The organism is Erythrobacter sp. JB1-15, from assembly GCF_057365035.1.
The window spans coordinates 1,257,246-1,314,185 of sequence record NZ_CP200295.1 but is presented as its reverse complement, the minus strand read 5'-3'; the positions used below and the strand labels follow the sequence as shown (position 1 = coordinate 1,314,185).

Sequence of the window (56,940 nt, the reverse complement as noted above, 5' to 3'; positions counted from 1 at the left end):
AGTTTCTTGCGCGCTTCGATCTGCTCGGTCAGCTTTGTCAGACCTTCTGCGTCAAATGCGTTGTTGGCGTTGAAGTGCTCAATGCTCGTCTGGTCAAGGCCAGTGAGCGAAACCGATTCCAGCTCCAAGCCGTTCATCGCAAGATCGTTGGAGGAAACCTGCTGCACTTTTTGCACGAAGTCTGCGCGTTGCTCGTGCAGCTCGTTCATGCTCATGCCCGCGGCAACCGATCGCAGCGCGTCAACGAACTTACCTTCAACCAGATCTTTCAATAGGTTGGGCTGCATCGTGCGCATGCCAAGTGTTTGCGCCGCCATCGCAATCGCGCCTGCATCGGGGCGAACGCGGACATAGAATTCCGCTTTCACGTCAATCCGCAACCGGTCGAGCGTAATGAGCGCTTCGCCATCCTTGCGGACAACGCTAAGCACCAGAGTGTTCATGTTCACGGGCATGGTTTCGTGGAACACCGGGAACACCAGCGCACCGCCATTCATCACAACCTTCTCGCCGCCAATACCCGTTCTAACGAAAGCGATTTCTTTCGACGCGCGTCGGTAAAGTGTTGTGAGGAATACAAACATTCCGACAATGACTGCCAAGCCGATGCCGATGTAAATCGCAAGATCAAGTAACCCGTCCATAGTGTCTCCTATCGTGTGTCGCGCGGCTGCGGATCCCAGCGCGCGTTGTGTGTGTTTAATCGAGGCCCAGCAGCTTGCTTTCGTAATGCACGCCGAAGAATGTCTCCCCTTCGCGCCGCACCAGCAAAACAGTGTCCCCTTCATTCAATTGCGCATCGGGATCATGCGGTTCGACCATTACAAAATGAGGATGGCCATGGCGGTCTTTGACTTTCGCCCGCGCGGGTGACGCGGTGCGGGCCGTGCCGGTTTGAATCTCAGCATCGCGCCGCACCAGGCTATCAAGACCCACCGCGCTTGTTTCATCCTTGGGCAAGATGCGCTCCAAGGGCCGGGTCAGCACTCCGTTCACCGGCAAAGCGCCAATTCCCGCCAGCACGCCCGCCAAAGCGGGATGCAAGGGCGCACCCAAAAGGCTGATCGCCAATTCCTGGCCCGACACGCCGATCATCACAAAGACGAACAGCAAGACCATGAACCAGATGAGGAACGGCACCCGGCCTATCCCTAGAAGGCTGAACGCGCTTTCCAAAAAGCCGCTGGGCTCTAGTCCGTCAGCTGCTCCGTCAACATCCAAGTCGATATCGACGTCGCCGCTGTCAAAGAAATCGCCCGCTCCAATCAGTTGGAGCAGCACAATCATGACAAGCAGGATCGCCGCGCCTGCAAACGGCAGATTGTGCGGTTGAAGCAATGTTACATCAAGCAAGTCCATTCGCATCCCCCTCAACAAATCCTGCCGCAAAAGCGCAGCATGCCAAATTCCAGGTTTTTCCCATGAATGGAGTATTAACACATATTGCGCGAAAAGAACAGAAAAATCGGTATGGAGTTGCGATAGACCCGTTTTTGAATGTATATTTGCGCGCCACCCTTGTTTTATTGCGTTGCCTTCCCATATAAGAAGCTTACGCTGCGGTTATCTTTATCGGCAGCTTCTTCAAGCCGCCAACAAATGTGCTGTTTGCGCGTGCAGGTGTTCCGGCAAGCTCCACCGCTTCTATCCGGTCAAGCAACACCTCGAACACAATCCGCATTTCCAGCCGCGCCAGATGCAGGCCAAGGCATTGATGCGCACCGGCGCCGAATGCAGCATGGCGATTGGGCGAGCGCGCGGCATCAAATGCGCGCGGATTATCAAACTGCGCCGGATCGTGATTGGCCGCGACATAGTTGATCATCATCCAATCGCCCGCGCGGATAAGCTGCCCTCCCACTTCGACATCTTCTGCTGCGGTGCGCATGAAATGCTGGACCGGGCTGGTCCAACGGATCGCTTCTTCGACAATACCGGGCAGCAATGAACGATCGGCCTTAACTTTCGCCAGTTGAGCAGGGTCTTGCGCCAAGGCCAGCATAGCGCCCGCGGTCGATGCGCTGGTCGTGTCATGTCCCGCGCTCGCCATGATGATGTAGTATCCCGCCATATCGCGCGGCGGCAACGGCTTTCCATCGACCAGCGCGTTGGCGATGACACTGGCGACATCATCGGTTGGGTTGGCGCGGCGATCCTGCGCCAGTGCGGCGAAATAATCCTCAAAGGTTTTGACCGCCCCAGCGACCAGTTGGACGACCTGTTCGGGGGTCATATTCTCCATACCCGTGCCCGAAAGATCAGCATCCTGACCGCCAAACAATTGCTGGGTCAGCATTTGCATCCGGGGTTCATCCTCTGGCGGGACGCCCAATATCTGCATGACCACCCGCAAAGGATAAGGTCCGGCCAGCGCCTCGACAAAGTCCACTTCGGGGCCCGCTGCAATCATTGCATCGACCATTCCGGTCGCAAGGGCGCGGATCTCATCTTCCAACCGCGCCAAATTGCGCGGCATAAACCAGTCCTGGGTCAATTTGCGGTATTTGGGATGGATCGGCGCATCGAACACCACCAGCGAATCCACCAACATGTTCGACCCGGTCGCCGCCCGGGAGAACGCGGTTGCCTCACGCGTTGCAAACACCACGGGTTTGGGATTGTTGAGGAAGGTTTTGTTGTCCTTTGAAATGCGCATCACATCATCATAGCGCGTGATCAGCCAGAACGGCTCAAACGAATCGTCTTCGGCAACGATCCTGGCAACAGGTGAACTTGTGCGCAGATCATCAAAGGTATCAAGCAACCCATCCCACTCGGCATAGCTTTCAGGCGCGATGATTTTACGCCCGATGTCTGAAGGCAAAGTGATCGCATTGGCCGGCATCACACGCTCTCCTTCGCGGCGGCTTCGTATTCATCACGCAGCTCACGCTTATATAGCTTGCCATTGGCCTCTCGGGGCAAGTCGGGGCGAAAATCAAACAATTTGGGCAGTTTTATCCGCGCAAGGTTCGGCGCCAGAAATTCGCGCAATTCCGCCTCAAGCGCGTCGCCTGCATCCCCCATGTCGAGCGGCTGCACCACCGCGACAACTTTCTCCCCCAGATCAGGATCAGGCGCGCCAATCACGGCTGCATCCATCACTTTGTCATGGGTCACCAGCAGGTTTTCGATCTCCTGCGGGTAGATATTGACCCCGCCAGAGATAATCATGTGGCTTTTCCGGTCGGTCAGGAACAGATATCCATCCTGATCAACATGACCGATATCGCCCAAAGTCATCCAGCCTTTGGAATGCATCGCGTCGGCGGTCTTTTCCGGATCGTTGTGATAGGTGGGCAGCAGCACGTTTTCGAAATAGATGAGGCCGTCTTCACCTGCCCCCACTTCCTCGCCATCGGGGCCGCAGACATGCAGCTGGCCATAGATGGTTTTGCCCACTGTGCCGGGGTGTTCCAGCCAATCCGCGGCCCCGACCATTGTCATGCCGATCCCTTCTGATCCGGCATAGTATTCATTCACTATTGGCCCCCACCATTCGATCATTTCCCGCTTGATCGGGACAGGGCAAGGAGCGGCTGCGTGAAGCGCGCGTTTGTGGCTGGAGAGGTCGTATTTGGTGCGGATCGCGGGATCCAGCTTTAGAAAGCGCACAAAATGCGTCGGCACCCATTGGCTGTCGGTGATCTTGTGCTTTTCGATCGCCGCCAGGGCCGCTTCGGGATCGAATTTCTCCATCACCACGATTGTTCCGCCCAGTCGCTGCGCTGCTGAACACCATGCCAGCGGAGCTGCATGATAAAGCGGAGCAGGGGAAAGATAGATCATTGATCCATCCGCCGGCATTCCCGCGCCCATAGTGGCAAGCCCCAGAAAGGGGATGATGGCTTGCGGATCCGGATCCTCTGGCGGAGCAGGGCGAACACCCTTGGGCCTGCCCGTCGTGCCCGAACTGTAGAGCATATTGAGCCCGGCACGCTGGTCAGCAATGGGAGCGGCAGGCTGCTCAGCCAGAGCAGCATCGAAACTTTCCGCGCCATCATCGCCTGTCAAAAGCACTTCGATATCCGGACATTCGCGGCGAATATCTGCCAGGACACCGTCATAGACATGCGATGTGATCAGCACTCTCGCATCGCAATCCTTAAGGATATAGATGATTTCAGGCGCAGTGAGGCGAGTGGAAATTGGCACGAGCAAAGTGCCCGCGCGCTGCGATCCCCACACGATCTTGAAATACTCGATCCGGTTTTCAAGCAGCACCGCAAACGCATCATCAGGCGCAAGCCCGCGCGATCGCAGCAATTGGGCAAAGCGGTTCGCCGCCTCGTCCATTTCGCCATAGGTCATCTGCTGACCAGTCCCTGCCATAATAACGGCGGGGTGGTCAGGTTTGCTCGCTGCATGGGCAATCGGGTGCATGGCTGGTGTTTCCCTCTCTCGCAGCGACCGTCCAATGCGGGCGCCTGCCTCTTGGATTCGGGATGCTAGCGTTCAGGTGCTCGCACTCAAGCGAAAAGCGAAGGACAACTTTCGACTGGCGCAATACTGGCTCTGGATCGCGCATAAAAAAAGGCGGCGGGAAGACCCGCCGCCTATGATCGGACACCCTCTCCAATGTCCGAACCCGCTTCCAGGCGGGCTAACTCTAATGGGCCGTCAAATAAGACCCGTTCCAGCAGACTTACTGACCGCCGCGGCCAGCATTTTCATCGGCTGCCGCAAGCTGAGCCTGCGCGTTGGATTCCACCATATAAGGAATTGGATTGACCGCAAGTCCATCAACGCGAACTTCGTAATGAAGGTGCGGCCCGGTTGAGCGGCCAGTTGAGCCGACATAGCCAATGATGTCGCCTTTGCGAACGGTATCACCCGCGGCAACCGCAAGCCGCGACAGATGCGCATAGCGCGTTTCCAGATCCGCGCCGTGATCGATGCTGATGTAAAGCCCGTAGCTTGAGAACCAATTGGCACGGCCCACCAAACCATCGGCTGTTGCGTAAACAGGTGTGCCCGTAGGCGCTGCAATATCAACGCCATTGTGGCGCTTGCGCCGTTTCAGCACTGGATGGTTGCGCATTCCATAGCCGCTGCTCATCCGGCCTGTATCAACCGGCATACGTGAAGGGATAGCGACAGCCGCACGCTCCGCTGGCGCGCCAGGTTTTGCTTTGTCGAGCGTGCGCCAATTGGCAAACAGCTGACGAAAGCGCGGATCGCCTTTGGCCAACTTGCCTTCCTGCGCTTCACGCAAAGGCTCGGTCACGTCAGCTGCGGTGGTCGCCGTATTGGCGTTGGTGTTGGCGAGAGCCGGACCAGCGGCAGCAAGCAGCGAAGCCGCGCACGCCGCGCCAAGAATTTTGAAAGGACGCTTTAAGAGCGTAATCATTGCGACCGGTTCCTCTGTGTTGGCGCTCTATCTTAAAGAACACCTGCCTGCTTCATCAGCGGGCTATCTCATACCCAAGCCTCCGCCTCACTTTTCGCTGATCTTGCGCCGCGAATAAGCCCGGTAGACTTTGCCGGTCAGCCAATAACACTGGCGTTTCGACTTGTTACATTGAGAGGTATGGACGCGAGTCGTTAAAGCGCAATCTCTGCATAGAAGTCTCGCGATAAACCGGCTGCAAGACGCGCTGAGTCGTTGAATGGCGGCTTAACAGACCCTCGAAAGTAGCGCGAAACTAGGTTCTGCCACATAATTGCAGGGGTTTGCCCGGCTGATTCTGCACAATGCAAAAAGTGTTTGGTGCCAATCGCGACATGACGGATTTCATCGTCAAGAATGCGCGATAAAATTTTTGCACCATTGGCATCCCCCGCAGCCTTTACCCGCTTCAAAGTTGCAGGCGTGACGTCAAGACCGCGCGCTTCCAGCACCATCGGCACAACCGCCAACCGGGCCGCGACGTCGTGACGGGTTGCATGAGCCGCTTGCCACAATCCGGCATGAGCGGGCAAAGCGCCATAATGGCTGCCCAGGCTTTCCAGTTTTCGGGCAAGCAGCGCAAAATGCATCGCCTCATCTGCGGCAACACCAAGAAAATCGCTGACAAACGCCTCGCCCATTTCCGCACCGAACCGGCCCGCCATATCAAGCGCCAGATCAATCGCGACAAATTCTATATGCGCAAGGCTGTGCCACAAAGCGATCCGCGCACGCGGTGATCCAAACTTGCCGCGTTTTGGCATTTGGTTGGGAGGCAGCAGCTCAGGAGCAGAAGGCCAAGCGGGCTGGTCAGGCATCGCGGCATCGAACCTGCAATCCAGCCGCCCCAAACGCCAATCGCGCGCGGCTTCGCGCGCCGCCATGCATTTCGCACGCGGATTGCCGGTCAAAAGGACCGACCGAATGGCCTCTGAAACATTTTGAGCCGCGATTTGCATCAAAGCTTACAGCGCTTTTGCCGCCGCCAGAACCTCTTCGGCGTGGCCTTTGACTTTCACTTTGGGCCAAACCGCAGCGATTTTCCCATTGGCATCGACCAGATAGGTCGATCGGACCATGCCCATATAGGATTTGCCGTACATCTGTTTTTCTGCCCACACACCAAGCGTATCGGACAGGCCGCCTTCTGCTGCATCGGTTGCCAGAGGCGTTGTCAGATCATGCTTTGCGATAAAGTTCTGATGCTTCTTCGCGCTATCCTTTGATACGCCCAGCAATTCAGTGCCTGCCGCATCAAATTCGCCTTTGAGAGCGGTAAAGTCTTTTGCCTCGGTGGTGCAGCCCGGCGTGTTGTCCTTCGGATAGAAAAATACGACCAGTTTCCTGCCAGCAAAATCCGATGGCTTCACTTCGCCGCCATCCGGCGTGCCCATGGCAATATCAGGCATTGCGTCACCTATACCGGGAAAATCACTCATCATTCGGCTCCATTTCGCTATGTGGGATGGTCTCGCCAAGCACACTCGACCAGATCTGCGCGACTCTTTGCCTTGCCTGCGCAAAGGCTTGCAAGAGCTCTTTGTAAGTGGGCTGTTGGCATGCGCTTGCAAGCGCAGATGCGGCGTAATGTGGCGGTTCTTTCATGTCAGGGGCAAGCAGGCGCCCGGCGACCAATATCCGGCTCATCAAATCATAATCGGCAAGAAAGCCTGACGGCAGATGCCCTGCATCAATCAATGCGGGTATCGCTTCGGCAAGGTCAGGGGAATAGGCTTTGGGATGGGTATCAATCAGCGCCTGCCCGCTCGCATTGATCCCCTGCAATTGGAGGAAATGCACCAGAAATTCGCAATCGATCAGCCCGCCTCGCAAGAGCTTGGCATCGAGTATACCAGCGGGCGGTTTATGCTGCGCCATTTCTGCGCGCATCGCGGTGACCGATGTCGCTAAGGCATCCTTATCCCGCTTTCGCGCCAGCACGCGCTGCATTATGGCCGCAACCGACCGCCGGCTGTGCGCAGAGCCCTGTAGAACCCGTGCGCGCGACAGGGCCATATGTTCCCATGTCCAGGCGGTTTCTTCCTGATATTTGGCAAAGGCATCCATGCTCACCACCAGCGGACCCTGCGCGCCTTGTGGGCGCAGCCGGGTGTCGACCTCGTATAAAGCGCCCTGGGCGGTGGGGACCGACAAAGCGGCAATGACTCGCGCGGCAAGGCGGTTGTAATATTGCGTCGCGCCGAGCGATTTTGGCCCATCGGAACGGGCGGAAAACGGGCCGGTGAATAAAAACACGGTGTCCAGATCGCTGGAATGGGTAAGCGCTCCGCCGCCAAAGCGGCCAAGCCCCAAAACGATCAGTTCGCTATTGGCAATCGCGCCGTGATTGGCAGCAAATTCGCGGCCAGCCTCGCGCACTGCGACGTTGATGGCAGCCTCGGCGGTGCGCGATAAGGCGGCGGCAACCTCCAGCGGATCTGCCTGCCCCTCAATCATCTGCACCCCCAGCGCAAAGCGTATTTCGCCGGTTACGAGCCTGATGGAATCGAGCAACGCTTCGTAATCCGGCCTTGCGGCGCATTCTTCAAATCGCTGAGCAATTTCAGCGGGCGCACCCGGCAATTGGCGCGCTGTCCGGTCCAGCAGCGTGTCCAGCAATTCAGGCCGCCGCGCGAGTTCGTCCGATAAAGCAGGCGCAAGAGTAAGCGCTGCGACCAGACGCTCCAGCACATCGGGCCGCGCATCCAGCAGGCGGAACAGATTGATCGCAGAAGGCGCAGAATCAAGGATGGCTTCCCACCGGGCCAGAACCCGCGCCTGATCATCGCTTTGCCCAAAAGCGCGCAAAAGCGGCGGCAAAACCCGCTCAAACGCTTCCAAAGCCTGCTCAGAACGAAGGCAAGCATAGCGGCCATCGCGCCATCCCTCGATCCGCCGTGCAAGCGCGGCGGGTTCGGCAAATCCATATTCGCCCAGCACTTTTGCCCATTCGCTGTGCGCCTCTGGCACAATAGCAAGAACGGGACTGGGGCGAATGAGCGCTTCGTATGTCGCAGCAACCTTGCCCGTGACCAACTCAAGATCAGCAATCAGCGCTGCACCATCTTCAAGGCCATCCAAGCGCGCCACATTATCAAGCGCCGCGCCATCGGGCAGCGCATGGGTCTGGCGATCATGGACCATTTGCAACCGGTGCTCGATCACTCGCAATCGGTCATAGGCTGCACCCAAATCCTGCGCCGTGGCCTGTTCAATTCGCCCGGCTGCCGCCAGCGCGTCCAGCGCCGCACGTGTCCCGCGCACCTGCAAAGAGGGATCGCGTCCGCCATGAATTAGCTGATGCGTCTGAACGAAAAATTCGATCTCGCGGATGCCGCCGAACCCTTTTTTCACATCGAAGCCCGGTCCGGGCCTCATCGCGCCTGCATGGCTCTCGCGGATGCGATCGGTTAAAGCCTGCACTTCGTCCACCGCGCCAAAATCCAGCCCGTGCCGCCACACGAACGGCGCGATATCTTCCAGAAACGCCTCGCCCGCCGCGATATCGGCAGACGCGGCGCGCGCTCTGGTGAATGCTGCGCGTTCCCATGGCAGTGCGGCGCTTTGGTAATGAGTGAGCGCGGCCCCGCGCCGCACGACAAGCGGGCTGATTTCGGAAGCTGGCCGCAGCCGCAAATCAACGCGCAGCGCGTATCCATCCTGCGTGGTGTCAGATAACAGCGCCACCGCGCGGCGGGCGTAACGCTGGACCGCTTCGCCCGGATCATCATTGCTGCGGCATGTCAGCTGCGCCGGATCATAAAGCCAGATGGGGTCAATGTCAGAGGAATAGTTGAGTTCACAGGCCCCCTGCTTTCCCAATGCCAAAGCGATAAAGCCAGCGGTGCTGGCAACACCCGTGCGCTCTTCAATCGCCGTGCGAATGGCGCGGTCCATCGCGCGATCGGCAAATCCTGTAAGCTCGCTCACGACGCGCGAAAGCGGCAGAGCGCCCGCCAGATCACCGATGGCAAGCGCTGCCGCCAGCGCCAAACGTTCCCGCCGCAGCGCCGCTGATGTATCGGGGTTATCGGCATGCGCTTTAGCCCGTAGGAGCGCAGCTTCCGCATCGCCTTTGGCAAGCAGCGCTTCCAGGTCAGGCTGCCTATCAAGCGCGCGGGCCAGAAATGGCGAATGCGCACGGGCCCGCGCAAGCGCTTCCTCCCAATCCGCTGTTTGCCCTGGCTCCATTCCGCTTCATTGACGCTGCTTCCCGGCTTCTGCAAGACGCATTGCCATGACCGCGCGCCCCAATACGCTCTCAGCCACACCTGCCCGGATGCCGCCCGAATGGGCGCCGCAGGATTGGCTGTGGATCGGATTTCCCCATTTGGCCGAAGAATGGCCGGGCTACCTTGAACGCGCGCAGGAACAGATTGCAGCCTTTGCCAATGCCGTGGCGGAAAGCGGGCAAGAGGTGCGGCTGTTGGTGCGCGATGATGCAAGTGAAGCGCGCGCGCGGCGTCTGGTGAGCGGGGCAGTCACGCTGGAACAACGCATTTATGGCGATATCTGGCTGCGCGACACGGGTCCGCTTATCGTAACCAATCGCGAAGCGCAATCAGCGGTCCGGTTTGGCTTCAATGGCTGGGGCGGCAAATACGAGATGCCCGGCGATGATATGATTGGAGCAGAACTGGCGCACGCCGCAGGCCTCCCACTTCGAACGTCACCCATGATCCTTGAAGGCGGAGCGATTGAAAGCGACGGCACCGGCCTTGTCGCCGTGACCGAGCAATGCCTGCTCAATCCCAATCGCAACCCCGATTTGAGCCGCGCCGATATCGAAGAAGAACTGCGCGAAATGCTCGGGTTTGACCGGGTGTTGTGGCTCGGGGACGGTCTCATGAACGATCACACCGATGGCCATATCGACAATCTTGCCCGCTTTGCCGCGCCGGGCCGTATGATCGTGCCAAAGCCGAGCGGCGCGGATGATCCCAATCGCGCGATTTACTATGACGCTGCCCGGCGGGCCGAGGCTTTCGGATTGGACATCATCCGCGTTCCTTCGCCCGGTTTGATAAAACGCAGCGGCGTGATTGAGCCTGCAAGCTATGTGAATTTCGCGATCACCACGCATTTGGTTGTGGTGCCGACATTCGGCTCGCCTTTTGATGACGCAGGGGTACAGGCCATTGCCGCGCTGTTCCCGGATCGCGATTGTATCGGCCTACCCGCCGATGCAGTGCTGGCGGGCGGAGGCGGCTTTCATTGCGCCAGCCAGCAAATGCCCTCGCTTGGCGCTGCTTAACGCTTCGTTAGGACTTGCTCCCCATTGTGCAGGCTATGAGCAAAGCCTTCGCCCTTTCCCAAGCAGCCTATGCAGCGCTACTGGCACGCCCGATTGATGCCGCGCGCTGCGTGATAGTTTTGGGCTGCGCACTGGCATTGATCTTGGCGGGCCCCGTTCTGCCTTTCTAGTTCTGCCTTTCTAAAGGCCGGAGCGTCCGCGTAACCAATCCCGATTCTTGAACGTATTCCTTGTCTCAGGACAATTGCGCCTGAAATGCGTCCGGAATTGCGAGGTTGAGTGTGAAACGCCAGATTGTTGCCGCCCTTGCGGTGTTCATCGTCCTTGCAGCAGCGCCGCTGCTCCTGCCCAATTCGTCCAACGCACAATCTGCTCCGAGTGGCTTGCCCGCTCTGGCGAATGAGCCTGTGCTGATCGAATTGTTCACCAGCCAGGGTTGCTCATCGTGCCCCCCGGCTGACCGGCTCGCTGCAAAACTGGCGCGCGAGGCCAATCTGATCGTGGTTTCGCGCCCCGTTGACTATTGGGACAGGCTGGGATGGAAAGACACATTTGCGAAGCCATCGAACACCGAGCTGCAACGCGATTATGCGCGCCGCGGCCTTGGCGGATATAACGGTGTCTACACTCCGCAAAGCGTGGTGGCCGGGCGTCTGGGCGAAGTGGGTTCCAAAGAAAGCGCGGTTCGAAATTTAGTGGAGCGCGCACGCGGCTCAATGCGCGCGGTTATCAGGCTGGAAAAAGCCAATGGCGGGTTCGGCGTCGGTATCAATGGCTCTAGCGACAAGGCCGCTGAGCTCATGCTTCTTGGTGTGTCAGCCCGCGAAGATGTGGCGATTGGCCGCGGCGAAAATGGCGGCCGCACGGTGACCTACACCAATGTCCTGATTGCCGAACAGCGCATCGCAACCTGGCAAGGCGGCAAGGCAAGCTATGCGCTCACAGCATCCCAATTGCGGCTGCCGGGCGCCGACAAGTATGCGCTTATACTGCGCGAACCCGGCGGCGGTCCTGTCTTGGCCGCGCGCTGGGTGCGTTAGCCGCCTAAAGCAAATCAGGCGGTGTCGCTGCGGTTTTCAGCATGGCTACCGCCTCATCGATTGGCATAACGCGCTGCTCTTTTTCACCCAGCGTCCGAATGGCGACAGTGCCCTCCTCCTGCTCACGCTTGCCGACGACCAGCATATAGGGGACCTTGGCAAGCGAGTGTTCGCGCACCTTATAGTTGATCTTCTCGTTGCGCAGATCTGCCTTGGCGCGAATTCCAGCCGCTTCCAGCTTCGCCAAGACCTCGCCAGCATAGCCATCAATGTCCGACACAATCGGAGCGACCACGGCCTGTTCTGGGGCAAGCCATGCGGGCAACCTTCCGGCAAAGTGCTCGATCAGAATGCCAATAAAGCGCTCGTAAGAACCGAAAATCGCGCGGTGCAGCATGACGGGGCGATGCTTTCCGCCATCTTCGCCCACATAGGTCGCATCCAAACGGTCAGGCAAAACGCGGTCACCTTGGATTGTGCCAACCTGCCATGTCCGGCCAATCGCATCGGTGAGGTGCCATTCAAGCTTTGGCGCATAAAACGCCCCCTCGCCCGGCAGCTCTTCCCAGCCATAATCGTCGTTCGCCATGCCCGCTTCTGCTACGGCATCGCGCAATTCCTGTTCCGCCTTGTCCCAGTCCGCCTCTGATCCGAAGCGTTTTTCGGGTCGCAAGGCGAGCTTGACATGATAGGTGAAGCCGAAGTCCTGATAGACGCTGTTGGCCAGTTCACAAAAAGCGCGGACCTCTTCGACGACCTGTTCTTCGGTGCAGAAGATATGCGCATCGTCCTGCGTAAACTGGCGCACGCGCATCAATCCGTGCAGCGCGCCGTGGGGTTCGTTGCGGTGGCAGCAGCCCATCTCGCCAAGGCGGATCGGCAGATCACGATAAGATGTGATCCCCTGTTTGAAGACCAGCACATGCGCCGGGCAATTCATCGGCTTGATCGCCATCCAGTCGGCGTCTTTCTCCACCGAAGGCTTGGCCGCCCCATCACCGTCTTCGTCCACTTGCGGCACCATATCGGGGACGGCGAACATGTTTTCAGCATATTTGCCCCAATGGCCCGATTGCTCCCACTGGCGCACATCCATCAGCTGCGGCGTTTTGATTTCGCGGTAGCCGCTCGCGTCCATCTTGCGGCGCATATAGGCCTCCAGCTCGCGCCAGATCCGGTAACCCTTGGGGTGCCAGAACACGCTGCCATGCGCCTCTTCCTGCAAGTGGAACAAGTCCATCTCGCGTCCCAGCTTGCGGTGATCGCGCTTGGCGGCTTCCTCAAGGTTATGAAGATGCTGTTTGAGCTGCTTTTTGTTAAGCCAGCCCGTGCCGTAAATCCGCGTCAATTGCGCGTTGTTCTGGTCACCGCGCCAATAGGCACCCGCCACCCGCATCAGCTTGAACGCTTGCGGATCGAGTTTCCCGGTGGAGGCAAGGTGCGGGCCGCGGCACATATCGAGCCAGTCATCACCCGACCAGTACACCGTCAGCTCCTCGCCTTCGGGCAGCCCCTCGGCCCATTCGGCCTTGAACGCTTCGCCTTCGGATTGCCATTTGTCGATGAGCTGCTGGCGCGACCACACCTCGCGGCGAAGCGGTTTGTCCGCCTTGATAATCTCGCGCATCTTTTCTTCGATGGCAGGCAAGTCTTCGCTGCTGAACGGTTCGCGCGATGCCGGCGCCATCACATCATAGTAGAACCCGTCATCGGTTGCCGGGCCAAAGGTGATCTGCGTGCCGGGATAGAGCGCCTGCACCGCCTCAGCCAGGATATGCGCATAATCGTGGCGCACCAGCTCAAGCGCGTCGGCCTCGTCCTTTGCGGTGATCAGTGCAAGCTCGGCATCGCCATCGAACGGGCGGCCAATATCGCGCACTTCGCCATTGACCCGCGCGGCCAGTGCGGCCTTGGCCAGTCCCGGGCCGATTGCGGCTGCCACATCATAGGGCGTGGCTCCTTGTTCCATCTCGCGCACGGAGCCATCGGGCAGGCTTATCTTGAGCAGTTCGGTCATCGCGGTCTTGTCCGTTTCCAATTCTGATGCACGCCATGGCACAGCGCGGCGCGCGCTTGAAGCGGCGAGTGTTGTGTTTTGACCGATTGCGAAGGGGGCCGCCGTGCCGCCCTTCGATCGGGCGGCGGGGTGCCTGGTTTAGCGCACCGCGACCCGCCCCGGATCATCCGAGGTCGTGGTGGTAGTGGTCGTGGTGAGCAGCTTTGCCATGGCGATCCCATAGCGACTGCAATCACCGCTGTCACGCCCACTTCGCTGCTGCGCGGTGGCCTGGACATGGACCGGTGACGGGGGGTTTTGCAAAAGTTTGAGTTTCGCAGGACATCTTCAATTTCAGTCGCTTGTTTCGCAAAACAAAAACCCAAGTGTAACCTTTCCAATTCGCATCGCACCATCGCGGACCCGCCCCGCCCCATCACGCCCCATCACGCCCCGCCACAGGGCATAAAAAGCGCGAATGACAAACGCACTGTCCAACCTAGCAATTCGCCACCTTAGTAGGAAAGCAGGATGCGCCAGATGGAAAGCAAGCTTGACATTCGCACGAATCAATGACAAGTGTACTTTCCATATTTGAAAGGAAGCTTTACCAATGAAAAAACCGGAAAAGGCGCTCCTGTGGGCAGCTGTCATCATCGCAGCGGCGATCTACACGAACGAAATGGGCATGAGTGACAGCGCGAGCTTTGGCATCACAATGGGCCTGGTGGGCGCGGCGTGGGGCACCTTGCAAAGCGGCCGCGCGCGCTGCGCGAAAGGGTGCGCATAATGTCAGAGAAAACGCAAAACGGGCAATTTCTCGGTCGCGGTCCTGCATTCTGGGGCGCGATGATGGGCCTTAGCTATGCGGCACTTGGCGCATTGGCGGCGACGGGCGCGATTGAAGATGCCGCTCTTTTGATCTTGATGGTGCTGCCAATGGCTTTGATGATCCCGCTGGTCAGATCTGCTGGGGCGCGGATCGATGCCGGAGGGGAAAGCTGCTTTGCCAAGGGGGAAGCCCAAAAACGCTATCTAAAGCGAATTGCCATTTCCACATCGCTTTACATGCTCGCCATGGCTGGATTGGTTTTTGCCGTTAACACGCCGGGCGTACCGTTTTTCTGGACTGCTCTTGCAGCCTTGGCCCCGGGGCTCGCAACATTGGGGGTCTTTTGGGCAATAGGCCGACTGATTATCGAAGAAAAAGACGAATTCATCCGGATGCTCATTATCCGCCAATCGCTGATCGCAACAGCAATCGCGCTATCAGCGGCAAGCGTCTGGGGCTTTTTGGAGACTGCCAATGTCGTCCCGCACGCCGATGCCTATTGGTGGCCTGTCCTGTGGTTTGTGGGGCTTGCCATTGGCGCGGTGGCCAACAGACTGGAATATGGCGCATGGGGCGCAGTGTGAGGCGGCACAAATGAAAAACCGCCTCAAAGTCCTGCGTGCAGAGCGCGATTGGTCGCAGCAGGATCTTGCCGACCGGCTCGGCGTCTCGCGGCAATCAGTGAATGCGATTGAAAAAGGGCGTTATGACCCATCATTGCCGTTGGCGTTCACAATTGCCGAAGTGTTCGAATTGCCAATTGAGGCGATCTTTAGCCGCGAATGATCCCGCCCGAACGAAAAAGCCCTGCTGCTTTGATGAAATAGCTGCCTGAGCGTTAGCTCGCTGCAGGAAGGCTGGGCGTTCCAAAAAACGGGAAAGCGCGAGGAACGCTAAGCTGCAATCAATTGGGGCCAATACCAGACCAGCGCCGACGCGCTCAGCCATGCCGAAAACATAATGAGATAGGGCCATTTGCGCGGCAGCATTTCGGCCGCAAACAAAGTGGTCGCCGCCGTTCCTGCAAGCGCGATAAGAGCGGGAGTAGCCCCTGACATGCCCGCCGCTTGAGGCGATGTGAGGGCCAACGCAGCTTGGATCGCGGCATTCGTCCATTGCGCTGGCAAAAGCACAAGCAGCCAATCCGGCAATACGCCGGGCATCGCAAAAGCGGTGAGAATAATCGCCGCTTCGCCCATCACCACAAAGACAGCCATGCACCAGCCCAGACCCGGCATGGACCGTGCAAACAAAGCGCCGCGCGCCGCAAAGCTGAACGCCGCGATGACAATGGCTGGCACCATAACAAGCGCGCTGAAGGCAGCGCCGCTGGGAAACGCCGATGCGCCTGCGATAAGGGCAAGGCCGATGAGGGCAAGACCGATGAGGACAGCCAGCGTCACGCCGACCCAAAACCTGCCAGAAGCGGCCGCTCCAATCATGCCCGCCCCCATAAGAGCGAGAGTTAAACCGAGCGGCACTCCATCAGATGTGTCCAGCAACGCCAAAGCAGCCAGCGGTGCGGCGACGCCTGCAAGAACAACACTCAGCCAGGCTGCAAGCGGCCATTTGGGCGGTTGAACCGTGATTTCAGAATTCATGGGAGGTGCTTTGAGCGAACCGCTCTGCAAAGTCGAGCGAGGATACTGGCCCAATTCTTGAGGCCGCCTATGCGCTCGATCATGCCTACATCAAGCCCCCGTCACGCCCCGATCAAGCCTGGGTCACGATCCTTTTGGTGCCCGCAAGCTTGGCTGATCGAGCCCTGCCTCCGCTCGTAAACCGGTATTCGGTCACCGCACGGTCCAGGCCCAGTTCGATCATCATATAGCCGCGCTGCGATGTGTCAGACCATTGCAGCTCGGCATTTTCAGCGGTTAAAGCGCCCGCCATTGTGGTGGCGGGGATCATCGCAAGATAGCTTTCAAACCCCGGCGAGCTTACCGATGATACGCCAAATTCCACCCCGACGGCTTCGCCTTTATACGTCAGATTGAAATTCCACGCATTGTGGGTGTCACCGGCGAGCACGATCAAATTGGCATCCGCTTCCAATGCGGATTGGAACAGCCGGTCGCGCGCGGCGGGATAGCCATCCCAGGCATCCATGTTGAGCGGCAGACCCGCCTGCCGCGCGAGCGCGCCCGCTTCCAATCGGCGTTTAAGATAATCGGGCAGGCCTTGCGGCAGGGCCTCGAACAGCGATTGCGGGGCCTGCACTTTGCCCATCAACACCTGCTGCACCAGCACCTGCCAGCGCGCGCCGCGCTTCTTTGACGACGCCATCCCCTGCGCCAGCCACGCCTCTTGCCGCGCGCCCAGCATCTGGCGATCAGGATCGAGGTAATCTCCGCTAGCAAATTCGCGCAAAGAAGCGGTCATGGCATCGGGATCGGATTGGCCGCTCAACAGCTTTTCAACACTGAATTGCTCCTCGCGCCCTTCCAGCCGCGTGTCGAGGCGGAACAAAGTCGCCAGATCGCCAATATCATAGGCGGCGTAAGGTTCATCAGAAACGGGCATCCATTCGCGGTAGACCCGTTTGGCAATGGCTTTGCGCGTCTGCCAATCGCCTTCGGCAGCGCTTTGATGGTTTTGCGCTCCATCACGCCAGCTGTCATTGGCGCTTTCATGATCGTCCCAGATGGCAATCATCGGCAGCACCTGATGCAGCCGCTGAAGATCGGGGTCTGCGCGGTAGGTCGCGTAACGCAGGCGGTAATCGGCCAGAGTTATGATCTCTGTACCAGGAGAAAGCGCACTGCGATCGGGATGGCTCTGGCCGGGTGAAGGATAGGTGCCCGCGCCATATTCGTAGATGTAATCGCCCAGATGCACGGCGAGATCGCAATCATTCGCTTGGGCGGCATGGGCATAGGCGTTGAACCAGCCAAACCCGTAATTCGAGCAAGAAAACACCGCCAGTTTGAACGCGGCAGAAGAGCCCTGCGGCAGGGTGCGAGTGCGGCCCACGGGCGACATGCTGCCACCGGGCGCGATAAAGCGGAAATAATACCAGCTATCAGGCCGCAGCCCGGTGGCCACCGGTTTAACGCAGCCATCGCGCGCAGGCGATGCGGTGACGGTGCCAGCGGCAATGGTGGAGGTAAACTCCGCGTTTTCGCTCACCTGCCATTCGAGCGTTACAGGCGCATCAGCACCGTAGCGCGTCCACAGCAGCACCCGGTCCTGCCCCGGCTCTCCGCTTGCCACATTATGAGTGAAACCTGTTCCAAAAGTGCGCGCATGAAGCGGCGTTGCCGCCAATGACGCCCCCGCTCCTGCAAGAGTGAACAGACCGCGCCGCGAAACATTTGCGGCTGATTGGTTCTGCGGACGGGCGGGCTGAGCGGTGAAGGGTGTGACCATGCGTGTCTCATTAAGCTGGCGGGATTGCGAGTGTGTGACACCAATGGCATGGCCTGCGCATGAGCGATATTCAATTCCACGACATGCCAGATGGCCGCCGCATCGCCTTTCGCCGTACGCAAGAAAAAGGGCCTGCTGGAATAGGACCCGCGCTGGTCTTTCTGCCCGGCTATATGTCCGACATGGCTGGCGGCAAAGCGACCGCTTTGTTCGAGCATGCCAAGGCTGAGGGCCGCTCTGCGCTGCTGCTCGATTATTCCGGCTGCGGGGCAAGTTCGGGCGATTTCGCAGATGGCGCCTTGTCGCGGTGGCGCGATGAAGTGCTCGCCGTAATCGGCGCGCAGGTGGATGGCCCCGTCCTGCTTGTCGGATCGTCAATGGGCGGATGGCTGATGCTGCTGATAGGGCGCGCCTTGGGAGACCGGCTGGCCGGCATGATCGGGATCGCCGCTGCCCCCGATTTCACCCGCTGGGGCATTGATGACGCCCGCCGCGCGCAATTGGCCGCGGGCAAGACCGTTTATGAAGACAACCCTTACGGCCCTGACCCCACCCCCACGCATCCACTGTTCTTTCGCGATGCAGAGGCCAATCTGCTGCTTGAAAGCGACATTGATATCACCTGCCCGGTGCGCTTGCTGCATGGCCAGCGCGATACAGATGTGCCGTGGGACATATCGCTGAGGCTGGCAAAGGCGCTGCGTTCGGATGATGTACAGGTGACGCTGATTAAGGACGGCGATCACCGCTTGTCGCGCGATGCGGATATCGCTTTGTTAAAATCAGCGGTGCGCGGCTTTTATTGATGGACCTTCTCCCGTGCTCTTGACCTCAACCCTTATTGCTGCCGCTTTGCAGGTTGGCCCCAATCCCAGCGCTTTGCCGCCGATCAATCCGCATGATGAATTGCGCGACCGGCCTGCGCGTTTAGACAATCAGGAACCGGATAATCCCACCAGCAAATGGCTGGCTGAATGCCTCACGCAGCTCGAAACAGACCCGGCGCGCGCGCATTCGCAGGCGCAAATCCGCCTGACCGAAGCGTTGAGCGCGGCGGACACCGTCATCGCGCAGCATTGCCGGGGGCTGGCGGCGACTGAGCTTGGCCTGTGGGCCGATGCCAGCACCGCGTTTCTCGCCGCGCGCAATGGCTCCCCCGGCGATGACGCCCGCGCACGCGCAAGGTTTGGGACCATGGCAGGCAATGCCGCTTTGGCTGGCGGGGATGCGGGCAGAGCGCTGTCGCTGCTGGAAATTGCGCAGGGCGATGCCAGCAGCGCCGCATCGGCCACATTGGAAGCTCTCGCGGCAAACGATAAAGCGCGCGCGCTGGTTGCATTGGAACGTCCTGAGGAGGCGCTGGCATCGCTCGAACGCGCGACAGTGCTCGAACCCGGCATTGCTGAAAGCTGGCTGCTTAAAGCGACTTTGCTGCGCCGAATGGACCGATTGGCGAGTGCGCAAACCGCGATAGAGCGCGCGTCCGCCTTATCGCCGCAAAACGGTGAGATTGGGCTGGAAGCAGGCGTGATCGCGGTGCTGGCCGGGCGCGAGGATGCCGCACGCCATAGCTGGCAATCGGTGGTGGATACGCAAGCGGGCACACCCTTTGCCGAAACCGCGAAAGGGTATCTGGCGCAGATCGGCCCGGCTGAAAGCGTTTCTGCGCAGGCCTTACCCGCCCCCACTCAAACCGCCCCCGAACGCGCGCCCGCTGAGACCGCGCCCGCTGAAACTGCGCCCGCTGAACCCACATCGCCCACAATTCCCTATGAGGTGCCCGGCGCATGACCCGTTTCTCCGTCCTTGATCTTGTCCCCGTGCGCGAAGGCAGCACGATCAGCGACGCTTTCGCAGCCGCCACCGCCTTGGCCCAGGCTGCTGAGCGCCTTGGCTGCAACCGTTTCTGGGTGGCAGAGCATCACGCGATGGAAGGCATTGCAGGCGGCGCGACATCGGTTGTGCTCGCTTATATCGGCAATGCAACCCGCACCATCCGCATTGGATCAGGCGGCATCATGCTGCCCAATCACACCCCATTTCAGATCGCCGAACAATTTGGCACTCTGGATGCGCTGTTTCCGGCGCGCGTTGACCTTGGCCTTGGCAGAGCGCCGGGCGCAGGCCCGCAATTGCAGCGCGCTTTGCGCAAAGATCTGGCCCAGGCCTCGGAATATTTCCCCAATGATGTGGCCGAACTGCGCGCGCTTTTGACAGGCGATGTCGATCTGCCGGTCAAAGCCACCCCAGGTTTTGGCGCGAAGCCCGAAATGTGGATGCTCGGCTCCAGCCTGTTCGGCGCGCAGCTCGCAGCCAAACTGGGCCTGCCTTATGCTTTTGCTGCGCATTTCGCGCCCGATCATCTGGATGCAGCGCTGGAAATTTACCGCCGCGATTTCCAGCCATCTGCCGCGCTCAGTCAGCCTTATGTGATGGTGGCAATGAATGTTTTTGCCGCGAAAACGCATGAGCACGCAAAAACGCTCGCCTCCAGCCAGCAGCAAAGCTTTGTGCAATTGCGATCGGGCACGCCGGGCAAACTGCTGCCGCCGATCCCCGATTACCTTGATCAATTGCCCGCGCCGCATCAGGCCATGCTCGCCCATGTCGGGCAGGCGAGCGCGGTGGGCACGCCTGAAATGGTGCGCGATCAGATCACTGCTTTTGTCGAGCGGACTGGGGCCGATGAGATCATGCTGTGCGGATCAACCTACGATCCCGATGCGCGTATTTCTTCGCTGGAATTGACGCTGGAGGCGATGAACGCGCCGCTTCCGGCCTAAATCCGCGCGCCCTGCTGCGAGAATGCCTGCTATGACGCCCGCGTAAAACCTTTGGTCTGCCCTTCATCCGGGTTCAAACGTGCTTGCAGTCCCCCCATCAAAGCGCCTATTGCTCGCATGATAACAACAAAGCGGGACAATAATATTGCCCGCGCGCAGGATGTCAGGAGCGCCCTTGATGGCCACGAAGACGGCGAAATCCAAAGCCCCCAACACCAAATTTGCAAAGCCGCTCATTCAGCATCTTGAAGCGTCCTTGCTGCCGGGCGACACCCCGATGGACGACGCGCAACTGGACGAGGCCGCCCGCTTCCTGCTGGACGCCGCGGCCAAGCGCACACCGGGCAAAAGCGCGCTCAAACTGGAATCCACCACCGAAGAACGCCGCCGTCTGCAAATCGCTATTATCAATGATGATATGCCGTTTCTGGTCGATTCCATTGCAGGGGCGATCACCGCGCATTCTTTGAACATTGATTGCCTTGTGCATCCTGTCATCGAAGTTTCGCGCGATGATGATGGCGAACTGACAGGCCTTGCAAAACCGGATGAGGATGCAGAAGGCAGCCTTGCCGAAAGCTTCATCTATATCGAAACGCCGCGCATTGATGCGCGCCAGCGCCGCGATCTGCTCAGCACATTGCGCGCCACCTTAAGCGATGTGCGCGCAGCGGTTGCCGATTGGCGCAAAGTGCAAAAGGCGATGGAACGCGATGCCGCCAGCATGGGCGCGGCAAGCCCCGAAGCGGCCGCCCTTTTGACATGGCTCAACAATGGCATGCTCACTCAGCTGGGCCACCTCACGCGCCAGCGCGATGGCACCAACAGCAAAGCTCTGGGCATTTGCCGCCGCAACACAGATCCTCTTTTGTCCGATGCTTCCTACGATCTGGCGTTCGATTGGTTCGATGAAAATGGCGGTGATGGCCCGCCGCGCGATCTGTTGGTGATAAAATCCAACCGCATGTCATCGGTGCATCGCCGCGTCCCGCTTGACCTGTTCATCGTGCCCAATCGCGAAGACGGAAAAACCGCCAGCCTGTCCGTTCACACAGGCGTCTGGACCAGCGCTGCATTGGCCGCGCGGCCCGAAGATGTGCCGGTTTTGCGCGGATCGCTCGCGCAGTTGACCACCCAATTGGGATTTGATCGCAGCGGCCATGCCGGAAAAGCGCTCGTCCATGCATTCACCACATTGCCGCATGATCTGCTAATCGGATTTGGCAGCGAAGACACACGCCGATTGACCACGGCCATGATGAGCCTGGTCGATCGCCCCCGGCCCCGGCTGGTGCTGGTCAATTCGGCATTGCGCCGCCATGTCTTTGCCTTTGTCTGGCTGCCGCGCGATATGCTCAACACACAGACACGCCTGCAAATCCGAGATTTGTTGACCCAGGCACCCGGCGCTGCGGTTCTCAATTGGAGCCTTGAGGTTGAAGGCAGCACGCTGGCGATGCTGCAATTCCTGATCGACACCCGCACAGCCGACGCAGTGCCCGATGCCGATCAGGTCGAAGCGCAATTGGAAGAATTGCTGCGCGGCTGGGGCGAAGCGGTTGAAAAAGAGCTTTCCCAAACCGAAGATGCAGGCCGCGCCAATGCCATCGCTGCGCGCTATGCCGATGCATTCCCGGCCGAATACCGCGCCGAATATGGCGCAGGCGAAGCTGCGCGCGATATCGCCCGGCTGCGCGCGCTTGCCTCTGGCGAGGAGGGCGAAACGCAAAAGCGCGATGCACGGCTGTACCGGCTTGATAGCGCTGATGACGAAGGCGCGGACAATTGCCTGCGGCTGAAAATCGCGCATGTGGACGGCACTCTGACCCTGTCTGACACTGTGCCAGCGCTAGAGAACTTCGGTTTTCGCGTGGGATCAGAACGCAACATTGCGCTGGATGGCGGGCAGCTTGGCACGCTGCATGATTTCAAACTGGCGCTGGCTCCCGGCGCGGATGCTGATGCGCTGCTGAAACGCGCGGACATTATCGAAGGCGCGATTGCCGAAGTGCTGAATGAAAGCGCCGAGGATGATCCGTTCAACCGGCTTGTCACCGAAGCGGAATTGAGCGCGCGTGAGGCGATGTGGCTGCGAGCGATTTATCGCTATCTGCGCCAAACGGGCATGGGCTTTACCATTTATACCGTGGTCGATGCGCTCAGCGCCGCGCCGGGTGTGACCCGCGCGATCATCGATCTTTTTATCGCGCGCCACGATCCAGACTTTGACGGCGACCGGGACAAAGCGGTCAAATCCGCCAAAGATGCCTTTGACAAAGGCCTCGCCAAAGTGTCCGCGATCAATGATGACAGGTTGCTGCGATTGTACCGCGCGGTGATTGATGCCGTGCTGCGCACCAATGCCTTTGCAGATGCCGCAGACGAAGCGCTCGCGTTCAAAATCCAGTCTGAGTGCATTCCCGACCTGCCAAAGCCTGTGCCATGGCGCGAGATTTTCGTCTATTCGCGCCGGGTCGAGGGCATCCATTTGCGCAGCGGCGCGGTCGCGCGCGGCGGGCTGCGCTGGTCAGACAGGCGCGATGATTTCCGCACTGAGATTCTCGGCCTGATGAAAGCGCAGCGCGTTAAAAACGCAGTGATCGTGCCAACGGGCGCAAAAGGCGGTTTCTACCCCAAACAATTGCCCAACCCCGCTCAGGACCGCGATGCCTGGGCCGCCGAAGGGCAAGCAAGCTACGAAGTGTTCATCCGCACCTTGCTGTCAGTCACTGACAACATCGTAAAAGGCAAAGTCGTCCACCCTGACAATGTCGTCATCCATGACGGCGAAGACCCCTATTTCGTGGTCGCCGCCGATAAAGGCACTGCGCGCTTCTCCGATGTCGCCAATGGCATTGCGCAGGGACAGGATTTCTGGCTGGGCGATGCCTTCGCCAGCGGCGGTTCCAACGGATACGATCACAAAGCCATGGGCATCACCGCACGCGGCGGGTGGGTCAGCGTTCAGCGCCATTTCCTCGAAATAGGCGTGGATGTGCAGGAAGACAGCATCGAAGTTGTCGGCTGCGGCGATATGTCGGGCGATGTGTTCGGCAATGGCATGCTGCTTTCCAAAGCGATCAAGCTGGTTGCCGCTTACGATCACCGCCACATCTTTATCGATCCTACCCCCGATCCTGCTGCCAGCTGGAAAGAGCGCAAACGATTGTTCGATAAATCGAGCTCAAGCTGGGATGAGTATGACAAAGATCTGATCTCACGCGGGGGCGGCGTTTATGAACGCGGTGCCAAAAGCATCAGCCTTTCCAAAACGGCTGCCACCATGTTGGGCCTCGATGAAACCGAAATCGCGCCTGACAATCTGGTCAGCGCCATTTTGAAAGCGCGCGTCGATCTCATCTGGTTTGGCGGGATTGGCACCTATATCAAGGCGGAAAGCGAGAGCAATTCGGATGTCGGCGACCGCGCCAATGATCCCTTGCGCGTCAATGCGCGCGATCTGTCAGCCAAGGTTATCGGCGAAGGCGCCAATCTGGGCATCACGCAGGCGGGACGCATTGAATTTGCGCTCAAAGGCGGGCGGATCAACACCGATTTCATCGACAATTCGGCAGGCGTTGATTGTTCCGATAACGAAGTGAACATCAAAATCGCGCTCGCTTCTGCCGTGCGCGATGGCGATCTCACAGAGAAAAAGCGCAACAATCTGCTTGAGAAGATGACCGATGAAGTCGCCGCGATTGTGCTGGAGGATAACCGGCTGCAAGCGCTCGCTTTGTCGATTGCAGAGGCGGGCGGGGCAAAGGCGATGGATTCCTATATCCGCCTCATTGAACGGCTCGAAGAGCTGGGCGCGCTTGATCGCGAAAATCAGGGGCTCGCTGATAACGAAATGCTCAAACGCCGCGCGAGCGATGGAAAGGGGATGACCCGTCCCGAACTCGCGGTGCTGCTATCGACCACCAAGCTGGTGTTGCAAGACGCGATCGAAGCCAGCGATCTGCCCAGTGATCCCGCGCTCGAAACTGATCTGATCGCGATGTTCCCCGAACCGATGCGCGGCAGTTTCAAAGGCGCGATCACCGATCACCGTTTGCGCCGTGAATTGATCGCAACCGAGCTCGCCAATCGCATTGTCAATTCCATGGGGCCGCTGGCCGTGTTCGAACTGGCCGAGGAAGAAGGCGCGATGCTGGAAGCGATTGCTTCCACTTTTGTCGCGGTAGACAATTTGTTCGACATGCGCACTTTATGGACCGAGATTGACGATGCCAAAGTAAGCGAGGCCACCCGCATCGAATTGTTCGAACGCACCGGCCAGGCCTTGCGCGCGCATATGGGCGACCTGCTGCGCGCAGGGGCCGCACGCCAGCAGCCCAGCGATCTTGCAGGCGAATTGGCACCGGGGATCAACGAATTGGCAGGGACCACGCATGATCTCGTCATGGGTGAGACGCGGCGCCAATCCGATGCGATGCGCGACGAGCTGAAAGAGGCGGGAACGCCTGGGGGTCTGGCCGGCAAAATCGTCCAATTGTTCGAAATGGACGGAGCCGCCGGTCTTGCCCGCTTGTCACGCAATTCCGAAGTCAGCATTACCAAGCTTACCGCCGCCTTCACCGATCTGGGCGCCCGGCTCGGCATCGATTGGGCACAGCGCACCGCTGCCATGATGGAACCATCCGATGTGTGGGAGCGATTGCTGGTCGTGGGCCTTGCCCGCGATTTCCAGCAGATGCGGCTCGATCTTTTGCGCGCACTTCTCGCAGGAAAAGACACCGATCCCGAAGCCGCGATCCAGCAATGGGCCGATGACAATGCGGCCGCCATTCGCCAGTTCAAAAGCATGGTGGAACGCGCGCAGAACCAGAACCCTGTCGTTCCCACTGTGCTTGCGCAAATTGCAAGCCAAGCGCGCAATCTGCTTGAACCCTAAGACTTGACCTTGCGCTCAATTGGCGCAAGTCAGGCGCGGCTTATTAGCGATAAGGGCGAAAGACATGGCAGGACAGGCACGCGAGGCGGATATCGTCATTGTCGGCACAGGCCATGGCGGCGCGCAGGCTGCGATTGCTTTGCGCCAGCAGGGGCACGAGGGATCAATCCTGATGATTGGCCGCGATGCGGTGCCCCCGTATGAACGCCCGCCTTTGTCCAAGGAATATCTGTCGGGCGACAAACCGTTTGAGCGGATCATGATCCGGCCCGAGAAATTCTGGGCGGACAAAGGCATCGATCTGGCACTGGGCAGCGCGGTTACCGATATTGACTGGATGGCGCACACGGTCACTTTGTCCGATGGCAGCGTCATTGGCTACCGCAAGCTTATCTGGTCCGGCGGCGGCGATCCGCGCAGATTGCCCACCACAGGCGCCAATCAGAAAGGCGTGTTCTACGTCCGCGACAAACGCGATGCCGATGCGATGATGGCTGCGATTGAGGCAGGCGCACGGCGCGCGGTTGTCATCGGCGGCGGCTATATCGGATTGGAAGCGGCTGCGGTCTTGCGCAAATTGAACTGCGAAGTGGTTCTGGTCGAAACGCTTGACCGTTTGCTCGCGCGAGTGGCTGGCGAAGAATTGTCAGAATTTTACGCGCATGAACACCGCGAACACGGTGTGGATGTGCGCCTAGGCCAAGCGGTGACCGAGATTGTCGGCACCGATGGACAAGTAACCGGAGTGGCGCTGGATACGGGCGAAAATATCGCGTGCGATATGGTGGTTGTCGGCATTGGCATTGTGCCCGCCGTTGGCCCCCTGATCGCCGCAGGGGCGGCAGGGTCAAACGGTGTTGACGTGGATTATGTCTGCCGCACCACGCTTGATGATATTTACGCGATTGGTGACTGCGCCGCGCATGCCAATTCATATGCCGATAACGCGGTGATCCGGCTGGAATCGGTCCAGAACGCACACGATATGGCCAACACGGTCGCCCGCGCCATTATGGGCGAGAAAGAAAAATACGAAGCGCTGCCGTGGTTCTGGTCAAACCAGTATGATCTCAAATTGCAAACCGCAGGGCTGAACACAGGCTATGATGCCACAGTGCTGCGCGGCGATCCGGGAGCACGCAAGTTTACGATTGTCTATCTGAAAGAAGGCCGGCCCATCGCCTTTGATTGCGTGAACACGATGAAAGATTACGTGCAGGGCTCGAAAATGCTCAAAGCGGGCGTGGAACGGGTGGACCCTGATCTTTTGGCCGATACCGAAGTTCAGCTTAAACAGATGATGTAAGCTTCGCTGCCGCCCATTCTGCCGCATCGGCAACCACGGGATCGGGATCAGCCTTTAACGCCTCACACATTGCAAGCAGATTGGCGTCCGCGCTGTTGCCCGCTGCATAAAGGCAATTGCGCACAAACCGGTCCCGCCCAATCCGCTTGATCGGAGAGCCTGAAAAAAGGCTGCGAAACCCTGCATCATCAAGCGCCAACAACTCTGCCAGCCGGGGCGCTGCCAATTCTGCACGGGGGAGAAATTCGCGCATGGCATGAGCAGCGGAGGCAAATTTGTTCCACGGGCACACCGCAAGGCAATCATCGCAGCCGTAAATCCGGTTGCCCATCGCACTGCGCAGATTGTCTTCGACAGGGCCTTTATGCTCAATCGTCAGATACGAAATGCATCGCCGCGCATCGATCTGATAGGCATTTGGAAAAGCATCGGTTGGGCAGCTGTCGAGACAGGCCCGGCATGATCCGCATTGATCGCGTTGCGGCTTGCTAGGCCTAAGCTCCAATGTCGTGTAAATCGCGCCCAGAAACAGCCAGCTGCCATGATCGGGGCTGACGAGATTGGTGTGCTTGCCCTGCCAGCCAATCCCCGCCGCCTCTCCCAGCGGTTTTTCCATCACCGGGGCGGTATCGACGAAAACTTTCACCTCGGCTTCGGGCTGCTCGGCGATCATCCAGCGGGCCAGCGCTTTCAGCCGTTTTTTGACGATATCGTGATAATCCTTGCCCTGCGCATACACCGAAATCCGCGCGTGGGCAGGATAGGATGCGAGTTCCATCGGATCGCGCGCCGGCGCATAGCTCATGCCGAGCGCGATGACGCTGTTTGCCTCGGGCCATAAACCCTTGGGAGAACCGCGCTCGCTCGCGCGGGTCTCCATCCACTCCATCGTGCCGTGATGCCCTTCGCCCAGCCAGTGTTCAAGCCGCTGGACGCGCACCGGATCGCGCGCAGCGCTGGCAATCCCGCAAGCCACAAATCCAAGATCGCGCGCAGCCGCTTCGAGCCGCGTTTCAAACGGGCTTTGCGAGCCAAGTGTTACCCCTGAATTAACCATGCTTGGGGGCACTCCCGTTTAGTCTCACCCGTTAACTCGCCTTTTCATGGATATGGCGGTAAGCGAAACTGTGGCTTCGCACAATCACACTCAGGCCGGTGCAGCGGCGGATGAAGATCCCATTGCCGATGCGCGCCCGCTCGCAATCGAAGCGCGCGGTCTGGTGAAAAGCTTTGACGGCACCCGCGCGGTGGACGGTGTTGATATCGCTGTGCCCGAAGGCGCGATTTACGGCATTCTTGGCCCCAATGGCGCGGGCAAAACGACCACATTGCGCATGCTTTTGGGGATTATTGACCCTGATGAAGGCGTGCGCCGCGTGTTTGGCCATGACCGGCCGCACGATGTGGGCCGCCTGATCGGATATCTTCCCGAAGAACGCGGGCTCTATCCGGCAATGAAAGCGATTGAGGCGATTGCGTTTATGGGCGCGCTTCGCGGTTTGCCCAAGGCCGAAGGGCGCAGACGCGGGCTGGAACTGCTTGAACGCCACGACTTATCTCACGCCGCCGACCGGCAAATCCGGCAGCTGTCCAAAGGCATGGCGCAAACCGTCCAATTGCTCGGTACATTGGTGCATGGCCCCCGCTTGGTGGTACTGGATGAGCCATTTTCGGGCCTTGATGCGATCAATCAGGGCAAGCTGGAGCGGATGATCCGCTCTCTCGCCGAAGACGGCGTCACGGTGATCTTTTCCACCCATGTCATCCACCATGCCGAACGCCTGTGCGAAGGCGTCGCAATTATTGCGGGCGGCAAAGTGCCCTATGCTGGCAGCGTCGAAACCGCGCGCGACCGTATTCCTGCGCAGGTTCGGCTGGAAACCCGCGCCCGGACAGGCGGCTGGACCAAAGCACTGCCAGATGATGCCCGGCGCGAAGGGGATTTCTTCTATTTCTCGCTGCCCGAAACGGGCGTTGAACCATTGCTCAAAGATCTGATCGCGGGTGAAGCGGGCATATTGTCTCTCTCGATTGAACGTGCAGGCCTGCACGATGCCTTTGTCGCGATCGCGGGCGAGGCCGCGGCCCGGCAGCTTGAAGCCGATCAGGCTGGAGCCGATGCATGAGCACGCTTGATGTCAAACCGCGCCTTTCCCGGCTGGAGGCCGCTTGGGTCATCGCCCGGCGCGATTTTGTCGCGGTGCTGTTCAGCCGCGCATTTCTGTTCTTTCTGCTCGGCCCGCTCTTTCCCGTCATCGTGGGCGGACTTGCAGGCAGCATTGGCGGGCAAGTGTCGCGCGAGGCAGCGATTGCTGAAATTGGCATTGCGATGCCATCCGATGACGCAGCGGCCCTGCTGCGCGGCGCGGAGACATTGCGCCCGCAATTGGGCGGCGCGGTGCCTGCGCTCGCGATTATTCCCGATGCTGCAAGCGATCCCGAGTTCGACGCGCGCGGTTTTCTTGAACAGCGCAAAGGCAGCTATGTCGCGATTGTAACGGGCACAATTGACGCGCCCGAATTGGTCGGGACCGAAGGGCAGGTCGCGCGCTGGAAAGGGCCGATCAGCCTGATCGCGTCGACCGGGGCCAGCACTACGCCGCAAAGCTTCCCCGCTGTCGCAACCCAAACCGTTGCCAGCAGCGCGGCATCAGAGCGGTCCAGCCGGATAAAAACCGCGCAAGCTGCGCAAATGGTGCTGTTCCTTTTGACGATGCTTCTGGCCGGCATGGTTCTGTCCAACCTGGCAGAGGAAAAAGGCAACAAGATCATCGAAATCCTTGCCGCCGCTATTCCGATGGATGCGGTGTTTATGGGCAAATTGTTCGCGATGCTGGGTGTGTCGTTTGTCGGCATCGCCGTTTGGGGCACTGTCGGCTGGGCGTTTTGGGCAATTGCTGAGGACGCCATCGTCACCGTCACCCAAACCGATTACCGCAATCTGCCAGGCCCCGCTTTGGGTTGGCCGATGTTCCTCGCACTGGGCGTTGCCTATTTTTCGATGGCATATCTGCTGCTCGGCTCACTGTTCCTGACCATTGGCGCAATGGCCAACACCGTGCGCGAAGTGCAGACCATGTCGATGCCGGTCACGATGATGCAGCTGATGGTGTTCTTCATCGCCGCCTTCACTCTCACCCCCGGCGGCGCGTGGATGGAGCCATACGCCATGGCCTTCCCGCTATCCTCCCCTTCGCCATGCTGGCGCGCGCAGCAATGGACGAAACGCTATGGATCCACGCCGCAGCGCTCGCATGGCAGGCCGTGTGGGTCGGCCTGCTCGTTAAAGGTGGATCGATCCTGTTCAAAAAACGCGTGATGAAATCGGGCGGCGCTGGGCGCGAGAGAAAGAAACGCAAAATGTTCGCGCCAAAAGCGCCCGCGTCCGTGGCTGAACCCGCCGAATAGGTAGCCAATCGCAACCCGTATTGACATCACTGTCAATTAGGGCAGGATGCACCCCGTTAAATGGACGCGAAAGTCCAAAGACGGGAGAGAATGATGGCAACCATTGCAGCACCGGCACGGCCAAAGGTCCGCAATTCGCCGCAGGCACACGAAGCGCTAAAAGAGCATTTCGAAAAGCACCCCGAAGAACGCCCGCAGCACCCCCACAAATGGGATGTCAGCCGATCGGATATCTATTTCGAGGACAAGTGGCAGCCGATCTTCAAAGAGATGCAGGATGCAGGCCCGCTGCATTACATCCCCGAAAGCCCTTACGGCCCCTATTGGGCTGTCGTCGGGCACAAGGCGATCCAGCACATTGAGGCACAGCCTGAGATTTTCTCGTCCAGCTGGGAATATGGCGGGATCACCATCCTTGAACGGTTAAGCGATGAACAGATCGCCAAAGAGGGCACAGACCGCCGCGAACTCCCGATGTTTATCGCGATGGACCGCCCCCAGCACACCGGCCAGCGCCGCACGGTGGCTCCCAAATTCACCCCTTCGGCCATGAAAGACATGGAAGAGGAAATTCGCGCTCGAACCGGCGAAACGCTCGACAGTCTGCCGCGCGGGGAAACCTTCGACTGGGTCGATAAAGTCTCGATTGAACTGACCACAGGTATGCTCGCCATACTGTTTGGTTTTCCCTGGGAAGACCGCCGCATGCTCACCTTCTGGTCGGACTGGTCAGGCGACACCGAAATCGGAGGCATTCGCGAACTGGATGAACTGCGCTGGGAATTTCTCCATGAAATGGCAGCCTATTTCCAGTCGCTCTGGATCGAACGGACGCAGGACAAGGAGCCCGGCAATGACCTCATCAGCATGATGGTCCATTCCGAAGCGATGAACCAGATGCGACCGGAAGAATTCATCGGCAATTTGGTGCTGCTGATCGTTGGCGGGAATGACACCACTCGCAATTCCATGAGCGGCTTTATCCATGCGCTCGACAAATTCCCCGACCAGCGCAAGCTGTTTGAACAAAACGCCGACATTATCCCCAATGCGGTGCAGGAAATGCTGCGGGTGCAAACGCCGCTTGCCCATATGCGGCGGACCTGCACCGAAGATACCGAAGTCTTCGGCCAGACCATCAAAAAAGGCGACAAAGTCGTGCTGTGGTATCTTGCGGCCAATCACGAGGAAGACATTTTCCCCAATCCGCACACACTCGATTTGACTCGCGAAAATGCCAAACGGCACATCGCATTTGGTTACGGGATTCACCGCTGCGTTGGCGCACGGCTGGCCGAATTGCAGCTGCGTATCCTTCTGGAAGAAATGCACAAACGCCGCATGCGGGTGCATGTCGCGGGCGATGTGGAACGGGTGCGCGCGAACTTTGTTCATGGCTTTCGCAAGCTGGAAGTGGAAATAACCGAGTTTTAGGGCGGATCGCACCAGCAGTGAAACTTTTCGGGCATTTTTTGCGTATTCAAAGGTAGGACACCGAAAAAGAGAATTCATCTATGCCGATCAAACAGCAGCATTCCGATCAACGCCGCCGCTTCCTTACAGGGGCCGCCGGCCTTGGCATAGGATTGCCTTTGCTCAGCGCGTGCGGCGCGTCTCCTGCGCAGGCGAAAGGCAAATTTCGCGTCTCCAAGACCGAAGCGCAGTGGCGGCGCGTGCTGACAAAATCGGAATACTACATCCTGCGCGAAGCGGGCACAGAGCGGGCCTATTCCTCACCGCTCGATAAGGAAAAACGCAAAGGCACTTTTGTGTGCGCGGGCTGCAAAAACTCGCTCTATTCCTCTGCGCACAAATATGACAGCGGCACAGGCTGGCCCAGCTTTTACAAGGCCATCGGCAAAGGCGCGGTCGGCACCAGCACGGATTACAAGATCGGCTATGCCCGAACCGAAGTGCATTGCGCGGATTGCGGCGGACATTTGGGCCATATCTTTGGCGATGGCCCGCGCCCAACTGGCAAACGCCACTGCATCAACGGCACAGCGATGGATTTCGTCCCCGCTTAACGTCCGCAGTTTAGCGTTTAACGCGCCATGCTTTGAGTGTGCCATCGGTGCCCAGATCAACCGGCTCCAACCAATCGGGCACGTCATCGCCCATCAAGCTGGCGGCAAATCCATCCGGAGATGCCCTGCGATAAAGCTTGGGTTCGCCAAGATCAGTGCAGAACACCACATGCGTCGTCCCGCGAGCAAGCAGGTTTTTGCGCGCCTGTTCAGGGGAGGCCATGGCCGTCTCGATCACAAATTTCATCGCATCATTGCCGCGGTGATGCCCGGTGGCGACTACACTGTGATGGGTGTCGAGCAGAATGCGCGGTCCGATATCAAGCGCTGCATACAATTCAGTCGCCGGGATCGTATTGAGCAGCTTTGCAGTCTCCGTAATCTCGCATTCCGACTTGATCCGCTTCTTCGGCTTTGGCTCGCTGCCAAGCATCGCGGCGTGCGCTTTTTCGGCGCTGGTCAGGACTGACAGAGGCAGAACTGGCAACAATGCGCACGCAACTCCCACCATAGCGGACACGCGGTAAGCGGGGCGATCCATGGACCGGATCTTGCGGAACCATGCGCGAATTTGCCACGCCAGCGGCGGAGCCGCCAGCACGCAGGCCACAGCGCCCGCGCGGGCTACCAGCATCGAGATAAGAAACGCGGCGCCCAAAATCAGCGCATAGTCCGCCCAAAAACGGCTCAACCAATCGCGCGACTGGCGCGTCAGATTGATTGCGGCATAAAGACCAATCAACGGCGTGATCGCAAATTGCGCAGCGACGCGGATGTCCTGATGCCAGATCGGCAGGCCTTCATTCACTTCGGCGAGCCAATATTCCGCCACCAATGGATCAAGCTCAGCAAAACCGCCGCCTGTCACGCATTGCGGGGCAGACATCGCCATTATGGCAACCCCGCCGCCGCCGGCCAGAGCAAATCCAGCCAAGAGCAATCCGCGCGGTATAGGTTCAATCCGCGCCAAACCGGTCAAAACAACCGCGCCCCATCCGAACAGCACCAGATGCACAGGGCCAATGGCATCGCAATAAGCTCGAAGATCAGACGCGCCTTTGGTAAGAAGAAAAAGCGCAAGGCTGCTTATAGCAAGCGATTGAATGGCGGTTTCCAGCCACATGCGTTCCTTACGGTCCCTGATCCAGCGCCAGGCAAGCACTGCGAACACCGCCGCTGCCAAAGGCAGGCCTTCGATCGAAATCGACAGCCATACCGCCATGCTCATCCCGATGACCGCTGCGCCTATGCGCGCCGACCGGGCCATCAAGCCGTTAACCGCTGCCAGAATGCACACGATCTGCCAGCCGTGATGATCAATGCGCATCGGGCTGAGCTGGAACATGACCGGGATGGACAAAGCGAGCACCACGCAAGTGATATTGGCCGCCTCCTGTCCCATTAAACGCCACGCAATCCGCGTCGCAAGCATCAGGGCAATGCCCATGGTGACAAGCGGTACAAGCACGACCGCCACGCTTTCAGCCAGCGATTGGCCCAGCACCGGGGTTAACGCGGCAATGACAATCACCAGCGGCAGATCAACCAGCCGAGACCAATGCATCCCAACGCCGCCGCCTGCTGGGTCAACCCGGTATTGCGCGGTGTCAAACCAGCTTTGCCCGGCTAGAAGATCGCGCACCTGAACAAGGCGCAAGGCATCATCGGGGCCCATGGACGCAAAATTTGCGATATTGGAGAAATGCACCGCTAGCAGCATGGCGCATATGATCACCCACGCTATCCCAACGCGGATGAGAAAATCGGCCGGAAAGGCTTTAAGGCGGCGCTCGATCAACATATCATTCATACGCTAGCTCAGGCGTTTTCTTGGGCGCGAAAGACGATGCGGCTGCGGATCAGCCAGGTCGCGGTAAAGCTGACCAGGATCGCCAAACCCTTGGCAAGGCGGGGATCGCCGCCCGACCAATCGCCGATACCCACAATCGCGGTGGTCAGCCCAAGGCCCACCAGTGCGGAAATGACAAACAATGCCTTTTGCCGGGTGCGGGCTATTCCCTCGCTTGCGACCGTATCCTGAAACACGGTGCGGCTGGATAGCAGCCAATGCGCAAGGATACCCAGCGAATAGCCCAAGGCCGATGCTGGCGCTGCGGCAATGCCCAGGGCCATAAAGCCTAGAAACGAACCCACATCGACGCACAGCGCCCCGACACTGGCGAACAAATAGCGCGCCAATTGCACATCGCGCAGTTTGGCGATGATCGCTGGGATCAGGGAGTGGGAAGGCACAGTGTCGCTCAAGGTTGGCTCCGAGCCGCTGGTTTAAGCGGATTTGCGCTGCGGCTGCGGGGCAGGTTCGTCAGCCTTGATCCGCTCTGGTACACCGCGAAGCGACGTGAGCGCGGCGACCTGATCGCCCGTCAAAGGCTTGGTTTCAGCCTCTGCCGACGCGTCACGGCTGGCGATCTTGGCTTCGTCGCCTTCATCGCCCGCTTCGTGATATTCAGCATCTTCGTTGACGCACCACGTGTCATAGACACGGTTGCCGGCAAGGATGTTCTCAACCGTTAGCATCGCCGTCATCATGGCGTGATCCTGATTGTTATAGCGGTGCATGCCATTGCGGCCGACCAGATGCAGGCTGGGGTGTTTCTCTTCGAGTTCGCTGCGCATCGATTGCACATTGGCTTCGTAATCATCGTCATAGACAGGATAGGCTTTTTCCTGACGGACCACCGCACCGCTGACGACCATTTTGGGATCGCAAAGACCCAGGATTTCCATCTCTTTGGTGGCTTGAGCGATCAGGTCTTCGTCAGAGGAAGACCACAGCCCGTCCCCTTCAAAGCAAAAATATTCCAGCCCCACGCACGCCATTTCATCATCCGGGATCATTTCTGGCGACCAGCTGCGAAAGTTTTGCACGCGGCCAACCTGCACCCGGTCGTCATGGATATAAATCCAGTTGTCGGGGAACAGATCTTCTGATTTCACCATCAAAGCAACGGTGAGAAAATCGCGGTAACGCAGCTTATTCGCTTCCAATGAACTTTGCGGCAGCGGGTGGATGCGTTTGGACAATTCGCGCATCGGCGCTGAACTGATCGCGTCTTTCGCGCGGATTTGCACTTTGCCATTGGCGCCCGATGCGGTCATCGACCAGCCGCCCTGGCCATCGCTGGCCAATTGATCGAGCCCGTGCCCCATCAGCACCTGACCTTTGCCCGTAGCCACGATCTTGTCGCGCGCAGCGTCCCACATCATGCCGGGGCCAAGCCGCGGATAGCGGAAGGTTTCCAGCAGGGTTTTCACTTCCTGCCCGTCATTGGGTTTCTTGTTGAGGCCAAGCGAGCGTTTCAGCCCGTCGGTCACAGCGCCCCACAGCGACAGACCTTTGATCCGCTGCGCCGCCCAATCCGCGCTCATTTCATCGCACGGCATGCCCCACACCTTCTCAGTGTAGGTCTTGAAAAAGATCGAATAGAGTTTCTTGCCGAACTGGTTGGTGGTCCAGTCTTCAAAGCTTTTCACGTCCTTGATCGGGAACAGTTTGTATTTAAGGTAACTCGCCATGCAGACGGTCGAACGAAAGATACCCAGATTCCACAAAGCTTCGAAGGCGCGCAGCGGATAGCTGTAGAATTTACCCTCATAATAGATGCGGCTCATGCGCGGGCGCTGGATGAAGTCATCCGGCAAAATCTCATTCCACAGATCAACGACCTGCTGGGACTTTGAGAAGAACCGGTGGCCGCCAATGTCGAAGCGATAGCCCTTGTGTTCAACTGTGCGGCTGATCCCGCCGACATAGGTTTCATCTTTTTCGATGATCGCGACGGTCTTGCCCTGCTTGGTCAGCAAGTATCCTGCAGTCAGGCCAGCAGGCCCTGCACCGATAATGGCGACATCGACATTAAGGATGCCATCGTGTGTTTGCGTTTTCGAACCAGCAAAGTGCGGCGTCATGGTAGCCCCCGTTTGAAGCGCTTGGCCTGCCATGGATAGCAAGCCAGCTCGACGACGGGAGTGAAGGAAAATGGTTAGCGAAGTGTAAATTCAGGAGCGAAACCTGCGATTTTCTTATGATTGTCAGATCACGCGTTGATGAGCATGGGCGATTGCAAACGCGCGCAGAGCAGCGCGAAATCTGCAAGCGCGAAAGTGTTGTCGAAAACAACTCCATAAAGATTATCCCGTCGCCAACGCACTTTGGCCTCAATGGTCTTCAAAGCATCGGCGCCCTCACCTCCGGACAATTTGAGGGTCTGATCGATCGCAAACAGACCTTCGCATTCAAATCGCGCGCCTTGTTGGGAGATGTTCTCAATAACGCCTTCCCACGAAGGACCGCCACTCGAAACAAGGATCGGCAGGTAGATCCCAAATCGCGGCGCGCGCTTGGGATAATCGCTGGCTTCGCTGATGAGCTGATCCACATCAATCGGTTCAGCAAATTCAAACGCGGCCTCATTATCTGATCGGCGCACGGTCGTAAGTTCGTAGGAATTGCCGCTCGGCATTTCGAGGCACATTTGCGCTTCGTCAGGCGGCCGATGAAACAACCGCACGCGAACGCCCGTTTGAGACACATCCCGCACGACGCAGACAAATTCGCCCTGTTTGGTGATAAGTTTGGCCGACCGGATGAGCATGGTGACCCTTGGAGCGCTTCGCCTGCTGGGACCGACATCCTGCGGCGAGCCTGCCGCGCCATCAATCCCTGCAACAACGGGCGCAAGGGCCTGCGTGCTGGCATCGGGATTGGCCTTTGGAAGGCTTGCTGGGTGATCCATACGTCTCGCCTGACCGCGCTTCAGATGCCCCTCGAACACGAAGGGCGCCAGCGCCTATCTTTGGCCAGACAATTGCCAAAACGGGGTCAAATCAGGAATAAGGCCGGCCTAGGTATTCCAACGGGTATCCGCGAAGGGTGGTGGTGCGGGTGGCGGGACTCGAACCCGCACGATCAAAAGGATCAGGGGATTTTAAGTCCCCGGCGTCTACCATTCCGCCACACCCGCATGCACTGACCTGCCGGTGCGATAGCCAGCCCAAAGCGCGGCTGCAACCGCTGCTGTCACTCTTGCGCCAAAGCCCTTGTCATCGGCATAATCTCCGCCCACTTAACTGATAGCAGCGCGCGTTCATGCCCGTTGCTATGGGACACAGACAACATGGCAGGCGATGCGCTTCACGATGGCCATTCGGTGGTCGCAACAATCCAGCCCGCGATAACGCTGTTGGGATTGGGCATTGGTGCTGCTGTGCTGGCCCGGATGGCGCGATTGAACCCGATTGTTGGCTATCTCGGGCTTGGGCTCGCTCTCGCCATTCTCGGCTATGCCGATGCGTTCACAGGCCCGATCGTTGTCGCATTGGCAGAAGTCGGCATTATGTTTTTGCTGTTCAATCTGGGCCTGCATTTCTCGCTCGGGCGCATCCGGGCAGAAGCGGCCAACATATTCGGATTTGGCAGCTTGCAAATGCTGGTGGCTGGCGGCGCCTTTGCCGGGCTGTTTATGGCGGTGGGCGCACTTAGCAATCTTGTGATCCCGATCGAGTTTGCGATTATCGCTGGTCTTGCCATGGGGCTATCCTCCACCGCGGTGGTGATTGGCCTTGTAAAAGAACGGGGCCAGGAAGATTGCCCCGTTGGCAGAGCCGCCCAATCGATTCTGATCTTTCAGGACATCGCCGCGATCCTTTTGCTGGTAGCGGTCGGCGCTTTGGGCAGCGGCAGCACATTGGCGCCGGCGCTGGGCATGGCGGGGGTGAAAGCCTTGTGCGCCTTTGCCATTGCGGTGCTGTTTGCTCGGTTTCTGACAGAGCCTGTGTTCCGCACAATTGCAAAGGTGGGCAGCGCAGAAGTCTACACCGCCACCGCTTTGTTCATCGCGCTTGCCGCGGGCTGGGCAGCGGGCATGGCGGGCCTATCGCTGACTTTGGGAGCGTTTCTGGGCGGGATGGCGGTGGCGGATCTCGCGTTACCGGATCATGGTCCAAACCGAGATTGACGCATTCAAAGGGCTGTTTCTTGGTTTCTTTTTCATCTCGGTTGGCCTGTCGATTGATCCTGCCACTCTGGCGGACAATTGGCTGGTTGTCATCATGGCTGCAGCGGGCCTTATCGCGATCAAATGCGCGATGAATGTGGCAGCCGGCCTTGCCAATCGCTGGTCTGTGCCGGGTTCTATTCAATTGGGATTCCTGCTTGGACAGGGCAGCGAATTTGCGCTGGTCCTTTTGGCCTTGCCCGCCCTTGCAGGAATGGTCGAACCGCAACTGGTGTCGATCCTGGTCACAGCCATCGCGATCAGTCTGGCCGTCACTCCGCTCGTATCAAATTGGGGCCGATCCCTCGCAGGCAAATTGCGCGCGGGGCCGCCCGATCAGAAACTGGCGGGCGATGACGCGCCCGTGGTGATTATCGGGCTTGCGCCTGCCGGACGGGCGGTGGCTGATGCGCTGAGTTATAACGGCATCGGCTATCTTGCGGTTGAAGCTGACACACCGCGATTTGAACGCGCGCTTGCTGATGGATACCATGTCCACAGCGCCAATCCCGCCGATCCGCGCAGCTGGGATGCCCTGGGGATGGAGCGGCGCAAGGTTGTGCTGGTGGCCACAGGCAATGTCGCGATATCGCGCGAGCTAACCCCGCTCGTGCAAGAACGACTGCCAGGCATCGCCCGTGTGATCGCCCTGTCCGGCAGCGATCCTATGGATGAATTTGCGACCCTCGGCATGATGCCCATCGACGTCACCGCTGAAGGCGGGACCGACGAGATTATCAACGCCGTGTTCGCGGCCCTCGAGCAGAAACGAGACTACCCTGTGCCGGGTCTAGCCGATGATGAAGATACGAAATTGATCGCGGCTTAAGCGGCGATCAATCGCCGTTTAAGCGTTTGCGAATTTCCTTGCCCGCTTTAAAATACGGCACGCGCTTTGCCGGAACCTCCACCGCTTCGCCAGTGCGCGGATTGCGCCCGGTGCGCGCTTCGCGTTCGCGTGTGGAAAATGCGCCAAACCCGCGCAATTCAACCCGCCCGCCTTCGGCCAATCGCCCGGCAATTTCGTCGAAAAAGATGTCCACCACCTGCTCGATTTCTTCCGCACGCAGTTCCGGATTGTCTTTGTGGAGCTCTTGGAGCAGCTCGGATCTGATCATTTCAGTCTCCCCATAGCCCGCGCATACCACGCGCGTCGCTAGCGTCGTCGACGGCAAAATCCCCGCCAGATTTTCAGCGTCCCGACCCGATGAACGCCCCCTGTTACATTTACGTGCCAGACCATCGCGTTTTGCGCAAGCTGTGCGAACGCGAAAATTTCATTGAGTTAGAGGAAGTTACGGCAGGTCATTGATTCTAAAGCCAATTGGCAGATGCAGCAAATGCATCCGATTTAGCCCGTTTCGGTCAGATCCGCCGGCGAAAGGCCCAGACGGTCCATCCGCGCGCGGATTTCGGGCCATTCTTCGCGCAGGAACTGGTCGCGTTCCCGGCTGCGCAATTGCTGCGCTGCGCCTTTCACCACATACATGCCAACGCCGCGTTGCACTTCGACAAGGCCATCGTTCTGAAACTGCTGATAGGCTTTTGCCACAGTCAGCGGATTTGCACCCTGCTGAGCTGCCAGGGCGCGCACCGATGGCAACATTGCCCCTTCGGCATAATCGCCATCAATAATGGCAGCCGCGATCTGATCGCGCAATTTCAAGTAAACGGGTCGGCTTTGGCTCATTATATCCTCGCTAGGTGATGCAGTGCCATAATACAGCCATTCGCGTCAAGCTTGCGTCCGGTTACATTGTGTTGTCAAAAAGGGCTGCACATCCCCCAGTGCACAGATGCGACACAAACCATGAAGCGCGGTTTCGCCTGTAACTAAGTCTTCACAGTTGCGATTTGGCCGCTAGGGTGCAGGCTTCAAACATGGCCCGCGACAACGCGGCCAAAGGGATCATCGGGGAAGCACACGTTTATGGATATGTCAGCCTGGGGCTATGGAGAATGGGCCGCAACAGCAGCAAGTGTGGTGCTGTTTGTCTTTCTGGCAGCCGGAGCATGGGCGATCACCCGCCCGCAAGAAGAAGTGCTGGGCCATCCCAAAGGCCTGTACATGCTGTTCTTTGCAGAAATGTGGGAGCGATTTTCGTTCTACGGGATGCGCGCATTGCTCGTCCTGTATCTGACGAAACATTGGCTGTATTCTGACGGAACCGCCAACCTGATCTACGGTGCTTATGGCACGCTTGTTTATATCACTCCCGTACTTGGGGGCTGGTTGGCTGATCGGTATCTGGGCCAGCGCAAAGCGGTGTTGTTCGGCGCAGTCCTGCTGACGCTGGGCCATATCTTTATGGCGTTCGAAGGCGATGGATCAGGTTTCCAAAACGACCCCACGCTCAATGTCTTTTGGCTTGCACTGGCGCTCATCATTGTTGGTTCGGGCTTTTTGAAAGCAAACATTTCCGTGCTGGTTGGCCAGCTTTACCCGCGCACCGATATCCGCCGCGATGGGGCCTATACGATTTTCTACATGGGAGTGAATCTAGGCGCGGCGACCGGCGTTTTGATCGCGGCGTTCCTTGGCGAAACGGTCAGCTGGGCGCTTGGCTTTGGTCTGGCGGGCATCGGCATGCTGGTGGGCCTTATTGTGTTTATCGTCGGCAAGCCTCTGCTTAAGGGCAATGGCGAATCGCCTGTCCCGCACAAACTCAAAGAGAAAGTCGCCGGAATCAGTTTTGAATGGCTGCTCTACGGTGTTGGTCTTGCCGGTGTCGCGGTGATTTGGGTGTTGATCCAATATCAAAGCCTTGTTGGCGGATTGCTGGCGGTCGCTGGCATCGCCCTGCTGGTCTATGTTCTGATCGAAGCGTTCAAGCTCGACAAGGAAGCGCGCGACCGGGTGTTTGCAATGATCTTCTTCATTCTGCTGATGCCGGTGTTTTGGGGGCTGTTTGAACAGGCAGGCGGCTCGGTCAACCTGTTCACTGACCGTCACGTTGATCGCGGAGCCATCCCAACCACATTCTTCCAATCGATCAATCCGATCTTCATCATCCTGCTCGCACCGCTATTTGCGATTGCATGGCAGATGATGGCGGCGCGCAATATCGAACCGTCCACGCCTGCCAAGATGGGTCTGGGCATTGTCCAGATGGGCCTTGCGTTTATTGTCATGGTCTGGGGCGCGAACAATTTCAGCACCACCAACGCCGAAGGCGCGATCATGATGCCGGTGTTGTTCCTGTTTATCTTCTACCTGCTGTCGACCACGGGCGAGCTGTGCTTGTCGCCCGTTGGCCTGTCGGCGATGAACCGCCTTTCGGTCAAGCATATGGCAAGCCTGATGATGGCCGCCTTCTTCTTTGGCACGGCAGGCGGGCAGTTTGTTGCAGGCTTTATGGGATCGCTGATGGGTGAAGGCGAGGGCGGCAATATGACGCGCGAAGGCGCGCTGGAGGTTTACTGGACAATGGGTCTGGTAGCGGCCGGAATTGGCGTTGCTGTCATCATTGTCTCGCCCCTGGTCAAAAAGCTGATGCATCTCGATACGCTCAAGGATGACGATGATCAGGCAGAGGCAGCTGGCGCAAATGCTCAGCAGGCGGGCGTTCGTCCCGCGACACCTATCGCCGAATAATCGGCCGCCAAGGCTTCAAACCACTTTGGAGAACACGCGTATGAAACGTCTCATTTTGGCCCCGATCATGGGCGGACTGATCCTGTCGGCATATCCCGCAGCCGCGCAGGATAGGGCTGCATCTGGCAACGCGCCTGTGGTGCGCGATGGCGCATGGCACTCAAAACAGCAGCTCTACCTGCTCAATCTAAGCGCGGCGGATGGCTGGTATTTCATCCCAGGCGGAGTGCGTTACAAATATCTCACCTACACCGGATCGCAGCAAAAGCCTGCGGTGTCCGACACTGTCACGGTTCATTACGAGGGCCGATTGATCGACGGGTCCGTGTTCGACAGTTCTTATGAACGCGGCGAGCCGGCTAAATTTCCTTTGAGCAACCTGATCAAGGGCTGGCAACTCGCCATACCGCAGATCGGCATTGGCGAAGCGATCGAAGTCGCGATTCCAGCGGACCTTGCTTACGGCCCGCAAGGCAGCGGCCCAATTCCGGGCGGCGCGACATTGATTTTCAAGATTGAGCTGCTCGATATCGGCGGTTAGGCAACCCGAAACAATTTAAGCTCAATTGCCAGCCGCTAATCAGGCCAATGTCGCAGCGCTTCTCCATCGCTGAACAAATGCTCTGCCCCCCACTTCGCCATCTCACGGTATAGCGGGACCAGTGCACGCCCGCTTTCCGTTAGAATATAGGTTGCACGCTTTCCCTCTGGCGGGTCGCGCACCAACAGCCCTGCTTCTTGGAGGATTGCCAGCCGCGATGTGAGCGCGGCGCGATTGATGTCCAATCGCTCGACAAATTGTTCAAACCTGCAGGCGCCCAAGAATGCTTCGCGCAGGATCAACAACAACCAGCGATCACCCAGCAATCTGGCAGATCGACCAATCGGACATGGCGCTTTTGAGGGACGATAGCTTTTCATATTGGCACTGGCTCCTAGTCCATCTGTAATACAGACTTGTCCCCAGCGCGCGCAAGCTGCATAACATCTGCTTTCCAGACTTTATGCGGAGCCTCCTTATGACCCAATCCCGTTTCGACAGCCCCGAAGCCTCGCTTGCCTATATGAAGAAAGTCGCGGTGAAAGGTTCAGGGTTCTCAAATTGGCTCCAAGTTGAACCGCGTCTCGTGTGGCAAGGCGCGAGCGAGCTGCGCCTTATATTGCGCCCTGAAATGACCCAGCACCACGGCTTTGCCCACGGCGCAATCGTTGGCTTGATGGCCGATAATGCATGCGCATGGGCCGGAGCATCGGTCGCAGGCGATGTCGTCACAGGGTCATACACGATCAACTTTCTGCGCCCCGCCCTTGGAGACAGCCTGATAGCCAAAGGCGAGGTCATCAAACCAGGCAAACGCCAAGTGGTCGTCCGCAGCGATGTTTGGGCCGAAAGCAAGGACGCCGATCCCATCCATGTCGCGACCGCGCAGGCAACCATTATTCCCACCGGCCAAGTGAAATGATAGACTTCGCCGGACTGCTCTGGGGAGGGATTGTAAATGGACGCGCAGCTTTACCAATTAATCGCAGCCAACGCAGTGTTTGTCGCGACCCATTTCATCATGTCGCACCCGCTGCGCGCACCCATGGTCAAAGCGCTGGGCGAAACCGGGCAGCAGATCGCCTATTCGGTCATCAGTCTGGGGCTGCTCGTCTGGATCTATTTCGCATTCACCGCATCGCCGCCGGCTGATTTACCGGGATCGGGCACAGCCGGCTGGATCATCGCAACCGCGCTGACTTTGCCGATGACAGTGCTTTATGCAGGATCCATGATCGGCAATCCTGCGCTGGGCATGCCGGGATCAGAGGATATGGCCCGCGCCGAGCCCAAGGGTGTCTTCACCATTACGCGCCATCCCATGATGTGGGGGTTTGCGCTGTGGGCGCTGTCACACATGGTTCTCTTCTGGAGCTGGCGCACCATGATCACCGCTTTTGCGATGGGGCTGCTCGCGCTGGTCGGCGCGCATATGCAGGACGTTAAGAAACGCGCGCTGATGGGGGATGCGTGGGAGCAATGGGAAGAGCGCACAAGCTTTTGGCCGCGCCTCACAGGCTTTGCGTCAGCGGGCGCAGTGCCATGGGTGATTGGGATTGTTCTGTTCGCCGCGCTCAGCTGGGCGCATTTGCCGATTGGCGGGATTGCTGCTGGTATCTGGCGCTGGCTCTAACGGTTTGGCGGCGCCGCGCCCTCAGCGCCAAAACCCTGCGCCTTTAACCACTGGACCTGCGCGCCCTGAGCATCGGAGGTGAAGGTCAGATCGTGGCCAGCGCCTTCGAAGGCCTGAAACGCACTAGCTTGAATCAACTCGCTTAACTCTTTGCCATGCGCAAAGGCCACCACATTGTCCGCCGTGCCGTGCTGGATCAGCAGGGGCAATTGCATGCCATCAAGCTTGCCCGCATTGTCATAGGTGTCTTTCAGCAAGGGCCGCACCGGAAACATCGGCAAAGCATCGGCCGCCGCATCAGTAAGCGATGTGAACGGCGAGACCAGGATCAGCGCGGCGGGCGAATACTCCTTGGCCATTTGCACAGCAACACCCGATCCCAGCGAATTGCCGCCAATAATGATCTGGTCAGGCGAAAATCCCTGCTCGGCCAGAAATGCCATGGCGGTGCGCCCATCATCATACAGCCCCTGCTCCGATGGCTCTCCCGGATTGCCGCCATATCCGCGATAGGAAGCGAGCAGCACGCCATATCCTGCACGCGCGATCGCTTGGGTCTCGATTGTAGCACCTGCCAGCGATCCGCCATTGCCATGAAACCACACCGCAACCGGCTGGCCCAATTCAGGCTCCCGCCAATGCGCGACAAGATCGAGGCCATCAGGCGTGAGCAATTTCACCGCTTCAAATCCGGGCGCTGGATCGCGGCTTTCCTGCGGGGCAGGGTAAATAAACCGTCCTTGCAAAGCGAACAGGATGGCGAGCACCGTCAGATAACAAACGGCAATCGCGACTAGGATGCGAAACGCCAAAACGCCCATGACTTATTCGCCCCGAAAAACCGGATCGCGCTTTTCGATCAAGGCCGCGACCCCTTCGGCGTGATCGGCAGTGGAATGCATCATCGCCTGCGTGTTGGCCGCCAGTTCGAGCGCGTTATCATAGCTCAATTCGCGCCCCTGCCGCAGCAATGTCTTGGCCTGACGCAGGCTGTGCGGCGGCAATTTGGCGACTTTTTCTGCCAGCTTATGCGCTTGTGCCATCAGATCATTGGCAGCGACCACCCGGCTGACCAATCCCCAATCGAGCGCGGTCGGCGCGTCAATCACATCTCCTGTGAAAAACAGTTCCGCTGCGCGCGCATCACCAATGATCCGCGGCAAAATCCAAGTCCCGCCATCGCCGGGAATTATGCCGAGCTTCAGGAAAGTGACGCCAAATTTCGCTTTCTCACTCGCAATGCGCATATCGGCAAGGCAGGCCACATCGCATCCCAGCCCAATCGCAGGCCCATTGACCGCCGCGATTACCGGCACGCGCAGGCCGTACAGCGCGCGCAGGATAAGATGGATATTGTCGCGATAGCCGTCCGATATGGCAGGCGCGGTGCCGCCAAATGCGCCCGTCTTGTCGCGCATGGCTTTCACATCGCCGCCGGCTGAAAAGGCCCGGCCCGCGCCCGTTAAGATAACGCAGCGCACCGTCAGATCGCGATTAATCGCATCACAAATGCTGCGAAATTCATCGCCGTCCCCCGGCGCCCCAAGAGGGTTCATGGTTTCCGCCCGGTCAATCGTCAGCGTTGTGACCGGGCCATTTTGGTCAAGGTTAATCAGAGCCATATTCGCCTGATAGTCCACGTATTGCGCGAATGCGACCAGCAATATTGCGCTTGCTCCCGCACTTGAATTGCACGGGCGTTCAACCCACCTGATTTACAAGGCACGTCATAGAGCAGAGGCCTGTTCCCCGGCCGCTGTCTTGTTGCAATGTGCTAGCATATTGCTTCGCCGATTTTGGAGATTCGCTATACCACCTGTGCGTCTGATGTTTGCGGCTGGACTGCTTTTGATTGCACAAGGCGTAATCGCAGCGCCCGCACAGGCGGAAACGGGGGAGAATGCGGCACGTCCGGCGTCGTCAGTCACAGCAGCTTTTGCCAGCGTCCAAGCTGGTCAGCAGCAGACGAGCGGGCAATTGCTGTCGCTCAATTGGTCACTGACATCTGGCCAAGAAACACAGGTACAACAATCTGGCGGCCAGGAAGCTGGAGAACAGCAACCCTCCCTGCCGCCTGCGTCTGGCGATGATGCTATCGTCACCGACGAGCTGGAAAGCGGCGCATCGCTGGATGATCCATCACAGGGTTCCAGCGCCCAAACCGGCGAGGACGAAGGCAACGAAATCGTCGTCGAAGGCGAATACGGCCCGCCGCGAAACGATCCGGTCGAAGCGCTGAATTTTGAAAGTTATCGGATCACGCAGGCAGTTGACGATGCCTTTGTCGAGCCTGTTGCCTATGCCTATCGCGATGGCCTACCGACCCCCATTCGCGATGGTCTGGGCAATGTCGTGCGCAATCTGGGCGAGCCGGTGAATGCGCTCAACTTTCTGCTTCAAGGCAAATTTGGCAAAGCGCTGGGTTCGCTCACCCGGTTGCTGATCAATTCAACCCTCGGCCTTGGCGGTGTGTTCGATATGGCAGAAAAGCCGGGGATCGGCATTCCGTACCGGCGCAATGGCTTTGCCAACACGCTGGGATTTTACGGGGTTGAGCCGGGCGCATATCTCTATCTGCCGTTCACCGGCGCGACGAGTGTGCGCGATTTGATCGGCAGCGGGATTGACCAGCTTGTGCTGCCTGTCGCGGTCGGCGCACCGTTCAACACGCCCGAATATGCGCTGCCCTATTTCGTGGTGAACTCGCTCGATGCCCGGCTGGAAGTGGATGCGGAGCTTGCCCGGATTGACCAGACGGTTGACCCCTATGCCGCGCGCCGTGACACGTATCTGGCTCGCCGCGAACGCGAGATTGCGCTGTTACGCGGCGAGGAACCACCCAAGCCGCCGCTGATCCTGCTGGAGGTTGAAGGCGTGATCGAACCGGGCGATGATTATCCGGAAGAGTTTGAGGACGCGGAAGGCGGGGATGGCGCACAATCGCAAACACCACCGCTCAGCCTGAATTTTGAGCGCGGCGAAGTGATGGCCGGGCAGATTAGGTAGGTTTCTTCAATCGGCGGTACCTGCCCCTTCTCGACGCTCAGAGGCTTTCGCTTCAAGTTCTTCGCGGTTGTCGATGATGCTCTGCTTTAGCTCGAGCATTCCGGCGCGTTGCTCTCCGGCCTGAACAAGACAGTCTTCGTCTTCGGCAAAGCGTGCCTTGGTGGCGATATCCCACGCATGGACATCATCGAGCGTGGACAGCCAGACATCAATGTTTTCGCTTGCCCATTCGTTGAACATCGGCCCAAGCGTTGCGAACATCGCGCCGTAAAGCGCGCCTTCGCCACCGGGCGGAAAGTCACGGCATGCAAGACGCGTGCGCCATCGCAATTGGCTGGCGTAGAACCAGAAGAGGCCGTCTCGCCTTTGTGAACCATCTTCAAACGTGCGCTGAGCAAGGATCAGCATGTCGCTGGGGTGCCGAAGCTCTATACCTTCGCGCAGTTTTCTAAGCGGCATCGAAAAAGGCGTCTCAAAGCCCATGCATCCCAAGAAGCCCGCAGACTGGCCGCCAGTCTCTAGGGCTTTGCAAGACTTGTAGCGCTCTTCGAGCCCGAGACATCGGAACAGCTCCGCCTCGTCTGGCTGCTCGCCGACTTGCGCCTCGCATGCCTCGACCTTTGCCTGAAACTGGGGGTTCCTTGGATCGATTGTGTCTGCGTTCGCCGCTGCACCGGGTGAAACCCCAGATGTAATCAGCGCTAGAAAAATGCCGAGCAATTCGTCCACAGTCAGCCTTAGCCCGCCGCTTCCTCAACACCGCCTGTATCAACGCCTGCTGAATTGTGTTTCAGCGCTTTCAGCACCGTTTCGACAATCTGCGGGGCGTTCAATCCGGCCTCGTCATATTGCTTGTCGGGCGCGTCATGATCCTGGAAAGTATCGGGCAAGCGCATGGTGCGCACTTTCAACCCGTTATCGGTTAGCCCTGCATCGCTGGCGAATGTCAGAACATGCGCGCCCAAACCGCCAATCGCGGCTTCCTCGACGGTCACCACCACTTCATGTTCGCGCATCAGGCGTTCGATCAGATCTTCATCCAATGGCTTGGCGAAACGCAAATCGGCAACCGTTGTCGAAAGCCCCTTGGCCTCAAGCGTGTCAGCCGCTTTCTTGGCTTCTTCCAAACGAGCCCCGAGGGAAAGGATCGCGACTTTGGACCCTTCGCGCACAACGCGGCCTTTGCCGATTTCCAATGCGTGCAGTGTTTCAGGGATTGGAACACCCGTGCCGCTGCCGCGCGGATAGCGGAACGCAATCGGGCCATCGTCATATTGGGCCGCCGTATAGGTCATCAGCGCCAGTTCCGCCTCATCTGCAGCCGCCATCACCACCATATTGGGCAAGGTCGCCAGATAGGTGATATCAAAGCTGCCCGCATGGGTGCAGCCATCCGCGCCGACAAGGCCGGCCCGGTCAATCGCAAATCGCACTGGCAGGTTCTGGATCGCGACATCGTGGACCACTTGGTCGTAAGCGCGCTGGAGAAAGGTCGAATAAATCGCCGCGAACGGGCGCATGCCCTGGGCAGCAAGGCCAGCGGCGAAAGTCACGCCGTGCTGTTCGGCAATGCCGACATCAAAACTGCGTTCCGGATGCGCCTTGGCAAAACGGTCCACCCCGGTGCCCGATGGCATAGCCGCTGTGATCGCGCAGATGCGGTCGTCTTCATTCGCGAGCTTGACCAAAGTGTCGCCAAACACATTCTGATAGGCTGGCGGGCCAGCGGACCCTTTCTGCTTTTCGCCTGTCACCACGTTGAATTTGGGCACACCGTGATATTTGTCGGACGCTTCTTCGGCGGGTTTGTAGCCCTTGCCTTTTGTCGTCACGACATGGATCAGCACCGGACCTTCTGATGTGTCGCGCACATTTTCGAGCACGGGCACCAGATGATCCAGATTGTGCCCATCAATTGGGCCGACATAATAAAAGCCAAGCTCTTCAAACAAAGTGCCGCCCGTCACCATGCCGCGCGTATATTCTTCGGCCTTGCGCATGCCTTCATGCATGCGGCGGCTCATTTTCTTGACCGCCTTGGACGCGAGGCTGCGTAGGCCGAGATATTCCGAAGAGGACACCATCCGCGCCAGATAGGCAGACAATCCGCCAACGGGCGGCGCAATGGACATATCGTTATCGTTGAGGATCACGACGAGCCGATTGCCCGCTTGGGCCGCGTTGTTCATCGCTTCATAGGCCATGCCCGCGCTCATCGCGCCGTCACCGATGACCGCGATGCCCCGGCCCGGTTTATCATTCATCTTGTTCGCCATGGCAAAGCCAAGCGCTGCCGAGATCGAGGTCGAGGAATGCGCCGCGCCAAACGGATCATATTCGCTTTCCGCCCGCTTGGTGAAACCGGACAATCCGCCGCCTTGGCGCAAGGTGCGGATGCGGTCGCGCCTGCCGGTGAGGATTTTGTGCGGATAGCATTGGTGGCCCACATCCCAGATCAACCGATCATCGGGTGTGTTGAACACATAATGGATGGCGACGGTCAGTTCGACAACGCCTAAGCCCGACCCCAAATGCCCGCCCGACACGCTGACGGCATCGATCATTTCGGTGCGCAATTCATCGGACAATTGGCGCAATTGCTCCGGTTGGAGCTGGCGGAGCTCATCGGGTGTCGGGACCGTATCGAGCAGCGGAGTTTCGGGCGTTTGAGTCATATCAAGCCCGCTCTACACGGCAATAACGTGCCTGTCGATGAACGGTTAACCTTTGGAATTGCGGGAAGTGCGGCTGTGGGTGACTGAATTGTGTGACAATTTTGCCTGTAAAGCCCGCTTGCCCGCAAACAGGATTGCTCAGGTGCACAAATGGCAAAGCCCGCGCACTTCGAGCACGGGTCGTTCTGCTTTGAACGCATTGGCAGCGGCAAGCGAGCGCAAGGTCGCGCTGATCTCTTCATTATCGACATGCTTGGCTTCCCCGCATTCATCGCAGACGAGGAAAATGCAATCATGCACACAGCCGGGATGGGTGTTGGCGAGAAAGGCGTTGGAGCTTTCCACGCGCAGCGCCAAATTGTTCGTCACAAACACATCGAGGATGCGGTAAATGCTGTTGGGCGCCACCCGCTTGCCGCGCGCGGCGGTCAAGCGGTCTGCGATATCATAGGCAGACGTCGGGCGGTCCTGTTCGGCAAGATCAGTAAAAACAGCCTCGCGCATGGAAGTCCACTTTTCACCCTGCGCGACCAAAACGGATTTGGCCGATTGGATTAGCTGCGCGCCTTCAAGGTCTGAATGCGAGTGTGCTTCTGCTTGGGTCTCCACCTGAGCGGATGCAGTCTGTGTGTTTGTCATGGCACCGATATAGCGACACGCAGGGCGATTGTCAGGCGCTATCGCGCAGGAATTGGGCGCGGTAATCGTTCGGGAACATCACTTTTAGCGAGCGAACCTTGGGTTTGTCCCAGCGCAGAATGTATCCGTGGCGGGGGTTTTTGGCCATGAAATCCTGATGATAGGTTTCCGCGGCAAAGAATTTGCGGTGCTTTTCAATGCGTGTGACGATAGGCCGCTTCCACACGCCTGACTGGCCCATTTGCGCCAGATAGGATTTGGCAACGGCGCGCTGTTCCGCGTTAAGCGGCACCAAAGCTGAACGGTAATGCGCGCCCACATCTGGACCCTGGCGGTTCTTCAAAGTTGGGTCAGCGACGACTGAGAAAAGATGCGCAGCAATTCGTCATAGCGCACCACGTAAGGGTCGTAAGTGATCTTGACCGCTTCGGCATGGTTGGTGCCGCCTGCGATGATCTTGGAATAGCTGGCATTGCCCGCTACTCCGCCGTGATAACCAGCGACAGCCGATTTCACGCCTTTGACGTGGCTGAACACTCCTTCGACGCCCCAAAAACATCCGCCTGCAAAAATCGCGGTTTTGAGGCCTTTGCCTTCTTTGGCTATCCGCTTGGGCGCAGGAGCGTTTACCGGTTCTTCGGCAGCCAGAGCAGGGGAAGCGCATCCGCTCACCACCAGCGATCCAGCCGCGCAGGCCATCGCAATTTTCCGCATTGATCAAGTCTCCGTAGGGACGTCGACGATCCGAAATTCATCCGAAGCCTGGGGCGCTTGGGCAGGTTCTGCAGCCGCCGCAGGGGGCGCCAGATTATCCGCCCACGTATCCGCATTGGCCGCTGCAACGAGCAGTGTTCCGGCGATAAAGCCAAAGCCAAGAAGGCGGTAAAGGTCGGGGGCGAATAGGCGCATTGTTTCTGCTCGGTTGGTTGCGGTTCGTCTCTATGTCAAAATATGCTTAACAGGCCGTTGCACCCATCGAGCTTACGCAAGAATGAATGCCCGTACCTGTGATGCATTTCGCGGCATTCGCTCAAAAAGTTACGGGCAATTGCGTAAAAAGCTGCAGCCGCACCCTTACGTGCAATGCCGGAGGAGCGTGTTTACGGTGCGACCACAGTGAGCCCGGTCTTGCGCAATGCTGGAGGCATTTGGCCGCTTAACGCGACATGCGTGGCGTTAATGGCGGAAGTGCCGCATCCCGGTAAACACCATGGCGAGGCCCGCATCATCCGCCGCCTCGATCACTTCATCATCGCGAATCGAACCACCCGGCTGAATGACAGCGCTCGCCCCTGCTTCGGCGGCAGCCAGCAGGCCATCGGCAAAGGGAAAGAACGCATCAGATGCGACCGCGCTGCCTTGCGTGCGCGGATCATCCCAGCCATGGGTTTCGGCAGCTTCCGCCGCCTTGATCGCAGCAATCCGCGCCGAATCGCGCCGGTTCATCTGGCCGGCCCCTATCCCCGCGGTGGCACCGTCTTTGGCATAGACAATCGCGTTTGATTTGACATGGCGAGCAACCGTCCAGGCAAACAGGCAGTCTTTCAATTCCTGCGGCGTGGGCGCGCGTTTGCTCACGATTTTAAGTTCAGCCTCAGACACCGCGCCATTGTCGCGGCCTTGCACCAGCATCCCGCCTGCAATGGACTTCATCGCAAACCCGCCCCGGCGCGGATCTGGCAGAGTGCCGCATTCCAGAATGCGCAGATTCTTTTTCTTGGCAAAAACCGCGCGCGCATCCGCGCTCACTTTGGGCGCAATGACGACCTCGGTGAAAATCTCCGCAATCGCCTCGGCTGTTGCGCCATCCAGTTCGGTGTTGACCGCCACGATCCCCCCAAAAGCTGACACGCTGTCGCATTGCAGCGCGTGGCTCCATGCCTCCCGCAAAGTGGAGCCTTGTGCCACTCCGCATGGATTGGCGTGTTTGACGATCACCACCGCCGGGTCTTGCCCGGCAAATTCGGCCGCCAGTTCCAACGCGGCGTCTGCATCGTTCAAATTGTTGTAGCTGAGCGCTTTGCCTTGCAATTGCTGGGCTTGCGGCACGCCTGCTCCGCCGACAACCTGCGGCACATAAATGGCAGCAGATTGATGCGGGTTTTCGCCATATCGCAGCGTGTCCGCCCGCTTGAACGCCAGCGGCATCGTTTCGGTAAACGGGGTCGCGTGCAAAGCCTCTGCGCCCAGTGGATGCGTGAAGGCATCACCAAATGCGAACCAATTGGCTATCGCTGCATCATAGGCAGCGGTGCGGGCATAGGCCTTGCCCGCCATCCGAATGCGAAAAGCATCAGACGTCGCGCCGTCATTCGCGTCCAACTCCTCAAGCAAAGCACTGTAATCGGCAGGGTCGGTCAGAATTGTCACAAAACCGTGGTTCTTGGCAGCAGAGCGCACCATCGATGGCCCGCCAATATCGATATTCTCGATAATTTCCTCGCGGCCCGCGCCTTTTGCGACGGTCGCCTCAAACGGATAGAGATTGACCACCACCAGATCGATTCCGCCGATGTCATGCGCCTGCATGGCAGCGACGTGTTCAGAATTGTCGCGCAGGGCCAAAAGCCCGCCATGGACCGCAGGGTGCAGCGTTTTAACCCGGCCATCCATCATCTCGGGAAAGCCGGTAAGGTCCGAGACATCGCGAACATCAAGCCCCACCTCACGCAAGGTGCGCGCCGTGCCGCCCGTGCTGACCAATTCGACGCCGCGCGCTGCCAAGGCTGCACCCAATTCGGCCAAGCCCGATTTGTCAGACACTGACAACAGCGCCCGTTTGATCGCCATATCACCCATGCGTTTTGGTTATCCCATCTTCTTCAAAAGCCAAGAGAACTGCCCGCCGCCGCGCGATGTCAGCCCCTCGATCACCAACTGTTCGGTGGAAACCGCACGGCCTTCGCTATCGACCCATAGACTGTCTTCGTTCGACAATTCGACATCGCCAACCCCTGCCACATCTGCGCGCAGGCGGAATTGCCATAGACGGCCATCGGGCAGCAGCAGGCTGGCTCCGCGTCCATCTTCGGACATATGCACCTCGACACCCGCGCCCAGATGAAAGCGGATTGCAAAACCCACTTTGCCATTCTTGCCCTTGCGCGATGCGGGCAGCAAAATGTCCTCGCCCGCAAGCTCGCTCCCGTCGGCGCGCAGCGACAATGTGCGGCTATGCGTCAATCCAAAGCGCGCGACATAACCGTCATGCGAAGCAGAAACCCGAACCGCCTCGCGCCCGTGTTTTTGCAGCGAGCGATGTTCGACATCGACCGTCTCTGCCCCTTTGCCAAGCTTGCCATGCAGCAGCACAGCGGTCGAATTGGCATTGTCGAGCACCAGTGTGGAATGCGCCGCCGTGGCGCGCAAACCCTGGCCGATGCGCGCAGGCACTTGCCCGCCAGCCAGCGCTGATCCGCCGCAATTGACGATGATGCGGGTGGGCCCATCGGACATTTCAAAAGCCAGCGTGGACGCGCACCCGACCCGCGCAAACCGCGCGCGCGGCGGCGGGGCGGTGTCAAATTGCACCAGAGTTTCACCCCCGCGCATACGCTGAAAACCCCATTGCCCCGCTTCGGCAAGCGGGCGAGTGCGCACACCGCTGGCCGCAATCACAGCGGAAACCCGGTCTGCCGCAATCGCGTTCTGGCCCTGCCAATTACCCAAAGCGCCATCGCCGTGCCGCAGCGCCAAAAGCGGGGGAACCAGCAATTCGCGCAGGACAATCAAAGCTTGCGGCACGTCCTCATCCACCGCTTCATAACAAGCGATAAGATCATTCAGCAGCGCAATCGTGTCCATCTGCACCGATGCACAGCGCGACAAAACGCCGCCATCTTCACCAATCAGATCTCCCAAGGCGCGGATCAATCCCGCCTCGCCATACAGCTTGCGTGGTTTGCCTTCGGGCAGGAGCAGCCCGGCAGCGGTGATCCCGGCCCAGCCTGCAACTTCGCCAAAACCCGTGCTGGCGCGCGAGGTCTTGCGATCAAGCCAGGTGGCGGTTTCATCAATGGCTTTAAGCAGGCGCGAACGCAGAGCTTCATTGCCGCCGCCCAGGATCAGCGGAGCATAAACCAGCCAGGCCATCAGCCTCAGCCCGGTGCGCTCCACTTCCCACGCCGCGCCTTTGCCCGTCTGGCGATTGGCATCGAGCCACAATCCCGTCACCCGCTCAGCCACAGGAATGCAATCACCGCGCGGCGCGCTCGCCGCAAGATCGCTCAACCAGCCAAAACTGTGCACCGATCGCTCGATGCCGGGGCTGAGCCGGGTGGAACCGGAAAAGTCCACCTGGCCAATCGGCGCTTTGACCGAATGAACCAGAAAATGCCCGGCCCGCAAAGCGACACCGGCAGCGCGGTCGCCTGTATTGGGGCTGGTAACTGTGGCCAGCAATCGCAGCGGCGCAGCGCGGCGAAATGGAGCCGCCAGCGCCTGACGCGGAACGCCCAGCCGGTAAGCCAGCCGGATCAGCGCCTCGCCCGGCTTTGCGCGCGGCGCAACCACATCAGTGATCGCCAGCGCGCGCGAGGGTTCTATTGCTGCTTCGCCCTCTTGCTCGATGGCCTCACCTGTTAATGCTTGGGGTTCATCATCCCCGCCCAATGGCAGCGCGCTATCACCGGCAGCCTGTGCCGATCCCAATTCGGCTGGATTCGCCGCCTCCTGGTCTTTCTCGCGGAACAGCCCCTGCATTACGCTTTTCCCTTCAACGCCGCGATATTCGCCGCGTAACATTCTTGCCCACCTTTGAATGTGGCTGATCCTGCGACCAGCACGTCTGCGCCCGCTGCCACGCATTCTTGCGCGGTCTGTTTGTTGACACCGCCATCCACCTCAAGGTGAATAGCGCGCCCTGTTTGATCGATCATTTGTCTGATCGCTGAAATTTTATCGAGTTGAGAGCGAATAAAGCTTTGCCCGCCAAAGCCCGGATTGACGCTCATCACCAGAACCAGATCAACCAGATCCATCAGGTTATCGAGAACATCCACCGGCGTTCCGGGGTTTAGAACCACGCCCGCTTTGCAATCCAAAGCCTTGATCGCTTGCACCGTGCGATGAATATGCGGTCCCGCTTCGGGATGGACGGTGATGATATCCGCGCCTGCATCGGCAAAGGCCTGAAGATACGGATCAACCGGCGAAATCATCAGATGCACGTCAAACGGTTTATCGGAATGCGGGCGCAAAGCCTTCACCACGTCCGGCCCAATGGTGAGATTGGGCACAAAATGCCCATCCATCACATCAATATGCACCCAATCTGCCCCAGCGGCATCGATCGCACGCACCTCTTCGCCCAACCGCGCAAAATCGGCTGAAAGAATGGAAGGTGAGATCAGCGGTGCTGGCATGACATAATTCGCATGGGTTGGAGCGCCCTTTCGTGCGCACTCTGCCATACGGCAGCGCCAATTGCGCTAACAGGCGGGCTGAGCATATTTCTGCATGTTTTCCACGATGCTACAGCTTTATGAAAGCGTTTGGCGGGTGTGTGAACGCTCCACACGATAAAATTCAGCGTTAATTCACGCACTTTTGCGCATAAAACACGCAGATTGACGAAGGCGCGGCCAAAATGCCTGCGCCTTGCACAGTGAAGTTACCTAACGGACTAACGATGATGAAACTTATATCCTCCCGCATAAGCGGTGCCAAACTGGCGGCAACATTCATGGCTGGCCTTGCTGTGCTTTCAATGCCTGCTTCGGCCAATGCACAGGTCCAATACGGCCAGAAAATCAGCAACAATCTGCGCGCCTGCTCTCCCGGCGCGGGGCCGGCTGTGCGCGTAACCATTCGCGGGGTTAAAAGCTCATCAGGCAAAGTGCGCCTGCAAAGCTACCGCGCAAACAAGTCGGAATGGCTGGCCAAAGGGCGCTGGATCAACCGGATCGAAGTGCCTGCGCGCAAAGGCACCATGACGATCTGTATGCCGGTACCAAAAGCGGGCAGCTATGCGATCGCCGCGCGCCACGATGCCAATGGCAATGGCAAAACCGATATCACATCGGATGGCGGCGCGATGTCGAACAATCCCTCGATCAACATATTCAATCTGGGCAAGCCATCGGTCAGCAAGACCCAATTTACCGTGGGCGATACCGTAAAGAAGATGACGATCAACATGCTCTATATGGGCTGATCCAGCCGGTCAGCGATTGCGGCGGTGCTGCCACAGTGCGCGCGCCGCGCTGGGTGCCGCAAGGATTGGAAAACGCTCTGCCAGTGGGCCAACTTTCATCTCGCGTCCGGTATGCCGTTTGATCTTCCACGCAGCATAGCGCGCGGCGCCTTCGAATGTCGTCGTCGCTTTAGCCAGCCGGGCAAGATTGAGCGGTTTTCCCAGCCGCTGACGCCGCTTCCACCAGTTGAGAATGTCCCGCCGCTCACCCGCTGAAAGGTGCGGAGTGATCTGCGCGCCATCGGCCTCAAAACCAATGCCCGCCGCATTAAGCGCCTCGGGCAAAAGTCCATCGAAATGGCCCGCGTTTTTGCTGAGAATGTCCTCCTCACGGCCCGGC

Annotated in this window: 51 protein-coding genes, 1 tRNA gene and 1 pseudogene (2 of these 53 running past the window's edge); 22 read left to right on the top strand and 31 right to left on the bottom strand. The window is 58.8% G+C overall.

The window, feature by feature from the left end:
- From AC0V6L_RS06320 to glnE, 8 genes are all read right to left on the bottom strand, one after another.
- Positions 1-644, bottom strand: the 5' portion of a protein-coding gene (locus tag AC0V6L_RS06320) for a flotillin family protein (RefSeq protein ID WP_486153482.1). The gene continues 1,078 nt to the left of window position 1, outside the view; only the first 644 of its 1,722 coding nucleotides appear in the window; it begins with the start codon at positions 642-644; its stop codon lies off the left edge, out of view.
- Positions 645-699: 55 nt separating this feature from the next.
- Positions 700-1,359: a YqiJ family protein gene (locus AC0V6L_RS06315; RefSeq protein WP_486149312.1), complete on the bottom strand. Its 660-nt coding sequence runs from the start codon at positions 1,357-1,359 to the stop codon at positions 700-702.
- A 193-nt stretch (positions 1,360-1,552) separates the two neighbouring features.
- Positions 1,553-2,845: a cytochrome P450 gene (locus AC0V6L_RS06310; RefSeq protein WP_486153481.1), complete on the bottom strand. Its 1,293-nt coding sequence runs from the start codon at positions 2,843-2,845 to the stop codon at positions 1,553-1,555.
- Positions 2,845-4,383, bottom strand: a complete 1,539-nt coding sequence (locus tag AC0V6L_RS06305) for an acyl-CoA synthetase (RefSeq protein ID WP_486153480.1) — start codon at positions 4,381-4,383, stop codon at positions 2,845-2,847. Before AC0V6L_RS06305 ends, AC0V6L_RS06310 begins: the two co-directional genes overlap by 1 nt.
- Before the next feature lie 262 nt (positions 4,384-4,645).
- The gene (locus AC0V6L_RS06300) at positions 4,646-5,350 is read right to left on the bottom strand and encodes a M23 family metallopeptidase (protein WP_486153479.1); all 705 of its coding nucleotides are present in this window, start codon (positions 5,348-5,350) and stop codon (positions 4,646-4,648) included.
- A 194-nt stretch (positions 5,351-5,544) separates the two neighbouring features.
- Positions 5,545-6,348: a ferritin-like domain-containing protein gene (locus AC0V6L_RS06295; protein ID WP_486149304.1), complete on the bottom strand. Its 804-nt coding sequence runs from the start codon at positions 6,346-6,348 to the stop codon at positions 5,545-5,547.
- A 6-nt stretch (positions 6,349-6,354) separates the two neighbouring features.
- A complete protein-coding gene (locus AC0V6L_RS06290) occupies positions 6,355-6,828 on the bottom strand; it encodes a peroxiredoxin (protein WP_486153478.1) in 474 nt (157 codons plus the stop codon).
- Positions 6,821-9,580: a bifunctional [glutamate--ammonia ligase]-adenylyl-L-tyrosine phosphorylase/[glutamate--ammonia-ligase] adenylyltransferase gene (glnE, locus tag AC0V6L_RS06285; RefSeq protein ID WP_486153477.1), complete on the bottom strand. Its 2,760-nt coding sequence runs from the start codon at positions 9,578-9,580 to the stop codon at positions 6,821-6,823. The genes AC0V6L_RS06290 and glnE overlap by 8 nt, the downstream gene beginning before the upstream one ends.
- Before the next feature lie 46 nt (positions 9,581-9,626).
- Here glnE and AC0V6L_RS06280 point away from each other — a divergent pair, with 46 nt between their 5' ends.
- Together AC0V6L_RS06280 and AC0V6L_RS06275 are read left to right on the top strand one after the other, a co-directional pair.
- Entirely contained in the window at positions 9,627-10,643 is a 1,017-nt protein-coding gene (locus AC0V6L_RS06280; protein ID WP_486153476.1) for an agmatine deiminase family protein, read from the top strand.
- A 281-nt stretch (positions 10,644-10,924) separates the two neighbouring features.
- Positions 10,925-11,683: a DUF1223 domain-containing protein gene (locus AC0V6L_RS06275; RefSeq protein WP_486153475.1), complete on the top strand. Its 759-nt coding sequence runs from the start codon at positions 10,925-10,927 to the stop codon at positions 11,681-11,683.
- Positions 11,684-11,687: 4 nt separating this feature from the next.
- On the opposite strand, the gene thrS is transcribed toward AC0V6L_RS06275, so the two are convergent.
- Positions 11,688-13,700, bottom strand: coding sequence for a threonine--tRNA ligase (gene thrS, locus AC0V6L_RS06270; RefSeq protein WP_486155060.1), 2,013 nt, complete (start codon positions 13,698-13,700; stop codon positions 11,688-11,690).
- A 592-nt stretch (positions 13,701-14,292) separates the two neighbouring features.
- Between thrS and AC0V6L_RS06265 the strand changes: the two genes are divergently transcribed.
- Genes AC0V6L_RS06265 through AC0V6L_RS06255 form a run of 3 tightly spaced genes read left to right on the top strand, consistent with a single transcriptional unit; the run spans position 14,293 to position 15,297 of the window.
- The gene (locus AC0V6L_RS06265; RefSeq protein WP_486153474.1) at positions 14,293-14,469 is read left to right on the top strand and encodes a hypothetical protein; all 177 of its coding nucleotides are present in this window, start codon (positions 14,293-14,295) and stop codon (positions 14,467-14,469) included.
- The gene (locus AC0V6L_RS06260) at positions 14,469-15,095 is read left to right on the top strand and encodes a hypothetical protein (protein WP_486153473.1); all 627 of its coding nucleotides are present in this window, start codon (positions 14,469-14,471) and stop codon (positions 15,093-15,095) included. The genes AC0V6L_RS06265 and AC0V6L_RS06260 overlap by 1 nt, the downstream gene beginning before the upstream one ends.
- A gap of 10 nt (positions 15,096-15,105) precedes the next feature.
- Positions 15,106-15,297: a helix-turn-helix transcriptional regulator gene (locus AC0V6L_RS06255; RefSeq protein WP_486149286.1), complete on the top strand. Its 192-nt coding sequence runs from the start codon at positions 15,106-15,108 to the stop codon at positions 15,295-15,297.
- Between the two features lie 107 nt (positions 15,298-15,404).
- Here the strand turns inward: AC0V6L_RS06255 and AC0V6L_RS06250 are convergent, their stop codons facing one another.
- Both AC0V6L_RS06250 and AC0V6L_RS06245 read right to left on the bottom strand, forming a co-directional pair.
- The gene (locus tag AC0V6L_RS06250) at positions 15,405-16,112 is read right to left on the bottom strand and encodes a hypothetical protein (RefSeq protein WP_486153472.1); all 708 of its coding nucleotides are present in this window, start codon (positions 16,110-16,112) and stop codon (positions 15,405-15,407) included.
- A 112-nt stretch (positions 16,113-16,224) separates the two neighbouring features.
- A complete protein-coding gene (locus AC0V6L_RS06245; protein WP_486153471.1) occupies positions 16,225-17,880 on the bottom strand; it encodes an alkaline phosphatase D family protein in 1,656 nt (551 codons plus the stop codon).
- A gap of 59 nt (positions 17,881-17,939) precedes the next feature.
- Here AC0V6L_RS06245 and AC0V6L_RS06240 point away from each other — a divergent pair, with 59 nt between their 5' ends.
- The 5 genes from AC0V6L_RS06240 (at position 17,940) to AC0V6L_RS06220 (ending at position 26,866) form a co-directional block, all read left to right on the top strand.
- On the top strand, positions 17,940-18,686 hold the full coding sequence (locus AC0V6L_RS06240; RefSeq protein ID WP_486153470.1) for an alpha/beta hydrolase: 747 nt from the start codon (positions 17,940-17,942) through the stop codon (positions 18,684-18,686).
- Positions 18,687-18,699: 13 nt separating this feature from the next.
- Positions 18,700-19,671 (top strand): tetratricopeptide repeat protein, encoded by a 972-nt coding sequence (locus AC0V6L_RS06235; RefSeq protein ID WP_486153469.1) that lies wholly within the window; start codon positions 18,700-18,702, stop codon positions 19,669-19,671.
- Positions 19,668-20,663, top strand: coding sequence for an LLM class flavin-dependent oxidoreductase (locus tag AC0V6L_RS06230; protein WP_486153468.1), 996 nt, complete (start codon positions 19,668-19,670; stop codon positions 20,661-20,663). The genes AC0V6L_RS06235 and AC0V6L_RS06230 overlap by 4 nt, the downstream gene beginning before the upstream one ends.
- A 178-nt stretch (positions 20,664-20,841) precedes the next feature.
- Positions 20,842-25,560: an NAD-glutamate dehydrogenase gene (locus tag AC0V6L_RS06225; RefSeq protein ID WP_486153467.1), complete on the top strand. Its 4,719-nt coding sequence runs from the start codon at positions 20,842-20,844 to the stop codon at positions 25,558-25,560.
- 64 nt (positions 25,561-25,624) lie between these two features.
- Entirely contained in the window at positions 25,625-26,866 is a 1,242-nt protein-coding gene (locus tag AC0V6L_RS06220) for an NAD(P)/FAD-dependent oxidoreductase (RefSeq protein WP_486149270.1), read from the top strand.
- On the opposite strand, the gene queG is transcribed toward AC0V6L_RS06220, so the two are convergent.
- Positions 26,850-27,923, bottom strand: coding sequence for a tRNA epoxyqueuosine(34) reductase QueG (queG, locus tag AC0V6L_RS06215; RefSeq protein ID WP_486153466.1), 1,074 nt, complete (start codon positions 27,921-27,923; stop codon positions 26,850-26,852). The genes AC0V6L_RS06220 and queG overlap by 17 nt on opposite strands.
- A 46-nt stretch (positions 27,924-27,969) precedes the next feature.
- Here queG and AC0V6L_RS06210 point away from each other — a divergent pair, with 46 nt between their 5' ends.
- The 4 genes from AC0V6L_RS06210 to msrB all read left to right on the top strand — a co-directional run bounded on the left by AC0V6L_RS06210 (position 27,970) and on the right by msrB (position 32,301).
- Positions 27,970-28,992: an ABC transporter ATP-binding protein gene (locus AC0V6L_RS06210; RefSeq protein WP_486153465.1), complete on the top strand. Its 1,023-nt coding sequence runs from the start codon at positions 27,970-27,972 to the stop codon at positions 28,990-28,992.
- Positions 28,989-30,185, top strand: coding sequence for an ABC transporter permease (locus tag AC0V6L_RS06205; protein ID WP_486153464.1), 1,197 nt, complete (start codon positions 28,989-28,991; stop codon positions 30,183-30,185). Before AC0V6L_RS06210 ends, AC0V6L_RS06205 begins: the two co-directional genes overlap by 4 nt.
- Positions 30,186-30,367: 182 nt before the next feature.
- A complete protein-coding gene (locus tag AC0V6L_RS06200; RefSeq protein ID WP_486155058.1) occupies positions 30,368-31,708 on the top strand; it encodes a cytochrome P450 in 1,341 nt (446 codons plus the stop codon).
- Positions 31,709-31,788: 80 nt separating this feature from the next.
- Complete coding sequence (gene msrB / locus AC0V6L_RS06195) at positions 31,789-32,301, top strand: peptide-methionine (R)-S-oxide reductase MsrB (protein WP_486153463.1); 513 nt, start codon at positions 31,789-31,791, stop codon at positions 32,299-32,301.
- A gap of 10 nt (positions 32,302-32,311) precedes the next feature.
- Here the strand turns inward: msrB and AC0V6L_RS06190 are convergent, their stop codons facing one another.
- The 5 genes from AC0V6L_RS06190 to AC0V6L_RS06170 form a co-directional block, all read right to left on the bottom strand.
- Positions 32,312-34,111 (bottom strand): hypothetical protein, encoded by a 1,800-nt coding sequence (locus AC0V6L_RS06190; protein WP_486153462.1) that lies wholly within the window; start codon positions 34,109-34,111, stop codon positions 32,312-32,314.
- An 8-nt stretch (positions 34,112-34,119) separates the two neighbouring features.
- Positions 34,120-34,566: a GtrA family protein gene (locus AC0V6L_RS06185; RefSeq protein ID WP_486153461.1), complete on the bottom strand. Its 447-nt coding sequence runs from the start codon at positions 34,564-34,566 to the stop codon at positions 34,120-34,122.
- A gap of 21 nt (positions 34,567-34,587) precedes the next feature.
- Entirely contained in the window at positions 34,588-36,231 is a 1,644-nt protein-coding gene (locus AC0V6L_RS06180; RefSeq protein WP_486153460.1) for an NAD(P)/FAD-dependent oxidoreductase, read from the bottom strand.
- A 128-nt stretch (positions 36,232-36,359) separates the two neighbouring features.
- The gene (locus tag AC0V6L_RS06175) at positions 36,360-37,058 is read right to left on the bottom strand and encodes a PilZ domain-containing protein (protein WP_486153459.1); all 699 of its coding nucleotides are present in this window, start codon (positions 37,056-37,058) and stop codon (positions 36,360-36,362) included.
- Positions 37,059-37,199: 141 nt separating this feature from the next.
- Positions 37,200-37,286: transfer RNA gene (locus AC0V6L_RS06170), tRNA-Leu, on the bottom strand.
- 153 nt (positions 37,287-37,439) lie between these two features.
- Between AC0V6L_RS06170 and AC0V6L_RS06165 the strand changes: the two genes are divergently transcribed.
- Both AC0V6L_RS06165 and AC0V6L_RS06160 read left to right on the top strand, forming a co-directional pair.
- On the top strand, positions 37,440-38,279 hold the full coding sequence (locus AC0V6L_RS06165; RefSeq protein ID WP_486153458.1) for a cation:proton antiporter domain-containing protein: 840 nt from the start codon (positions 37,440-37,442) through the stop codon (positions 38,277-38,279).
- Complete coding sequence (locus AC0V6L_RS06160) at positions 38,260-39,147, top strand: NAD-binding protein (RefSeq protein ID WP_486153457.1); 888 nt, start codon at positions 38,260-38,262, stop codon at positions 39,145-39,147. The genes AC0V6L_RS06165 and AC0V6L_RS06160 overlap by 20 nt, the downstream gene beginning before the upstream one ends.
- Before the next feature lie 7 nt (positions 39,148-39,154).
- Here the strand turns inward: AC0V6L_RS06160 and AC0V6L_RS06155 are convergent, their stop codons facing one another.
- Positions 39,155-39,436: an integration host factor subunit beta gene (locus AC0V6L_RS06155; protein ID WP_486149220.1), complete on the bottom strand. Its 282-nt coding sequence runs from the start codon at positions 39,434-39,436 to the stop codon at positions 39,155-39,157.
- 233 nt (positions 39,437-39,669) lie between these two features.
- Positions 39,670-40,008 (bottom strand): GntR family transcriptional regulator, encoded by a 339-nt coding sequence (locus tag AC0V6L_RS06150; protein ID WP_486149218.1) that lies wholly within the window; start codon positions 40,006-40,008, stop codon positions 39,670-39,672.
- A 240-nt stretch (positions 40,009-40,248) separates the two neighbouring features.
- On the opposite strand from AC0V6L_RS06150, the gene AC0V6L_RS06145 reads away from it, so the two are divergent.
- Entirely contained in the window at positions 40,249-41,913 is a 1,665-nt protein-coding gene (locus AC0V6L_RS06145) for a peptide MFS transporter (protein WP_486153456.1), read from the top strand.
- Positions 41,914-41,953: 40 nt separating this feature from the next.
- A complete protein-coding gene (locus AC0V6L_RS06140) occupies positions 41,954-42,454 on the top strand; it encodes an FKBP-type peptidyl-prolyl cis-trans isomerase (protein ID WP_486153455.1) in 501 nt (166 codons plus the stop codon).
- Between the two features lie 35 nt (positions 42,455-42,489).
- Here AC0V6L_RS06140 and AC0V6L_RS06135 read toward each other — a convergent pair whose 3' ends face one another.
- Complete coding sequence (locus AC0V6L_RS06135; RefSeq protein ID WP_486153454.1) at positions 42,490-42,834, bottom strand: winged helix-turn-helix transcriptional regulator; 345 nt, start codon at positions 42,832-42,834, stop codon at positions 42,490-42,492.
- Between the two features lie 98 nt (positions 42,835-42,932).
- Between AC0V6L_RS06135 and AC0V6L_RS06130 the strand changes: the two genes are divergently transcribed.
- Both AC0V6L_RS06130 and AC0V6L_RS06125 read left to right on the top strand, forming a co-directional pair.
- On the top strand, positions 42,933-43,376 hold the full coding sequence (locus AC0V6L_RS06130; RefSeq protein WP_486153453.1) for a PaaI family thioesterase: 444 nt from the start codon (positions 42,933-42,935) through the stop codon (positions 43,374-43,376).
- Between the two features lie 36 nt (positions 43,377-43,412).
- Positions 43,413-44,087: an NnrU family protein gene (locus tag AC0V6L_RS06125; RefSeq protein WP_486153452.1), complete on the top strand. Its 675-nt coding sequence runs from the start codon at positions 43,413-43,415 to the stop codon at positions 44,085-44,087.
- On the opposite strand, the gene AC0V6L_RS06120 is transcribed toward AC0V6L_RS06125, so the two are convergent.
- Positions 44,084-44,908, bottom strand: coding sequence for an alpha/beta hydrolase (locus tag AC0V6L_RS06120; RefSeq protein ID WP_486153451.1), 825 nt, complete (start codon positions 44,906-44,908; stop codon positions 44,084-44,086). The two genes, AC0V6L_RS06125 and AC0V6L_RS06120, sit on opposite strands and share 4 nt — an antisense overlap.
- A 3-nt stretch (positions 44,909-44,911) precedes the next feature.
- Positions 44,912-45,709, bottom strand: a complete 798-nt coding sequence (locus AC0V6L_RS06115) for a crotonase/enoyl-CoA hydratase family protein (protein WP_486153450.1) — start codon at positions 45,707-45,709, stop codon at positions 44,912-44,914.
- Positions 45,710-45,914: 205 nt separating this feature from the next.
- Between AC0V6L_RS06115 and AC0V6L_RS06110 the strand changes: the two genes are divergently transcribed.
- Entirely contained in the window at positions 45,915-47,093 is a 1,179-nt protein-coding gene (locus tag AC0V6L_RS06110; protein WP_486153449.1) for an MlaA family lipoprotein, read from the top strand.
- Between the two features lie 6 nt (positions 47,094-47,099).
- On the opposite strand, the gene AC0V6L_RS06105 is transcribed toward AC0V6L_RS06110, so the two are convergent.
- From AC0V6L_RS06105 to rpe, 8 genes and pseudogenes are all read right to left on the bottom strand, one after another.
- On the bottom strand, positions 47,100-47,822 hold the full coding sequence (locus AC0V6L_RS06105) for a hypothetical protein (protein ID WP_486153448.1): 723 nt from the start codon (positions 47,820-47,822) through the stop codon (positions 47,100-47,102).
- An 8-nt stretch (positions 47,823-47,830) separates the two neighbouring features.
- A complete protein-coding gene (gene dxs, locus AC0V6L_RS06100; protein ID WP_486153447.1) occupies positions 47,831-49,768 on the bottom strand; it encodes a 1-deoxy-D-xylulose-5-phosphate synthase in 1,938 nt (645 codons plus the stop codon).
- Positions 49,769-49,906: 138 nt separating this feature from the next.
- Positions 49,907-50,407, bottom strand: a complete 501-nt coding sequence (locus tag AC0V6L_RS06095; protein ID WP_486153446.1) for a Fur family transcriptional regulator — start codon at positions 50,405-50,407, stop codon at positions 49,907-49,909.
- Positions 50,408-50,438: 31 nt separating this feature from the next.
- Positions 50,439-51,121 (bottom strand): annotated as a pseudogene (gene msrA / locus AC0V6L_RS06090) (peptide-methionine (S)-S-oxide reductase MsrA).
- Between the two features lie 3 nt (positions 51,122-51,124).
- Complete coding sequence (locus AC0V6L_RS06085) at positions 51,125-51,316, bottom strand: hypothetical protein (protein ID WP_486153445.1); 192 nt, start codon at positions 51,314-51,316, stop codon at positions 51,125-51,127.
- Positions 51,317-51,583: 267 nt separating this feature from the next.
- On the bottom strand, positions 51,584-53,206 hold the full coding sequence (gene purH / locus AC0V6L_RS06080) for a bifunctional phosphoribosylaminoimidazolecarboxamide formyltransferase/IMP cyclohydrolase (RefSeq protein WP_486153444.1): 1,623 nt from the start codon (positions 53,204-53,206) through the stop codon (positions 51,584-51,586).
- Between the two features lie 9 nt (positions 53,207-53,215).
- On the bottom strand, positions 53,216-55,150 hold the full coding sequence (locus tag AC0V6L_RS06075) for a heparinase II/III family protein (RefSeq protein ID WP_486153443.1): 1,935 nt from the start codon (positions 55,148-55,150) through the stop codon (positions 53,216-53,218).
- Positions 55,108-55,770 (bottom strand): ribulose-phosphate 3-epimerase, encoded by a 663-nt coding sequence (gene rpe, locus AC0V6L_RS06070; protein WP_486153442.1) that lies wholly within the window; start codon positions 55,768-55,770, stop codon positions 55,108-55,110. The genes AC0V6L_RS06075 and rpe overlap by 43 nt, the downstream gene beginning before the upstream one ends.
- Before the next feature lie 266 nt (positions 55,771-56,036).
- Here rpe and AC0V6L_RS06065 point away from each other — a divergent pair, with 266 nt between their 5' ends.
- On the top strand, positions 56,037-56,561 hold the full coding sequence (locus AC0V6L_RS06065; protein ID WP_486153441.1) for a DUF2141 domain-containing protein: 525 nt from the start codon (positions 56,037-56,039) through the stop codon (positions 56,559-56,561).
- Positions 56,562-56,570: 9 nt separating this feature from the next.
- Here the strand turns inward: AC0V6L_RS06065 and AC0V6L_RS06060 are convergent, their stop codons facing one another.
- Positions 56,571-56,940, bottom strand: partial view of a hypothetical protein gene (locus AC0V6L_RS06060; protein WP_486153440.1) — the final stretch only. 530 nt of this gene lie beyond the right edge of the window; only the last 370 of its 900 coding nucleotides appear in the window; the start codon falls outside the window, past its right edge; it ends in the stop codon at positions 56,571-56,573.

Excerpts from the sequence above, each read along its gene's own strand:
- AC0V6L_RS06315 (WP_486149312.1), bottom strand. The coding sequence starts at position 1,359 with ATGGACTTGCTTGATGTAACATTGCTTCAACCGCACAATCTGCCGTTT.
- AC0V6L_RS06310 (WP_486153481.1), bottom strand. The coding sequence starts at position 2,845 with ATGCCGGCCAATGCGATCACTTTGCCTTCAGACATCGGGCGTAAAATC.
- AC0V6L_RS06305 (WP_486153480.1), bottom strand. The coding sequence starts at position 4,383 with ATGCACCCGATTGCCCATGCAGCGAGCAAACCTGACCACCCCGCCGTT.
- AC0V6L_RS06300 (WP_486153479.1), bottom strand. The coding sequence starts at position 5,350 with ATGATTACGCTCTTAAAGCGTCCTTTCAAAATTCTTGGCGCGGCGTGC.
- AC0V6L_RS06295 (WP_486149304.1), bottom strand. The coding sequence starts at position 6,348 with ATGCAAATCGCGGCTCAAAATGTTTCAGAGGCCATTCGGTCGGTCCTT.
- AC0V6L_RS06290 (WP_486153478.1), bottom strand. The coding sequence starts at position 6,828 with ATGAGTGATTTTCCCGGTATAGGTGACGCAATGCCTGATATTGCCATG.
- glnE (WP_486153477.1), bottom strand. The coding sequence starts at position 9,580 with ATGGAGCCAGGGCAAACAGCGGATTGGGAGGAAGCGCTTGCGCGGGCC.
- AC0V6L_RS06280 (WP_486153476.1), top strand. The coding sequence starts at position 9,627 with ATGACCGCGCGCCCCAATACGCTCTCAGCCACACCTGCCCGGATGCCG.
- thrS (WP_486155060.1), bottom strand. The coding sequence starts at position 13,700 with ATGACCGAACTGCTCAAGATAAGCCTGCCCGATGGCTCCGTGCGCGAG.
- AC0V6L_RS06265 (WP_486153474.1), top strand. The coding sequence starts at position 14,293 with ATGAAAAAACCGGAAAAGGCGCTCCTGTGGGCAGCTGTCATCATCGCA.
- AC0V6L_RS06260 (WP_486153473.1), top strand. The coding sequence starts at position 14,469 with ATGTCAGAGAAAACGCAAAACGGGCAATTTCTCGGTCGCGGTCCTGCA.
- AC0V6L_RS06255 (WP_486149286.1), top strand. The coding sequence starts at position 15,106 with ATGAAAAACCGCCTCAAAGTCCTGCGTGCAGAGCGCGATTGGTCGCAG.
- AC0V6L_RS06250 (WP_486153472.1), bottom strand. The coding sequence starts at position 16,112 with ATGAATTCTGAAATCACGGTTCAACCGCCCAAATGGCCGCTTGCAGCC.
- AC0V6L_RS06245 (WP_486153471.1), bottom strand. The coding sequence starts at position 17,880 with ATGGTCACACCCTTCACCGCTCAGCCCGCCCGTCCGCAGAACCAATCA.
- AC0V6L_RS06240 (WP_486153470.1), top strand. The coding sequence starts at position 17,940 with ATGAGCGATATTCAATTCCACGACATGCCAGATGGCCGCCGCATCGCC.
- AC0V6L_RS06230 (WP_486153468.1), top strand. The coding sequence starts at position 19,668 with ATGACCCGTTTCTCCGTCCTTGATCTTGTCCCCGTGCGCGAAGGCAGC.
- AC0V6L_RS06225 (WP_486153467.1), top strand. The coding sequence starts at position 20,842 with ATGGCCACGAAGACGGCGAAATCCAAAGCCCCCAACACCAAATTTGCA.
- AC0V6L_RS06220 (WP_486149270.1), top strand. The coding sequence starts at position 25,625 with ATGGCAGGACAGGCACGCGAGGCGGATATCGTCATTGTCGGCACAGGC.
- queG (WP_486153466.1), bottom strand. The coding sequence starts at position 27,923 with ATGGTTAATTCAGGGGTAACACTTGGCTCGCAAAGCCCGTTTGAAACG.
- AC0V6L_RS06210 (WP_486153465.1), top strand. The coding sequence starts at position 27,970 with ATGGATATGGCGGTAAGCGAAACTGTGGCTTCGCACAATCACACTCAG.
- AC0V6L_RS06205 (WP_486153464.1), top strand. The coding sequence starts at position 28,989 with ATGAGCACGCTTGATGTCAAACCGCGCCTTTCCCGGCTGGAGGCCGCT.
- AC0V6L_RS06200 (WP_486155058.1), top strand. The coding sequence starts at position 30,368 with ATGGCAACCATTGCAGCACCGGCACGGCCAAAGGTCCGCAATTCGCCG.
- msrB (WP_486153463.1), top strand. The coding sequence starts at position 31,789 with ATGCCGATCAAACAGCAGCATTCCGATCAACGCCGCCGCTTCCTTACA.
- AC0V6L_RS06190 (WP_486153462.1), bottom strand. The coding sequence starts at position 34,111 with ATGAATGATATGTTGATCGAGCGCCGCCTTAAAGCCTTTCCGGCCGAT.
- AC0V6L_RS06180 (WP_486153460.1), bottom strand. The coding sequence starts at position 36,231 with ATGACGCCGCACTTTGCTGGTTCGAAAACGCAAACACACGATGGCATC.
- AC0V6L_RS06175 (WP_486153459.1), bottom strand. The coding sequence starts at position 37,058 with ATGGATCACCCAGCAAGCCTTCCAAAGGCCAATCCCGATGCCAGCACG.
- AC0V6L_RS06165 (WP_486153458.1), top strand. The coding sequence starts at position 37,440 with ATGGCAGGCGATGCGCTTCACGATGGCCATTCGGTGGTCGCAACAATC.
- AC0V6L_RS06160 (WP_486153457.1), top strand. The coding sequence starts at position 38,260 with ATGGTCCAAACCGAGATTGACGCATTCAAAGGGCTGTTTCTTGGTTTC.
- AC0V6L_RS06155 (WP_486149220.1), bottom strand. The coding sequence starts at position 39,436 with ATGATCAGATCCGAGCTGCTCCAAGAGCTCCACAAAGACAATCCGGAA.
- AC0V6L_RS06150 (WP_486149218.1), bottom strand. The coding sequence starts at position 40,008 with ATGAGCCAAAGCCGACCCGTTTACTTGAAATTGCGCGATCAGATCGCG.
- AC0V6L_RS06145 (WP_486153456.1), top strand. The coding sequence starts at position 40,249 with ATGGATATGTCAGCCTGGGGCTATGGAGAATGGGCCGCAACAGCAGCA.
- AC0V6L_RS06140 (WP_486153455.1), top strand. The coding sequence starts at position 41,954 with ATGAAACGTCTCATTTTGGCCCCGATCATGGGCGGACTGATCCTGTCG.
- AC0V6L_RS06135 (WP_486153454.1), bottom strand. The coding sequence starts at position 42,834 with ATGAAAAGCTATCGTCCCTCAAAAGCGCCATGTCCGATTGGTCGATCT.
- AC0V6L_RS06130 (WP_486153453.1), top strand. The coding sequence starts at position 42,933 with ATGACCCAATCCCGTTTCGACAGCCCCGAAGCCTCGCTTGCCTATATG.
- AC0V6L_RS06125 (WP_486153452.1), top strand. The coding sequence starts at position 43,413 with ATGGACGCGCAGCTTTACCAATTAATCGCAGCCAACGCAGTGTTTGTC.
- AC0V6L_RS06120 (WP_486153451.1), bottom strand. The coding sequence starts at position 44,908 with ATGGGCGTTTTGGCGTTTCGCATCCTAGTCGCGATTGCCGTTTGTTAT.
- AC0V6L_RS06115 (WP_486153450.1), bottom strand. The coding sequence starts at position 45,709 with ATGGCTCTGATTAACCTTGACCAAAATGGCCCGGTCACAACGCTGACG.
- AC0V6L_RS06110 (WP_486153449.1), top strand. The coding sequence starts at position 45,915 with ATGTTTGCGGCTGGACTGCTTTTGATTGCACAAGGCGTAATCGCAGCG.
- dxs (WP_486153447.1), bottom strand. The coding sequence starts at position 49,768 with ATGACTCAAACGCCCGAAACTCCGCTGCTCGATACGGTCCCGACACCC.
- AC0V6L_RS06095 (WP_486153446.1), bottom strand. The coding sequence starts at position 50,407 with ATGACAAACACACAGACTGCATCCGCTCAGGTGGAGACCCAAGCAGAA.
- AC0V6L_RS06085 (WP_486153445.1), bottom strand. The coding sequence starts at position 51,316 with ATGCGCCTATTCGCCCCCGACCTTTACCGCCTTCTTGGCTTTGGCTTT.
- purH (WP_486153444.1), bottom strand. The coding sequence starts at position 53,206 with ATGGGTGATATGGCGATCAAACGGGCGCTGTTGTCAGTGTCTGACAAA.
- AC0V6L_RS06075 (WP_486153443.1), bottom strand. The coding sequence starts at position 55,150 with ATGTTACGCGGCGAATATCGCGGCGTTGAAGGGAAAAGCGTAATGCAG.
- rpe (WP_486153442.1), bottom strand. The coding sequence starts at position 55,770 with ATGCCAGCACCGCTGATCTCACCTTCCATTCTTTCAGCCGATTTTGCG.
- AC0V6L_RS06065 (WP_486153441.1), top strand. The coding sequence starts at position 56,037 with ATGATGAAACTTATATCCTCCCGCATAAGCGGTGCCAAACTGGCGGCA.